The sequence below is a fragment of the Arthrobacter sp. NPDC056493 genome, assembly GCF_042795115.1.
Lineage (GTDB): Bacteria > Actinomycetota > Actinomycetes > Actinomycetales > Micrococcaceae > Arthrobacter.
This window is the reverse complement of record NZ_JBHTSL010000003.1, coordinates 5,559-61,533: the sequence shown is the minus strand read 5'-3', so window position 1 is coordinate 61,533 and position 55,975 is coordinate 5,559. Positions and strand designations below refer to the sequence as shown.

The window sequence follows — 55,975 nt, the reverse complement described above, 5'->3', positions numbered from 1 at the left end:
CCTCGGCCCGTTCGGTTACCTGCCAACCAACGTCCATGTTGGCGGCAACGGCCTCTACAAGTAAGCCGTCACTGAAGCAGTAAACAGAAGGCACCCGGACCAGGTCCGGGTGCCTTCTGCTGCCCACGCCTCTCCGTATATACGGGACTTCTTTCGGGCAGGACTGCAAAGTGCACCCGGCCTGTCAACTTGGAAAGAGGCGCACCGGCCGGGCTAGACTCGCACGCCGGGGGACGGGGCAGGCGTCTGCCGCTGCCCAGCCAGGCCGCCCCAGGCGGCAAAACCACTCCAGGAATGGAAACCGTGAAACATCTCGCCCGCCCGCTGTACGCCACCGCCCTTCTCGCCGTAGCGGCACTTACCGCCTGCTCCGCGCCCGCCTCCGGCAGCGCGCCATCGGCGTCTGAAACGCCCACGACGGCGGCCAGCAGTGCCGCTCCGACCGCATCGGCGGGTGCCGCTTCCGGTCCGTACGGCGGCTACGGCTCGGCGGCCGAGGCCTGCGCCGCCATCTCTACGCAGGCTACCGGAGCGTCCCTGCTGCCCCTCTCCGCTGCGCAGGGCAAGACGGCGGAACTGGAACAGAAGAAAGCCGAACTAGCCGAGACGGCCCAGCGGGTCCCGGAGGCGCTGAAGGCGGACTTCGCGCGGCTGAACGAGGTGGCACTGGCCGGTCTCTCCGACCAGAGCGTGTATTCCAACGGCAAGTTCGAAGCCGCGATGGCCCCCGTGACAAGCTGGCTGTCCTCGAACTGCCACTGACCCGGCGGGCGGGAAAGCGGGCGCCGGGCTCCGCGGGGAACGCGGTGCCCGGCCCCCTGACGTTGTCCCGGCCCCCGGCGTCGTCCTGGCCCCTGACGTTGTCGGGCCTAGGGGATAGGGTTGTGTTCAACAGAAGGGGAGTGCTGATGGAATACCAGAATCCACAAACCGCCGCCGTTCGCGCGGACCCTGCTCCAGTGCCGGCCGCTGCCGGCGGGCGGACCGTGATCTCCGAGACCGCCGTGGCCAAGGTCGCCGGTATTGCAGCCCGGGCCGTGCCCGGCGTGTACTCCCTGGGGACCGGCTCCTCCCGGGCGCTCGGAGCCATCAGGGACGCGGTGGGCAGCTCCGATCATGCCGCGGGCGTCCACGCCGAGGTGGGCGAAACCCAGGTGGCCGTAGACATCACCCTGGTGGCGGTCTACGGCGCTCCGCTGCATGCCCTGGCCAACCAGGTGCGGGCAAGCGTATATGCAGCCGTCGAGAAACTCGTGGGCCTGCAGGTCATTGAGGTCAATGTCGAGATTAACGACGTCTACATTGCACCGCCGGTGAAGCCTACGGGTGCGCCCGCCGTCGCTGAGAGGGAGGCGGTCCTGTGAACCCCACCGTGGTTGGAATCGCCGTCGGCGCCTTCGTGGCGTTCATGTCACTACAGTTTGGCCTCTGGGGCTTCCTGATCTCCCTGCTGTTCATGGGCATCGGTGCGCTCCTGGGCCGTGCCGCAGAAGGGAAACTGGACCTGCGCAGCGTCATCGATGCCATCAGCGGCCGGCGCTCATCCTCATGAACCGGGCGGCCGACATGAACCAGGCAGCCGAACCAGCGAGGCCCGGCCGGCAGTACAGCGGTCACAACAGGATCAGCACCCAGGCCCTCACCAGCCTGGCCAAGGCTGCCGCCGCCGAGGCCCTGGGCATTCATGCCCATGACGTGCGCGCTGACTGGTCGGACGACGACGGCCTGCTGGCTTTGTCCCTCGTGGCCCCCATCAGAATTCCCAGCCTTACCGCCGTACTCCGCGACCCGGGACGTGTCTCGGCTCTGGGCGGCTCCATTTGGGACAGGACAGTGCACGCCAAGACCGACATTCTGACCAAGGTCACCGAACTCAGCGGTGCGAGTCTGAGCAGGGTGGATATCCGCATCAGCGGTGCCCACGTCACGGAAGAGGGCAGGGTGCGGTGAGTTCCGTCGTCGAACAGCAGCATGAGGCCGGCGGGGACCCGGCGCAGGACGGCACCGGGGCAGCCCACGCCGCCACCATCGACATGCGGCACGTCCTGCACCGCGAGACCCACGCCTCCCGGGCTGTGGCATCGGTCATCGCAGGATCCCTGGTCATCGTTCTCTGTCTTTACGCGCTCCTTGAATCGGCGGTACGTGCCATCGGCCAGCCGCCCTGGCTCATCGATCCGCAGACGGCAGCCGAACGCATCGTGGCCCTCCCGTCGGGCGTACCGCCTCTGCTGCTGGGTGCCGCCGGAGCCGTGACCGCCGCAGTAGGTCTCTTCTTTTTCCTGAGCGCGGTCCTGCCCGGGCGCCGGGCCAGGCATCTGCTGGCCGACCGGCGGATTGCCGTTGTGGTTGATGATGAAGTCATCGCCGCGGCACTTGCCCGGAGCGCGCGCCTGGCGGCCAATGTCACGCAGGAACAAGTCATGGTGGTGGTTTCCCAGCGACAGGTGGTGGTCAACGTGCGCCCCACCTCCGGTGTGCCGGTCAGCGAAAACGACATCCTGCAGGCGGTCGAGGACGAACTGCAGGCGATGGGACCAGCTCCCATGCCACAGGTGACCGTCAATCTGTCGACTTCCGGGGTGGTGGGCGCATGAACGGCACGCCCAGGCTTCTCAACCGGGTCCTTCTCGGCATTCTTGGCTTCAAACTGCTGGTGATCGGCGTGCTGCTGGTACTCCTGGCGGCCGTCCCCGCCGTCGCGGCGTGGTGGCACTCCTGGTCCAAGAGCGTGTCGGACAATGCCACCGCGGTCTTCGAGGGGACCCAGTTCCCCGGCCGTCAGGGGAGTTGGCTGTGGATCGTCCTGGCCCTCGCTGTGGTGCTGCTGATCGGCCTCATGGTTGCGTGGATCGCCCAGCAGGGCAAGGGCCGCACCGACCTTCTGCTGGCGGCAGAGGACCCGGGCGGTGTTCCCGGAGATATCCGGATCGGCGGCGGAGTTGCCGAGCAGGCACTCAAGAACGCCCTGGCCGACCGTCCGGAGCTTGCCGGAGCCACGGTCTCGATCTACGGTGTAAAGGGCCAGCCCGCGCTGAAGCTCCGGCTGCACCCACGCCCGGGTGTCCCGCCGCAGGCCGTCGCGGCCGAGGCTGCGGACCTCATTGACGCTCTGAGCGCCGTGGTGGGCCAGCGGACACCGGTCGTTGTGCATATCGCGGCCGGCGCGCGGACCCGCTTCAGCCGCGCTGAGCGGGTCCGCTAGCTCTATTTTTCAGAACTCTGACAGCCAGAAACCGGTAGCCCGAAACGGCCGGGCAATTTATCCGGCCACCAGGTACGCGGCGCTGTTGGGCGCAACGACCGCGTCATCAGCGCCTGATTCTCCGGCGCTGGAGAGCGCCACCCGGTATCCGTCGGGGACGGGCGCAGGCTTCGCCCCCGTGTTTGCGATCACCAGGACGTCCCGGTTCAGGAATGCGAGAACGCCCAGTTGGGGATCGTGGTTGTCCGCCAAGCAGAATGTTCCGGATCCCAGCCTGTGGCTCCGGCGCGTGGCAAGCGCCGAGCGGTACAGCTCCAATGTCGAGCCTTTGACGCCGTCCTGCCGGTCGGCAGCCAAATCTTCGAAGGATTCAGGCTGCGGCAGCCAGGGCGCGGCCGGGTCCTGCGCGGTGGACGCCTCGGCGAAGCCGTACCCCGGCGCTTCGGATTTCCAAGGCAGCGGCACCCGGCAGCCGTCGCGCCCCCGTTCGATGCCGTTGGTCCGGAAGAACGTAGGGTCTTGCCGGGCTTCTGCGGGCAGGGTGGTGTGCTCAGGGAGGCCAAGCTCCTCGCCCTGGTAAATATAGGCGGAGCCGGGGAGGGCCAGGGACACCAGCGTGGCGGCCCGGGCGCGGGACAGGCCCAGGACGGCGTCGGGCTGTTCGTCCTCGGCGGCAATGCCTTTCGGGAAGGTCGTGGGGTCCTGAAGGCCGAAGCGGCTCGGGTGGCGCACCGTGTCATGGTTGCTCAGGACCCACGTGGACGGCGCCCCAACGGACGCGGCCGCCTCGAGGGAGTCCTCGATGGCCACGGCCATCCGCTGTGCGTTCCAGCCGGCCAGGAGGAAGTCGAAGTTGAAAGCCTGCTGCATCTCGTCCGGGCGGATGTAGCGCGCCAGGCGCTCCGCGGGTTCAACCCATGCCTCGGCCACCAGCATGTGGTCGCCATCGTACCCGGCCAGGACCCTGTTCCAGTCGCGGTAGATGTCATGGACGCCGTCCTGGTCAAAGAACGGCGACGGCGGATACAGCGGCGACACCGGCTCGTGTTCCGTGCTCACGGCGGCGTTCCCGGCGCTCGAATCGGTGCTCGCCCCCGTCCCGGCAGCGGCCCCGGTACCGGCCGGCGAAGCGTGCGCCGTATGCGGTTCAACTGCCTCGCCGTGGGCGCCCGGGGGATCCGTCACGTGGGCGGCTTCGGCGGATCCTTCCACCATGGCAGCCACGCCTTCCCAGTCCGGAAGGCCGGCCTCCTTCACCATCCCGTGGGCCACATCCACCCGGAAGCCGTCCACGCCACGGTCCAGCCAGAAGCGCAGCACGGAACGCATCTCCGCCCAGACCTCGGGGTTTTCCCAGTTGAGGTCCGGCTGCTTCGTGTCGAACAGGTGCAGGTACCAGTCGCCCGGGGAGCCGTCCGCATTCGTGGTGCGCGTCCAGGCCGGTCCGCCGAAGATGGATTTCCAGTTGTTGGGGGCGATGTTGCCGTCGCCGGAGCCGGGAACCTCGTCCTTCCCTGGCCGGAACATGTAACGCTCCCTGGCGGCCGAACCGGGTTCCGCGGCGAGGGCCTCCTGGAACCACACATGTTCATCGGACGTGTGGTTGGGCACCAGGTCGACGATCACTTTCAGCCCGCGGCCGTGGGCCCCGTCCAGCATGGCGTCGAAGTCGGCCAGCGTGCCGAAGGCCGGATCCACCTGCCGGTAATCGGCGACGTCGTAGCCGCCGTCGGCCTGCGGGGACCGGTAGAACGGCGAGAGCCAGACGGCGTCGACGCCGAGCTGCTGCAGGTAGGGCAGGCGCGCCGTGACGCCGGGGAGGTCACCCATGCCGTCACCGTTCCCATCAGAAAAAGAACGCGGATAAATCTGGTAAACAGCCGCGTGGGCCCACCAAGCTGCTGTCTCGGAAGCCGGCGTGCTGATCGGGCGGTGGGTCATGGTTGCCTCTCCGGTAACAATTAGGTGTAAACGCTTGCATATCTTCGGGCAACGTTACTAGTGTGACAGTCACCACATCAACCGCACGACTGATTTCCATGTCACTCAGCGAGGAGTCTCCAGCCAATGAAAACCCCTAAGTTCTTACTCCCGGTTGCCACTGCCGGCGTGCTCGCTCTGACCCTGTCTGCCTGTGGCGGCGGCGGCGGGGGCGGCACCACGGGCGGCGGCGGCGGGGGCGGCGACGCCGCCAACAACCTGGACGGCCGCGGTCCCATTACCTACGTTCAGGGCAAGGACAACAGCAACGTCGTCCGCCCGCTGATCGAGAAGTGGAACGCCGCCCACCCGAACGAGAAGGTGACCTTCAAGGAGCAGACGGACCAGGCGGACCAGCAGCACGACGACATCGTGCAGCACTTCCAGGCCAAGGACGCCAGCTACGACGTCGTGGACGTTGACGTCGTGTGGACCGCGGAGTTCGCGGCCAAGGGATGGCTCCAGCCGCTGAAGGACAAGATGGCCTTCGACACCAGCGCCATGCTGAAGCCGACCGTCGACAGCGCCACGTACAAGGGAACCCTGTACGCGGCCCCGCAGACCTCCGACGGCGCCCTGCTGTACTACCGCAAGGACCTGGTCCCCACAGCGCCGAAGACGTGGGACGAAATGATGGGCATGTGCTCCATCGCCAAGCAGAACAACATTGGCTGCTACGCCGGGCAGTTCAGCAAGTACGAGGGCCTGACCGTCAACGCGTCGGAGGCCATCAACTCCGCCGGCGGCTCCGTCCTGGATCCGGACGGCAAGCCCAGCCTGAACACCGATCAGGCCAAGGCAGGCCTGGAGAACCTGGCCAAGGCCTACGCCGACGGCAACATCCCGAAGGAAGGCATCACCTTCCAGGAGGAGCAGAGCCGCCAGGCGTTCCAGAGCGGAAAGCTCCTCTTCCTGCGCAACTGGCCCTACGTCTACAACCTGGCCACCACCGAGGGTTCCTCGGCAGTGAAGGACAAGCTGGGCATCGCCCCGATCCCCGGCAAGGACGGCCCCGGCGCCTCCTCGCTGGGCGGCCACAACCTCGCGGTCAGCGTTTACTCCAAGAACAAGGCCACTGCCCTGGACTTCCTGAAGTTCATGACGTCCGAGGAGACCGAGAAGTTCTACGCCACCCAGGGTTCACTGGCTCCGGTCCTGGGCAGCCTCTACACTGACGCTGCCTTGGTGAAGAAGCTCCCGTACCTGCCCGTGCTGAAGACCTCCATTGAGAACGCCAAGCCGCGCCCGGTCACGCCGTTCTACCCGGCGGTCACCAAGGCGATCCAGGAAAACGCGTATTCAGCCATCAAGGGCGAAAAGCCCGTGGACACTGCACTGTCTGACATGCAGAAGTCCATCGAATCCGCCGGTGCAGGATCGTAGTTCTGTCATGGCAACCGAAGTAGGCTCGACGCCGGTCAAGGCACCGGCGTCGGGCGGCACCCCGGTCCACCACGGCCCCAAGGGCGTGGGTGAGGACAACAAGATTCTCAGTCAGGGCAGGTGGGCCTCGTGGCTCCTGGCCCCGACCATCATCGCCCTTGCCGTGGTGATCGTGTACCCGATCGTCAGCGCAATCGTGATGTCCTTCCAGAAGGACGCAGGCCTTGATCCTGCCACCGGCCTGTTCACGGCAGGCGGCCCGGCAGGCGTCCAGAACTACGTCAACTGGATCGCCCAGCAGTGTTCTGCCCCCGCCGGCGGAACGGTGGCGTGCCCGCCCGGCACCCTGGGTTCCCAGTTCTGGTCGGCCACGGCAACCACGTTCTTCTTCACCGTGGTTACCGTCGCCTTCGAGACCGTCCTGGGTTTCTGGATGGCCATGATCATGGCCCGCACCTTCAAGGGACGGAGCATGGTCCGTGCCGCAGTGCTGGTGCCGTGGGCCATCCCCACCGCCGTCACCGCGAAGCTCTGGTTCTTCATCTTCGCCTTCGAAGGCATCGCCAACAAGCTGTTCAACACCTCAATCCTGTGGACCGGCAGCGAATGGCCGGCCAAGTGGGCAGTGGTCATCGCGGACGTCTGGAAGACCACACCGTTCATGGCCCTGCTGATCCTGGCCGGACTTCAGATGATCCCGGCCGAGGTCTACGAGGCAGCCAAGGTCGACGGCGCCAGCGCCTGGCAGCGCTTCCGGCTGATCACCTTGCCGCTGGTGAAGCCGGCCCTGATGGTGGCCATCCTGTTCCGAACCCTGGACGCGCTGCGCATGTTCGACCTCCCGTACATCCTGACGGGCGGCGCGAACAACACCACCACGCTGTCCATTTTGGTGATCAACCAAATCAGACAAGGGTTCAATGTCGCCGCGGCGTTGTCGACCATTACCTTCATCATCATCTTTCTTGTCGCGTTCATCTTTGTCCGGTTCCTCGGCGCAAATGTTGTTGAACAAAGCGGCGCCACCGGTAAGGGGAAGAAATGACCGCCGCGACATCCTCCGCCACAAGCCTGCGCGCGGAGCAGGACCGAGGCCGCCGCAAGGCCCAGAACAGGGAGAAGTGGGCGCAGGGCAGGACCTACATCAGCGCTGCCGTCATCCTGATCTGGTGCCTCGCACCGGCGTACTGGATGGTGGTGACGGCGTTCCGCGAGGTGGGCTTCACCTACGACACCTCGATCCTGCCCAGCCATGTCACGCTGGACAACTTCAACACCGCGTTCGACACCTCGTTCGGGAACAGGTTCGGCCAGGCGCTGCTCAACAGTGTCTTCATCGGCGGCGTCGTCACGCTCGTGTCGCTGATCATCGGTGTGTTCGCGGCCTACGCGCTCGCACGGCTGAACTTCCGGTTCAAGTACCTGGTGCTCGGCTTCATCCTGGGCGCATCCATGTTCCCGGGCGTTGCCCTGATCACGCCGCTGTTCCAGCTGTTCACCAACATCGGCTGGATGGGCACCTACCAGGCGCTGATCATCCCGAACATTTCGTTCGTCCTGCCACTGACGGTGTACACCATGACCTCCTTCTTCCGGGAGATGCCGTGGGAGCTGGAGGAGTCGGCCCGGGTGGACGGCTGCACGCAGGGACAGGCCTTCCGCAAGGTCATCATGCCCCTCGCCGCACCGGCCATCTTCACTACCGCGATCCTGGCGTTCATCTCTTCCTGGAATGAATTCCTGATCGCCAGCCAGCTGTCCAGCGATGCAACCCAGCCGGTAACGGTGGCCATCGCCAACTTCGCCGGGGCCCAGCCGAACCAGGTCCCGTACACGGCCATCATGGCTGCCGGCACCATTGTCACCATCCCGCTGGTCATCCTGGTGCTGGTGTTCCAGCGCAAGATTGTGGCAGGCCTGACGGCGGGTGCTGTCAAGTGACGGACGGAGCAGCACCACAGGGCAGGAAACCGGCTCCGATTGCGCCCAAGCGCGTCCGGTCCGGCGAGGATTTCGACATCATCATCGGATTCCTCGGTTTCTGGGCCGTGGTGCTGCTCATCGCCACAGTCTGGATGGAGCTGACGGCGCAGCCCGCCGTCGGCTGGGCGCTGGGGCTGCTGGCCACCCTGCTGGCACTGTATGGCATGGTCAGGCTGCGGAGGCGCCTTCCTTCGCGCACGGCCACGCGGCGGAAGTGAGGCCGGCCGGACTAAAATGGATTCTTGCCGCCGGGCAATCAGCATGGCGGAAATCTGAATGAGGGGTTGGAGGGGACATCGTGGCGCGCACTACTGAAAGGGCACAGCGCGGTGGCCACTCAGGAGTCAGCATCGAAGACGTGGCCGCTGCCGCGGGTGTGTCGACGGCAACCGTGTCCCGCGCCGTCCGCGGCCTGCCGCGCGTTTCGCCGGCCACCCGGGAAAAAATCCTTGAGGTGGCCACGGCACTGGGCTACGTCGCCTCGTCTTCGGCGTCCGGCCTGGCCACCGGCCGCACCAAGACCATCGGGGTGCTGGCTCCCTTTGTGAGCCGGTGGTTCTTCTCGAAGGCCATTGAGGGCGCGGACCGCGAGCTGCACGCCCGGCAGTACAACCTTTCCCTCTTCAACCTCGGCGGACACGGCAGCCACCGCGAGCGGCTCTTCAGCAAGACCATGGTCTACAAACAGATCGACGCCCTTCTGGTGCTGTGTATGGCGCTGACGCGGGATGAGCTGGACCACCTGCAGAAGATCGACATTCCGTTGGTAGTGGTGGGTGGCCACGTCGAGGAATGTGCCTACATTGGCATAGATGACTACGCGGCGGCGTCCACGGCCGTCAAGCACCTGATCGAACTCGGCCACCGGGACATTGCGCTGCTGCACGGCGACGACGAAACGGACCTCAACTTCGATGTTCCCCGGGTCCGCATCCTGGCCTTCCAGGACGTGATGTCAGCCGCGGGCCTGGAAGTCCGGCCCGAGTGGGACGAGTGGGGGGACTTCACCGTGCGTAGCGGGCAGGAGGCATTCCGGCGGCTGTGGGCCCAGCCAGGCGAGAAACCGACTGCCATCTTCTGCGCGTCCGATGAGATGGCCATGGGGGTCATTTTCGAAGCGAACCGGGTGGGCGTCCGGGTGCCCGACGACCTGTCCGTGATCGGCATCGACGACCACGATTTTTCCGACGCCATCGGCCTCACCACAGTGGGGCAGCGCCCGGACGAACAGGCCGAGCTTGGCACCAAGATGCTGCTCGACGAACTCCTGGGCATACCCGGGTCGGTGCGGTCCTCCGTCGCACCGCACCGCCTGATTGTCAGACGCACGACGGCGCCGCCCCGGTCCTCCTGACAGCCCGCCTGAGTCTTGGGAAGAGCCGGGTGCCGGGCCAGGAAGACTGCCGGTTTACGAGGCCCGGGCCAACTGGCGGATCGGGATCCAGCGCGAAGCGAGGCGGCGGTAGGCGGCTGCCGCGCCTGTCATGTCCCCCTCTGCGAGGCACTCGATGCCCAGGCGCACGTCCATGGGGGAGTCGTCAGGGTAGACCTTGTCCGCCACCGCGCCGTAGTCCAGCTCCACCATGGAGTCCGCGTGGAAGAGCTCCAGCCATTCGGTGAGCTGCGTGAGATCGTCCAGCATGTCCAGGTCAGGCGCGGCGAGGGCCAGGTTCGCCACGGCGTAGCGCACCCGGTCGAGGGCGTCCGAGATCGGCGTCCACACGCGGACGGTGAGGATCCTGCCGCCGGCCTCGACGACGTCCTGCGGATCGGACTCAAGGAACAGCGAGAACCAGCTGAAGGGAATGCCCCAGGTGGAGGCGCGGGTGTGCACCCGGGTGATGCCGTCGCGCGCGTTGACCAGGTCGATGCGTTCCTGGTGCCTGTCCCGCTGCTCCTCGGGGATGAGCAGCTCGGCCAGGGGCCCGTGGATGCCCTCGATCAGCGCGTTTGCCGCCAACCCGGCCCGAAGCACCAGCTGGCTGGGGCAGTAAAGCAGCGCGACGCCGTCGGCCGTTTCCTCCGCCGAGCCTTCCTTGCCGTCTTCCTCCACGGGGACGCCCGGGGCGCGGGTGACGCGCACCAGGTCCGTCCGTCCGGTGGGGAACGGATCGCCGCCGGGCCTGGTGATCCGGCCCAGGGAAGCCAGCAGCTCCGCGTTTTCGACGGCGGCGCGGGACACCGCCCGCTCGCCGGCTGACTTGATGGCGGCCCGCTGGTCCTCGGGAAACGCGTCCAGCGGCTCATAAACGCGCAGCGTGGAGGAGAACGGGAGCCCGGCCTGGCCCCGGTAGAGGTTGCCCGTCATGAATGCCTGCCTGTCATCAGCCGTCAGCCTCCATCAGTCGGTCAGTTCCACAATCACCGGTGCGTGGTCGGACGCGCCCTTGCCCTTGCGCTCCTCGCGGTCGATCGACGCGCCGGAAACCCGCGAGGCGAGGGCCGGCGAGGCGAGGATGAAGTCGATCCGCATGCCTTCCTTCTTGGGGAAGCGCAGCTGGGTGTAGTCCCAGTACGTGTAGACGCCCGGGCCCGGCGTGTGGGGGCGCACCACGTCGGAGTAGCCCACGGACTCGAAGGCGCGGAACGCGGCGCGTTCCGGTTCGCTGACATGGGTGTACCCCTGGGTGAGGAACAGGTCGATGTCCCAGACGTCGTCGTCCGTGGGGGCGATGTTCCAGTCGCCCATCAGCGCCACCTGCGCGGACGGGTCCCCGGAGATCCAGCCGGCGGCGTGGTTCTTCAGCGAATCAAGCCACTTGAGCTTGTAGGGCATGTGCTCGTCGTCGAGGGAGCGGCCGTTGGGGACGTAGAGGCTCCAGACGCGGACGCCGCCGCAGGTTGCAGCCATGGCGCGGGCTTCCTGGACGGGATCCTTGCCTTCCTTGCCGAAGTGGGGCTGGTCGGTGAACCCGCGTTCGACGTCGTCCAGGCCCACGCGCGAGGCGATGGCCACACCGTTCCACTGGTTGACGCCGAAATGCGCCACCTCGTAGCCCATGCGCTCGAAGAGCTCCCACGGAAAGTTGTCGTCCTTGCATTTGGTTTCCTGGATGGCCAGGACGTCACAATCGGAGCGCTGCAGCCACGCCTCAACACGGTCGGCACGGGCACGCAGCGAGTTCACATTCCAGGTAGCTATCTTCACAGTCCTAACTTACCGAACTTGGACGCGGTTGGGACTCCCGCCAGGTGGCGGCGCGGTGCCGTCCGGACCGCGTCCGGACCGCGTCCGAAACGGGGCACTTTGACGCGGGACACGCCGGGATTTGGCGTCCGGAAGCACGGTTTGCGCGTCAAAGCCCCCCACGACGGCGGCAGCTCACCCCGTGTGCCGGCCCCGCCTGGGGGCTCTGGAATTTAGTAGGAAGTCCGAGTAGATTCAGCACCAGAGATGACCGGGGTCATGCAAAGGAGCATCCATGGTTCGCGAACTTTCCCACTACATTGGCGGCCGGCGGGTCGACGGCACGTCCGGCCGGTACGGCGATGTTTTTGATCCCTGCACCGGAGAAGTCCAGGCCAAGGTGCCGCTGGCGTCCGCGGAAGAAGTCCGCAACGCCGTCGAAAACGCCGAAAAAGCCCAGCCGGAGTGGGGCGCCATGAACGCCCAGCGCCGCGGCCGAATCCTGCTGAGGTTCGTGGACCTCGTCAACGACAACATGGACGAGCTCGCCGCCCTCCTGTCCTCGGAACACGGGAAGACCCTCGCCGACGCCAGGGGCGACATCCAGCGCGGCATCGAGGTGGTGGAGTTCGCAGCCGGAGCGCCGCACCTGCTCAAGGGCGAGTTCTCCGACGACGCCGGCTCGGGCATCGACGTGCACTCCATGCGCCAGCCGCTGGGCGTTGTCGCAGGCATTACGCCGTTCAACTTCCCCGCCATGATCCCGCTGTGGAAGTCCGGCCCGGCGCTCGCGGCCGGCAACGCGTTCATCCTCAAGCCGTCCGAGCGCGATCCGTCCGTGCCGCTGCGGCTGGCCGAGCTCTACTCCGAAGCCGGGGTGCCGGACGGCGTGTTCAACGTGGTCAACGGCGACAAGGAAGCTGTGGACGCGCTGCTCGAGGACAGGCGCGTGCAGGCGATCGGCTTCGTTGGTTCCACCCCGATCGCCCAGTACATCTACGCCACGGCGGCGGCGCACGGAAAACGGGCCCAGTGCTTCGGGGGCGCCAAGAACCACATGGTCATCATGCCGGACGCGGACCTGGACATGGCCGCCGATGCCCTGATCGGGGCCGGCTACGGGTCGGCCGGCGAACGCTGCATGGCAGTTTCCGTGGCCGTCCCTGTGGGGGAGGAGACCGCGAACAACCTTGTGGCGAGGCTGCAGGAGCGGATCAAGTCCCTGAAAGTGGGGCACAGCACGGCCAAGGACTCCGACTTCGGGCCGGTGGTGACGCCCGCCGCCAAGGAGCGGATCGAGGGTTACATCAAATCCGGCGAGGAGGAGGGCGCCTCGCTCCTGGTTGATGGCCGCGGCCTGGCCGTGGACGGCTACGACGGCGGCTTCTGGATTGGCCCCACGCTGTTCGACAACGTCACCAAGGACATGAAGATCTACCGCGAGGAGATCTTCGGTCCCGTGCTCAGCGTCCTCCGCGCGGCCGACTACGACGAGGCCCTGCGGCTCTGCAGCGAGAACGAGTTCGGCAACGGGGTGGCCATCTTCACCCGCGACGGGGACGCGGCCCGGGACTTCGCCAGCCGGGTGCAGGTGGGGATGGTGGGCATTAATGTCCCCATTCCGGTGCCCATCGCCTACTACACCTTCGGCGGCTGGAAGGCGTCCGGCTTCGGCGACCTCAACCAGCACGGCGCCGATGCCTTCCGTTTCTACACCAAGACCAAGACCGTGACCTCACGCTGGCCCTCCGGCATCCGGCAGGGTGCCAGCTTCATCATGCCGGAAGGAAGCTGATGACTGAACCTGCCCCGAACGGGACGCCGGCAAACCCGGCGCTTACTGAAGAACTACCTGAACACGGGGTGCTGTTCGAACAGCGGGGCAAGCTGGGGGTGGTCACGCTCAACCGGCCCAAGGCAGTCAACGCGCTCACGGCCGGCATGGTCACCGCCGTTCTGGAACAGCTCACCGCCTGGGCGGACGATGACAGCGTGGCCACGGTGCTGGTCCAGGGCGCCGGCCACCGCGGCCTGTGCGCAGGCGGGGACATCGTGGCCATCTACCGCGACATCCTCGCCGGCGGGGACGAAACCGCCGGCTTCTGGGCGGACGAATACCGGCTGAATTCACTGATCGAGCGGTTCCCCAAGCCCTACGTGGCGTTCATGGACGGCCTGGTGCTGGGCGGCGGCGTGGGCATTTCCGCGCATGGCTCCCTGCGCATCGTCACCGAACGGACCCGGACCGGGATGCCGGAGACCACCATCGGGTTTGTGCCTGACGTCGGCGGCACCCTCCTGCTCTCACGCTCACCGGGGGAGACGGGCACCCATGCCGCCCTTACCGGCGCCCACCTGACCGGGGCCGATGCGCTGTTCCTGGGGCTCGCCGACCACTTTGTTCCGTCCGGCAGCCTCGCCGCCCTCGCGGCGGCACTGGAAAACGAAAGCGCGGAAGCCGCCGTCGTACGCTTTGCCGAAAAGCCGCCCGCCTCGGCGCTGGCGGCGCAGCGGGACTGGATCGACGCCTGCTACGCAACGGACGACGCCGAGGAAATCATCCGGCGGCTGCGCGCCGCGGGCGGGGAGGCTGCGGCGGCCGCCGACACCATCGAGACGAAGTCGCCCACCTCCGTCAAGGTGACTCTGGCGTCACTGCGAAGGTCGCGCGGGCTGACGCTGAACCAAGTGCTGGCCGAGGAATACCGGGTGGGGCTGCATTGCCTCGCCGGACCGGACTTCCGGGAGGGGATCCGGGCGCAGGTGGTGGACAAGGACCGCAACCCCCGGTGGCAGCCGGCCACGCTGCAGGAAGTGCACGCGGACGACGTCGGGCGGTACTTTGCGCCGCTGGGGGACCGGGAACTGGTTCTGTGGGAAAAGGAGTCGGACCATGCCTGAAGAAGCAACCCAACCTGAGGAAGCCAAACCGCGAATTGCCTTCCTCGGATTGGGCCACATGGGCGGTCCCATGGCGGTCAACCTGGTCAAGGCAGGCTACGGGGTCATCGGCTTCGACGTGGTGCCCGCGGCGCTGGACGCTGCGCGCGGGCACGGCATCCCCACGGCCGCGAGTGCCGCGGAAAGCATCCCCGGAGCGGACATCGTGCTCACGATGTTCCCGAGCGGGCAGCACGTGCTGGACGCATACAGGGGCGTGGACGGGGAGCCGGGACTGCTGGCCGCCGCGGCACCGAACACCATGTTCCTGGACTGCTCAACCATCAACGTGGACGAGGCGCGGGAGGCCGCCAGGCTGGCACTGGACGCCGGGCACCGCTCCGTGGACGCGCCGGTTTCCGGCGGCGTGGTCGGGGCGGAGGCCGGCACGCTGACGTTCATGGTGGGCGCACTGCCGGAGGACTTCGAGACCGTGCGGCCCCTGTTCGACGTCATGGGCAAACGCGCGGTGCTGTGCGGAGAGCATGGCGCCGGCCAGGCGGCAAAGGTCTGCAACAACCTCATCCTGGGCGTCTCAATGATCGCCGTCAGCGAGGCGTTCGTGCTCGGGGAGAAGCTGGGGCTGACGCACCAGGCCCTCTTCGACGTTGCGTCCGCGGCGTCCGGACAGTGCTGGGCCCTCACCACCAACTGCCCCGTCCCGGGCCCGGTGCCCACCAGCCCGGCCAACCGGGACTACCAGCCGGGGTTCGCCGGAGCCCTGATGGCCAAGGACCTTCGGCTGGCACTGAACGCCCTGCAGTCCACCGGCGTCGCCGCGCGGATGGGCCCGCTGGCCTCCGAAATCTACGACGCCTTTGCCGCGGAAGGCGGGGCCGGCCGGGATTTCTCCGGCATCATCACCGACATCCGGGACAAGTCAGGACAGTAGGCTTAGTTTCAGGACGCACCAACGTTTCAGGACGCACCAACGTTTCAGGACGCACCAACGTTTCAGGACGCACCAACCACGTGAGGGGCATGGATGACGCACGACTACGGGAACATTCTGGTGGAGCGCCGCGGGCGCGTCGGCCTGGTCACCCTGAACAGGCCCGAGGCACTTAACGCCCTGGACAGGACCACTTTGGAGGAACTCGTGGCCGCGGTTTCGGCCATGGACACGGACCCGGGCGTTGGCGCCGTGGTGATTACCGGCTCGGTAAAGGCCTTCGCCGCGGGCGCCGACATCAAGGAGATGGCGGACAAGGGATACCTGGAGATGTACGACGCCGACTGGTTCCGCGGGTGGGAGGACCTCACCCGGCTGCGCATCCCGCTGATCGCCGCGGTGTCCGGATTCGCGCTCGGCGGCGGCTGCGAGCTGGCCATGATGTGCGACTTCATCATCGCCGGCGACAACGCCAAATTCGGCCAGCCCGAGATCAACCTCGGAGTTGTGCCGGGCATGGGCGGATCCCAGCGGCTCACCCGCGCCGTGGGCAAGGCCAAGGCGATGGACATGATCCTCACCGGCCGGTTCATCGGCGCGGACGAGGCAGAGCGCTCCGGCCTGGTGGCACGCGTGGTGCCCGCCGCGGATACCGTGGAGGAGGCGCTGAAGGCCGCGGAGGTCATCGCGTCCAAGTCGAAGCCGGCCGCCATGCTGGCCAAGGAAGCGGTCAACGCTGCCTTCGAGACGGGACTGGCGCAGGGTGTGCTGTTCGAACGGCGTCTGTTCCATTCGCTCTTCGCCTCGGAGGACCAGAAGGAAGGCATGGCTGCTTTCGCTGAGAAGCGCCAGCCGGAGTTCAGGCACCGGTGAGCTCCGGGCTGACCGGGGAACGCACCGTGAAGGGGACTTCCCTGCGCGTTGTCCCGGCAGCCATGGTCTCAATGGCCGGCTTTGTCCTGTTCGCGCTGGACCAGAGCCTGCCAGGCTACGCGCTGCTCGCCGCGGCGCTCGTGGTCGCGTCACTGGTGGACCGCCTGCTGTTCCGCGATCTCGCCCTGATTGCCGCCGGGGTGGCCATCATCAGTGCCGTGCCCATCACCACCGACGTCAGCACGTCCCACATGCTCGTGATGGGGTCGGCCATGATCGCGGCCGTGGGGATCCCCTACGCCGTCTCACGGTTCGTCACCAAAGAGCACGCGGTGGTGTTTCCGGTCCGGACCGGGCAGATATGGACACGTGCGGAGAAGTGGTACCTGCCCGCCGTCGTGGTGATCGGCTATGCACTGCTGCCCGTTTACATGATCAGGACCGGGGTCTACATGAACTGGCCCGCCGTGCACGATCCAGAGGGCATCGCGCGGCTCTTTGTCGGCACCAACGCCCTGGGTATCTGGGATGAGCTCTTCTTCGTCTGCACCTGCTTCGCACTGCTGCGCCGCCATCTGCCTGACTGGCAGGCCAATCTGCTGCAGGCGGTCCTGTTCACGTCCTTCCTGTGGGAACTGGGATTCAAGGCCTGGGCGCCGTTCTTCATCTACCCCTTCGCCCTGCTGCAGGCCCGCATCTTCACCGCCACCAAGTCGCTGTCGTACATCGTGAGCGTGCACCTGCTCTTCGACTTCGTGCTGTTCCTGGTGCTGCTCCACGCGCACAACAGGGCGTGGATCGACATCTTCCTGTACTGAACCGCGGGTGCGTACGCTAATGGCCGCCGGAATTTCACCCGCAGTTAATGGCGGTGCCCTAGCCTTGCACTTCAGGCAAAAGTGTTTATTCAGGCAAGCGTCCGAAAAGGGGAACGATCGTGGCCGACATCGCTGCTGTACTGGGACGGCTCACCGCGGCCGAGCTTGAAGAAATCCACGCCACAGGGCCGCAGGGGCACTTGAGCCGCAGGATCGTGGAGGCGCTGGACCGGGCTGCCGGCGGTCCGGGCGGCGGCCGCGGCTATTATGTTCCCGCCGGAAGCGTCAGTGGAACAGGCAGCCCGCACGTGGTGCTGAGGAGCGATGTTGCAGCCTGGCTTTTCGGGCACGCCGCGCCGGCCGCCGTCACCGATCCCGCCTGAAAGCCGGGGATCCCGCCTGAAAGCCGAGCCCGGACTAGCCTGCGGCCTGTGCCGCGGGCGTAAGGGCGGTAGCTGGCGCTGAGCCTGGGGCGTCGTCAGGTACGCCGTTCTGCTGCCTCAGGCCGCCGTCGAGGATGGTGCCCAGCAGGCCGCGGGCCGCTTCGAGGACTTCACGTACTTCGGGGGACGTTAGTTCGTAGAACAGGCGGCCATCCTTTCGGGATGGAACGATCAGCCGCTGGCGCCGCAGGATGCCGAGGTGCTGGGAGAGGTTCGAGGCTTCAAGGCCGGTGCAGTCCCGCAGGTTGCTCACCGCCACCGGACCGCTGACCAGCATCTCCAGGACCATGATGCGCGCAGGGTGGCCCATGGACTTGAACAGGTCCGCCTTGACCTCGGTGTGGATCACGCCGTCGGGCATATCACCCATTATGGATCCCTTCACTGTTCCTAGACAGGTCTTGCTTGTCACGTATTGCCCGGCCTGCCAAATTGGTTCCCCAAGGCGTACAGACCTAAGTATAGAGACAGAACGGTCTGTCTCCGAGAAACGCGGTGAACTTTTGCCTGCGAGCCCGTTCAGCGGGGCCGCGAAGGCAGGGCAGTCGCCGCGGACAGGCCTTGCCAAGAGCCCGCAACTGGTTCACAATTTCATAAATTCCTCAATTGCTGCCCCTGCTCACCCGCGGGAGCGGTAAGGAGAGAAACCTCAGCTGCTTCCGGCGACGACGGTGTCCCGGACGCCTCGTGTTCCCGTATCCAGGAGGGCTAAATGGCTGGCATGTTCGAACTCTTCATCGACGCAGAGGCTTCATTCAGGTTCCAGCTCACCGCCCCGGACGGCACCGTGATGGCCGTGTCCCGCCCTTTCCCCAGCAAGGCCGCTGCTGTTGAGGGCATTGCCGCCGTACGTGAATATGCGGGAATGGGGCACGTGAAGGAGTTGCCCGCGGCACCGGCGGAGCGACCCTTCGGTGCCCGCTCCCACACTGCCGTCCGTCCCCTGTCCAGGCGCATGCCCCTCCAGTGCCAGGGGATGGCCGGGTAGGGCGGCAGGGGAGCCGCGATGAGCCTTCCGAAAACCGTGCGGGCGTACTCGAGCGTCCTTGGGCCGGCAGATTGTGTTGCCGGCACGTTCCACTATGACGCCATTTCCGGGCGGCTCGAGTGGTCCGATGAGCTGTACACGCTCCACGGGTACCGACGCGGCGAGATTGTGCCCACCATGGAGCTTCTCTACGCCCACAAGCACCCGGACGACAGGGACCGCTGCCACGACATCTTCATGGCGGCCTGCGGGGCGGGCGGGTTCTTCTGCAGCTACCACCGCATCATTGACGCGCGCGTGCGGGAACACCGTGTCCTCACCGCCGGCGAGGCGCTCTTTGGGGACGGCAGGCTCGTTGCTGTTGAAGGATTCATTGTTGACCTGACCAGCACGCTGCACTGGGAGACGGAGCGGGCGGCGCGTGAGGCCGTTGAAGGTGCCCTTGGCACGCGGAGCACCATAGAACAGGCCAAGGGCATCCTCATGGGGATCCTGCGGATTGGTTCGGAGGCCGCTTTCGACCTGCTGGCCAAGTACAGCCAGGACACCAACATCAAGGTGGCCAGCACTGCTGCCGACCTCGTGCAGCTCGCCAACAGCCCCCAGCAGGCGGCTTTGCTGGACACGTTCGTCCAGGAGCTCCGGCGGCCGTCGGCAGGCACTGCGGACATCCCTGCGGACATCCCTGCGGACAAGGACGGCGTACCCAGCGGATAGCTGCAGCGCCGCCGGTCACGCAGCGCCGCACGTCAGTCCGTGGAGCGGGTCAGTCCGTGAAGTCACCGGCGCCGCGGCGGAAGTCGCCCAGGATCCGGATGAGCTGGCTGAGGTCCTCCTGGCCGAAGCCGGACCGGGCGAAAACCTCGGCGTTGAGCACCGCCGTCGCCCGTTTTGCCAGCGTGCGGCCCTCGGCCGTGAGCTCGATCAGGGTGGTGCGCCCGTCGGTGGGATGCGGTGAGCGCACCACCAGCCCCGCGGTCTGGAGGCGGTCGACGGCGTTGGTCACCGAGGTGGGATGGACCTGGAGCAGGGCGCTCGCCTTGTTCATGGGCAGGGCGCCGCTCCTGGCGAAGCTGAGCAGGGCCAGCAACTCGTAGCGGGCGAAGGTCAGTCCGAACGGCTTCAGCGCCCCCTCGATGCGGGCCAGCAGGATCTGCTGGGTGCGCATGATGGCAGTGATGGCGGCCATCGGGGCGGCGACGTCACCCCAGCCATGGCTCTCCCAGTTGCGCTGTGCATCGGCAATAGGGTCGCGGGGCAGCGGAGGGCACACGGCTCAGCCCTGGCTTTTCAGGCCCGGGAAATCCGTTTCCGAGTATTCCGTGCCCAGGCCGAGGGGACTGCTGGCCGCGCCGTGCTGGGTGCCGTCCGCGTGGCGGAGCTCCTCGCTGTGCCGCATTTCCTCGCTGTGCCGCAGCTCGACCCGGCGGATCTTGCCCGAGATGGTCTTTGGCAGCTCGCCGAACTCCAGCCGGCGGATGCGCTTGAACGGCGCCAGGTGGTCCCGGCAGTAGCGCAGTATCTCCTCGGCGAGCTCGGGGCCCGGTTCGTGGCCGGCCGCCAGCACCACAAATGCCTTGGGCACGGACAGCTTCAGCGGATCCGGGGAAGGGACGACGGCGGCCTCCGCTACCGCCGGGTGTTCGATGAGCACGCTCTCCAGCTCGAACGGGGACAGCCGGTAGTCGGAGGACTTGAAGACGTCGTCGTCGCGGCCCACGTAGGTGATGACGCCGTGCTTGTCCCTGCTGGCCATGTCGCCCGTGTGATAGTAGCCGCCGCGGAAGGCTTCAGCCGTCTTTTCCGGGTCGCCGTAGTACGACTTCATGAGCCCGGCGGGACGGGGGTCCAGGCGCAGGCACAGCTCGCCGTCGTCCGCTTCTTCTCCCGTCGCCGGATCGACGAGGACCACGTCGTACCCCGGCAGGGGCTGGCCCATGGCGCCGATCTTGACCGGCTGGCCAGGGGTGTTGGCGACCTGCACGGTGGTCTCGGTCTGGCCGAAGCCGTCGCGGATGGTCTGGCCCCAGGCCCGCTGGACCTGGCCGATGACCTCCGCGTTGAGCGGCTCGCCGGCGGACACAACCTTGGTGGGCGGATTCTGGAGGAGGCTGAGGTCGGCCTGGATGAGCATCCGCCAGACGGTGGGCGGGGCGCAGAAGCTGGTGACCTTCTCCCGGTCCATCTGCTCCATGAGGGCCTTGGCGTCGAAGCGCTCGTAGTTGTAGACGAACACGCAGGCCTCGGCAATCCACGGGGTGAACAGGTTGGACCAGGCGTGTTTCGCCCAGCCGGGGGAAGCCACGTTCAGGTGCACGTCGCCCGGCTCCAGTCCGATCCAGTACATCGTGGACAGATGGCCCACCGGATAGGAGGTGTGGGTGTGTTCCACGAGCTTGGCCTTGGACGTGGTGCCCGAGGTGAAGTAGAGGAGCAGGGTTTCGTCCGCCAAGGTGGGGGCATCCGGCGTGAAGTCGCTGGGGGCGGCGGTGGAGTCTGCATAGTGCAGGGCCTCCGCAGTATTGGTGGCGCCGGTGGCACCTGCAGTCCGGCCGGCGTCGGGGATTTCGATGAGCCGGTAGCTGCCGGGCACCTCGGCAAATTTGCCGAGGTTGGCACTGCCGACGGCGGCCCAGCCCGCTTCGCCGCGCTCCACCCGGTCCTTCAGGTCCGCGGGTCCCATGAGGGTGGTGGTGGGAATCAGCACGATGCCCAGTTTGATGCCTGCCAGCACGAGTTCCCACAGTTCCACCTGGTTGCCCAGCATGATGATCATGCGGTCGCCGCGCTTGAGGCCCTGGCTGCGGAGCCAGTTGGCCACCTGGCCGGACCGCGCCGACAGTTCGGCGAAGCTGCGGCGGGTGGCCGAACCGTCCTGTTCCACGATCACCAGCGCGGGGTTCTGGCCGGTGGCAGGACCGGCCGCGATGGCGTCGAACCAGTCGAGAGCGAAGTTAAACTCTGCTGGCCGCGGCCATTCGAAGCTGGTTCTCGCCTGCGGGTAGTCCTGGCGCAGGGCGAGCAGCTGGTCGCGTGCGGCACGGAAGTCGTCGGTGACTGTCATTGGGCACCTTTCGCCTGGGGATTCACGTCCTAGTGATCCACATCACTGTGCAATATACTAGGACATCCAAGGGTTTGGAAGAGCGAAGGGATCTATGCCCGTGCAGCCACAACGACGTGACAACGGACAGCCCACAGAGGTTACAGCGGGGGAACCGGGGAACGCTGCGCCACCGTTTGCCGATGCGGATCTTATGTATGTTGCGGACCTGCTTCCGCCGGCCGAGCGTTCCCGCTATCTCGAGATCCGGGACTTCCTGCAGTCAAGGGTCCGGGCCCAGTCCATCGAATACTGGAACCGGGAGGAGTTCCCGTTCGGGCTGCTCGCGGAGCTGGGAAAGTACGGGCTTGGGGGGCTGCAGACGGACGGGACATCCACGCTCTTCAAGGGCCTCATGTACGTTGAGGTCGCCCGGGCCGACGTGTCCCTGTCCGCGCTGGTGGGCATTCACAACGAACTGATCGTCGGCATGATTGACGCCCTGGGGTCGGAGGAACAGAAGCAGCGGTGGCTGCCTGGCCTGACCGCCTTCACGCAGCTGGGGGCCTTCGCGCTGACCGAGCCGGAGCACGGCTCGGACATTGCAGGCGGGCTGGCCACCACGGCCCGGCTCGAGGGCGGCGAATGGGTCATCGACGGTGCCAAGCGGTGGATCGGTGCCGGCACGATCGCCGACTTCGCACTCGTGTGGGCACGGGACACGGCCGATCAGCAGATCAAGGGCTTCATCGTCGAAACGGACCGGCCCGGCTACACGGCGACCAAGATCAGCAACAAGATCGGGCTGCGGATCATGCAGAACGCAGACATCGCGCTGGACGGCGTCCGCATCCCGGAAACCAACATGCTGCCCGGCGCCACGGATTTCACCAAGGCCAACGAGCTGCTGCGGGATTCCCGGGCCTGGGTGGGCTGGCAGGCTGCGGGGATTCAGCTGGCGGCCTTTGACGTTGCCCGTTCCTATTCGCTGCAGCGCCGCCAGTTCGGCAAGGAGCTGGCACGTTTCCAGCTCATCCAGCAGCAGCTCGCCGAAATCCTCGGCAATGCGTCTGCCTCGCTGGCCCTGATGTCGCAGCTGGCCCGGATCCAGGAGGAGGGCAGGCTGGAAATGGCCCAGGCGGCGATGGCCAAGGCCACCACCACCCGGCTGGCCCGCGCGTCCGTGGCCATGGGCCGGTCCCTGCTGGGCGGCAACGGCATCAGCAGCGACTTCGAGATGGGAAAACTCTTCGGCGACGCCGAGATCCTCTACACCTACGAAGGCAGCTACGAGATCAACTCACTGATCGTGGCCCGCGCAGTCACGGGGAAATCGGCCTTCGTCTAGCGCGGCCTGGCGCATCAGGGCCTCACCCGGCCAGTGCGGATGCTTTCCGCGCCGCGGCCTCCAGCTGCCCCACATAGGCGGCCTGCTCCGCGGAGCCCCGCTGTGGAAGGTTGGGGTCGTTGGGCCCCTGCCCGGCCGAGCCGTCAATAAGCTCGCGGATGATGTCTGCGTGGCCCAGGTGCTGGGCCGTCTCGGCGCACATGTGTACCAGCATCTGGTGCAGCGTCACATGCCTGCGTTCCTCACGCCACCAGGGCACAACTCCGGGAGCGTCCAGGGACAGCTCTTCGATGGTGGCATCGGTGTGCGCCGCTGAGAAGTGGTGCAGCTCCACGATTTCGGCCCGGGTCTGCTCCGGGGTGGCCCACATGTCCGCGTCCGGCTCGGCCCCGTCGGCGAACCAGGGCAGCTCCCGGTCACTGGGCCGTCCGAACACGTCGCCGAAATAGCCCAATTCCACGCTGGCCACATGCTTGACCAGGCCCAGGAGGTTGGTGCCGGTGGGCGTCATCGGCCGGCGGACGTCATATTCACCCAGGCCGTCGAGCTTGGCGAGCAGCTGCGCGCGCCGTGTCCGCAGGTAATGGTGCAGGGTCGCTTTTTCATCCATGGCGGCACTCTACCGGGCAGGCGGGGACCAAATCCTGAAATCGCGGCAATTCTGCACCACTTTGCCGGGCCGGGCCTGTTTCCGGGCGCGAAACGGCGTGGCGCAGCGCGTGGAACGGTCCCCGCAGCCGGTGAAAGTGGTGCAGAAATGTCCTGCCAGGAAACCAAAAAACTCCCCTGTGCGTGCAGGGGCACGGACAGGGGAGTCTTTGGAAAGCCGTTACAGCGGGCGAATGTTCTCTGCCTGCGGACCCTTGGGGCCCTGGGTCACTTCGAATTCGACCTTCTGGTTTTCATCCAGGGAGCGGTAGCCGCTGGAGGCAATTGCCGAGTAGTGGGCGAATACATCTGCCGATCCGTCATCCGGAGCGATGAAGCCGAAGCCCTTTTCGGCGTTGAACCATTTAACTGTGCCTGTTGCCATTGCTACTTCCTTTGTAACCCTTTTCTGGACCTGCTCCGACAGCAGGCAGAGACGGAAACTGTTGTCCGCTGTCTCCAACCTATGGGCCATCCGCCGGGCGTGCAATACCTGCCGTCATCAGGAGTCCCACCTGTAACGGGAGATTTTGTCCCCAAACGTCACTTGGAGGCGCCGTTTCCTGCCCTAGGGTGTGGTCTCGGGCTCCTGTCCGGTGTCCTCCCACATCACGTCGAGATTGCGGAAAACCGGCGGACCGTCACACAGCGCCGCCATCTTCGCGGCGAAGTCGGACGTTTCAGGCCGGTTGGAATTCTCCATCGCGGACTCGTAGGAGTCGAACTCCACGATGGTGAAGTACGTGCCGGGCCGGTCCCGGTCAGCGGTGGCGCTGATGCGGCGGAACGTCGGCGCGCTGGTTCCCTCGGTTCTCGACGGGCGGCCGAGGGCTTCGACCTCTTCGATGCGTGAGGTCTGGAATTCGATGATCTGCACAAACCCGGCCATGACGGCTCCTCAACGGCGGTGGTGTCTGATGCGGATCACGGTAGCCCCCGTGCCGGGCCTGCGCAACCGTTCTACGGCGTCAGGAGCACCTTGATGGCCCGGCGCTCGTCCATCGCGCGATAGGCTTCCGGTGCCTCCTCGAGCGGCATCTCGACGTCGAACACCCGCCCCGGATTGATGGCGCCGGAGAGCACGTCCTTGAGCAGCTCGGGAATGTACGTGCGGGCAGGAGCCATTCCGCCGGACACGGTGATGTTCTTGTCGAACAGGTAGCGCAGCGGGATCTCCGCTCCGCCTGTGGGGACCCCGACGAAGCCCAGGGCGCCGCCGGGACGGACGGAATGCAGTGCCTGCTCCATGGACTCCTTGGTTCCCACGCACTCAAGCACCGAGTCGGCCAGCACTCCGCCGAGCAATTCGCGGACCTTGGCGACGCCGTCGTCCCCGCGCTCCTCCACAATGTCCGTTGCACCGAACTCTCGCGCGATGGCCTGCCGGTCGGCGTGGCGGGACATCGCGATGATGCGCTCGGCGCCGAGCCGCTTGGCCGCCAGGACGCCGCAGAGCCCCACCGCGCCGTCGCCCACCACCACAACGGTCCGGCCGGGGCCCACCTGGGCGCTGACGGCGGCGTGGTGCCCGGTGGCCATGACGTCCGAGAGGGTCAGCAGGCTGTTGCGCAGCTTTGCGTCCGGCTCGCCGACATCCGGCACCTTGACGAGCGTCGATTCAGCGAGCGGGACGCGCACAGCCTGGCCCTGGCCGCCGTCGACGGCGAATCCCGCGTCGTCCTTTCCGCCCCAGCCGGCGAGGTGGTCGCAGGCGACGGTGACGCCGTTGAGGCACTGCGGGCACTGTCCGCAGCTGACCACGAAGGGGGCGATGACAAAGTCGCCCGCCTGAAGCGAAGAAACGGAAGAGCCTGTGCTTTCCACGACGCCAACGAATTCGTGGCCGATGGCGGAGGCATGGCGGACCGGCTTCACGCCACGGTACGGCCACAGGTCCGAGCCGCAGACGCAGGCGGCCGTCACGCGGACCACGGCGTCCGTGGGGAGCTGGACGGCCGGGTAGTCGCGGTCCTCCACCCTGATGTCTCCGGGTCCGTGGATGATGGTGGCGCGCATGGCTGCTCCTCTCGAAAGGGCGGGGCTGGACGGGATCGAGTCTAGTCCCGGGGACGGCCGCCGCAGTCCTGACCCTGTTTCGCTCCGGAAGCGCCCCGGCTGCTGTTAGCGCATCCCCTCGCGGCGGATGGCGGTGGCAATGGCCGCGGCCCGGGTCTCCACGCCCAGCTTGGCGTAGATGTGCGCCAGGTGGGTCTTGACGGTGGCCTCGGAGATGAACAGCCGCTGCCCCAGCTCCCTGTTGCTGAGCCCCTCGGTGAGGAGACTCAGCAGCTCGGCCTCCCGCGGGGTCAGGACCTCGTCAGGATTGCGCAGCTGCTGGAACAGCCGGGAGGCCACCGGCGGGCTCATGACGCTTTTGCCCTGGACGGCGCCGCGGACGGCAGCGAAGATCTCCTCCGGTGCGGCGTCCTTCAGGAGGTAGCCCATCGCCCCGGCATCCACGGCACGGACAATGTCGGCGTCGGAATCGTAGGTGGTGAACACCAGCACGGCCTGCCTGCGGTTGCGCTCGCGGAGCTTCCTGATGGCCTCGATCCCGTCCATGCCCGGGCCCATGGCCAGGTCCATCACCACGACGTCGGGGGAGTGCCCCTCCACGGCGGCCAGGGCTTCCTCGCCGGAGGTCGCCTCGGCAACCACCTCGATGTCCGGCTGCGTACCCAGCAGGGCCTTCAGCCCGCTGCGGACCACGAGGTGGTCATCCACGAGGAGCACGGTGATGGCGCTCATCCTTCCCCCTTCACTGGCAGATGCTTTGCTGGCAGCTGCGCCGCCACAACGGTTCCCTCGCCCGGGGCGCTTTCCACCGAGAAGGCGCCGCCCAGCTGCTCCACCCGCTGCCGCATCGCCCGCAGGCCGTATCCTCCGGCGTCCGACGGCGGTGCTACCGCCGCCGGATCAAAGCCCGTGCCGTCGTCGTAAATGTCCAGCGTGACCGCCTCCGGCAGGAAGCCCAGGGTGATGGTGGTGGTGCTGGCAGAGGCGTGAAGTTTGACGTTCGCGGCGGCGCTTTGCACCACCCTGAGGAGTGCATGGCGGACCTCGGCGGCAACTGCCCGCGGTTCGCCGGTGACCAGCAGCCTGGCGTCCGGCACGTACTGCGAGGCGGCCTGCAGCAGGGCGTCCGGCAGCGGCGAGGCGTCGAGGCCGGGCGAGGCCAGCTCGTGAACCAGGCTGCGCGTGTCGGAGAGGTTCCGGCGCAGTAGTTCGCTGGCGTGCCGAAGATCCTGCCGGGACGCCGGCTCCGGCCAGGCACGGTTTGCGGCCTCGAGCAGGAGCAGGCTGCTGGCGAGGCCCTGGGTCACGGTGTCGTGGATCTCCCGGGAGACACGCTCGCGCTCCGCGATGGTGCCGGCGCGGCGCTCGCTGGCGGCCAGCTGACCCTGGGCGAGCGACACTTCGTGGTGCAGGCGCCGCTGCTCGGCGGCGTCGTGCTCAATGCGGTCGTAGATCAGGGTCAGCAGGACACCCACGGCCAGCGGTCCCAGAAGCATGGCCAGATCGCTGCCGTCGCTGAGCCGGAACAGTCCGGCGGCGGTGGCTGCCGCCGTCGCCCCCGCCGCCGCGTAGGCGACCGCCCCGGTGAAGGAGATACGGCACAGGAAGAACAGGGCAAACGAGCACCAGGCGAAACTGGGCGCGGAAACCACCAGCACGGCCCAGACGGCCACGAGGATGAACATCCACAAGGCCCAGGGACGCCCTCGCTGGGCGAGGACGGCGATGACCGTGTAGAGGGCGCAGGCGGCAGCCGCCAGCGCAAGCACCAGCAGGTTGTCCTGGGCGCTGTGCCGCATCACATAGCGCACCACCGAGGCGACCATGAGCACGGCGAAGCCCAGGTGGACCGCGGCGTCGATCCGTCCCAGCCGGCTGGCGGGAACCGGGCCGGTGCGTGCGGGAGGAAGTTCCGGTGCGGCGGTGGGGGCTGAAGACATGGCGGGTCCGGTTCCGGTGGATGGCGTGCTACGAACCATGCTATTGCCCGTGCCCTTGCTGGTCTCTCAGCCTTTTGGCTGATACCGCCAGCCAGAAGGACCAGCCAGCCCCAACTGATGGCCTGATGCGCCCCCGCCGGCGCAGGTCCACCATGGAAAGGTAGCCGTTTGGCTGCGCCCGCAGTCACCGCATCACGGACCCGACAACAACACCGGCCGCTCGCCGCCCACCGAAGGAGAACCACCGTGAAGAAGTCCCAGAAGATTTTTGCCGCCGCGGCAGCCGGAGCGCTCGTCATCACCGCCGGTGCCACCGCCGTCGCCAATGCCGGGTCAGGGTCTTCCCCCGCGGCGGCTTCCGTGCAGCCCGCGTCAGCCGCCGTGCAGCCGGCGGCAGCCCAGGCAGCCGTGCCCGCCGCTGATGTCCAGCCGGGTACGGACAACGTCGTCGCCCAGAACCGGATCACCGTGGGCGCCTCGGCGAAGGCGGTGGGCGCCGCGCTCGCCAAGTGCCAGGCCGACAAGCTGCCGTTCGTCACGGTTGCCCTGGTGGACCGGTTCGGCACCGTGCAGGCGCTCCTTCGCGGCGACAACGCCGCTGAGCACACCATCGAATCCGCCAAGCAGAAGGCGTACACCGCCGCGGCGTTCGGAAGCCCCACCAGCGAACTTGCCAAGCGCATTACCGGCAACGGCCCGAGCATCGCTGACCTTCCCGGCACCCTCTTCCTCCCGGGCGGCGTCCCGCTGAAAGTGAACGGCGTTTCCGTGGCGGGCATCGGCGTGGGCGGTGCCCCCGACGGCAAGCTGGATGAAGCCTGCGCCGAGGCCGGCGCCGCCGTGATCGCCGCCAAGTAGGGTGTCGGCTGTGGTCGGGGGCGGTTCCGACGGCGTGCACAGGGAACAGCGCAAGTACGACGGCGGCCGGCAGGCTGCCGCTCTTCCGCTCGCGGGGCTGATGGTGCTGGTGGCGTCCCTGCTGGCGGGGTGCACTTCCGGCACGCCGTCGGCCGGCGGCCCGGCCCCGGCCAGTTCTGCCCCGGCCAGTTCTGCCCCGGCCAGTTCTGGCCCGGGCGCCTCGGCGACGGAAAGCCCGACGGCGGGGGACGGCTTCGGAGCTAGCGGCACCACGCGGCCGCCGTCGTCCGCTCCCGCCGCAACGCGTCCCTCCCTGTCCCCGGCTGAGCAGCGGAAGCTGGACCAGCGGCTGGTCCTGGCCGCGAAGGCCAACGACTCGGCACTCGTGGCGCAGCTGATCCGCGGCGGCGGCGACGTGAACGCCAAGGACGCCATCCAGGATTCGGCCTTCCTGTACGCCGGTGCCGAGGGCTTCAACGAGATTCTGCGGCTGACTCTGGCCAACGGTGCGGACGTCAGGAGCACCAACCGTTTCGGCGGCACTGCCCTGATCCCGGCCAGCGAGCACGGGCATGTGGAGACCGTGCGCATCCTCATTGCTGCCGGAGTCCCCGTCAACCATGTGAACAAGCTCGGCTGGACCGCGATGCAGGAAGCCATTCTTCTGAACAACGGAGGGCCGAGGCAGCAGGACGTGGTCCGGCAGCTGCTCGATGCCGGCGCCGACCCCGACATCCGCGACCCGCAGGGCAGGACGGCCTTGCAGAACGCCGAGCGCCTGGGCTTTGCCGAGATCGCCCGGCTGATCCGCGGACGGGGCTGACCCGTACTGGCCCGGGTTTGGGCCGCAGGCAGCCGCTGGTCACGTCTCCGTGGCGGCGCAGTCTGTCAAAGCTGGGCCGGTTCGGCGAGCAGCCCCGCGGCCACGGAGAAGTCAGCCTCCGTCTTCTCCCGGATCTCGTCTACCGTGATGCCGGGGGCGAGGCGGGTGAGCATGAGCTGCCGACCGCCGTCGTTCTTCCTGTGGAGATCGAAGACGGCGAGGTCGCTGATGATCCGGTCCACGACGCTCACGCCGGTCAGGGGCAGGGTGCAGTGGGGAACGATCTTCGCTGAGCCGTCCTTGGCGTTGTGTTCGGTGAGGACAACGACGCGCGGTGTGCCGGCGACGAGGTCCATTGCGCCGCCCATGCCCTTGACCATCTTGCCGGGGATGGTCCAGTTGGCGAGGTCGCCGGTGCCGGAGACCTGCATGGCGCCGAGGATCGCGACTTTCACGTGCCCGCCGCGGATCATGCCGAAGGACGTGGCGGAGTCGAAGATGCTGCCGCCGGGCAGGATGGTGACGGTCTGCTTGCCGGCGTTGATGAGGTCGGCGTCTTCCTCGCCCTCGTAGGGAAAGGGACCCATGCCGAGCAGCCCGTTCTCGCTCTGCAGCACGACGCGGACGCCGTCGGGCAGGTTGTTGGCCACCAGCGTCGGGATGCCGATGCCAAGGTTGACGTAGTCGCCGTCGTTCAGTTCTTCGGCCGCGATGGCAGCCATTTCGTTCCGGGTCCAGGCCACGGGGTCTCCTTGGGTCAAAAAGGTCAGGTCAAAAACGGGGCTTAAGTGTTCGTTCGCGCCGGGGGGCGCTGGGGAGGGGGCTGCAGGTGCTTGCTCAGGCTGCAGGTGCGGGCTCAGGCAGGCACTGCAGCTTCAGTGCGGGGGCGGACAGTGCGCTGTTCGATGTCCTTGACCCTGTTGCTTGCCCGGACCAGGTGCTGCACGTAGACGCCCGGCGTGACGATGTGGTTCGGGTCCAGCGCACCCGGTTCGACGATGAGCTCCGCTTCTGCAACGGTGACGGTGCCTGCGGTGGCCACCACCGGGTTGAAATTCCGGGCGGTATGGCGGTAGAGCAGGTTGCCGTCCGTGTCGGCGGTGTGGGCGTGCACCAGTGCGACGTCGGCCCGGATGGCGCGTTCCCGGACGTACGTTTCGCCGTCGAACACCTCATGCGGCTTGCCTTCGGCCACCAGGGTGCCCACCCCGGTTTTGGTGTAAAAGGCCGGGATGCCGGCGCCGCCGGCGCGCAGCCGCTCAGCCAGGGTGCCCTGCGGGGTGAACTCCACCTCGAGGACGCCGGCGAGGTACTGCTCGGCGAACAGCTTGTTTTCGCCGACGTACGACGCGATCACCTTGCGGACCTGGCCGGCCTCGATCAGGATGCCCAGGCCCTTGCCGTCCACTCCCATGTTGTTCGACACCACGGTCAAATCCCGGACGCCGGAATCGCGGACGGCCTCGATGAGGTCGGCCGGAATCCCGCTCAGGCCGAACCCGCCTACAGCCAGGGTGATTCCGTCCCGGAGGACATCGTGCAGGGCCTCGGCGGCACTGGATTTCAGTTTGGACATCGTATCTCCTCGTTGAGCGGTGCCGCAGTCCACTTTATGGACGCTGGTTCTGGCTGTGGAGCGTAAGCGGGCTCTTGTGGCAGTGTCAAGGACTGTTCGTCGGGTACTGACCGGGCTTTTATACTGTGGACGATAGGCTGATAAGTGTCCACAATATGGATAAATGAGGAGTAATTGTGAATCAGTCACCGGTCCAGGGCGCACAGGTCGTGAGCCGTATCGCGGGCCTCCTGCGCATCGTCGGACGCAAGCCGGAGGGGAGCCCGCTCGTGGAGCTGGTGCGGGACTCGGGGCTGACCCGTCCTACTGTGCACCGCCTCCTGACATCGCTCGCGGCCGAGGGGCTCCTGGACCACGACCCCCTGAGCGGGAACTGGGTGCTCGGCCCAGAGGCCCTGCTGATGGGCTCGGTGGCCGCGGCGCGTTTTCCGCTGGAGGACCTGGCGAGGCCGAGTCTTCGCCGGCTCGCCGAGGAAACGGGCGAGAGTGCCTTCTTCTCGATCCGGCGGGGCGGCGAGACCGTGTGCCTGCTGCGCGAAGAGGGCAGCTTTCCCGTCCGCTCCTTCGTGCTTCACGAGGGTGTCCGGTTTCCGCTGGGCGTGGCATCGGCCGGAACGGCGATCATGGCGTTCCTGCCTGAGGAAGAGCAGGAGCAGATCCTGGGGGACTGGGTTGCCCACGCCGGCAAGTACGCCAACGGGCACCCGGAAGACGTGGTCCGGAACAACCTGCACCAGAGCCGCCGGCTGGGCTACTCGGTGAACCCGGGCCTGGTGCTGGAAGGCAGCTGGGGGATGGGCGCGGCGGTCTTCGACCAGGCCGGCCGGCCGTCGTGGGCTCTGTCCCTGACCGGAATCGAACCACGTTTCCGGGAGGACCGGCGCGAACTGCTGGGGCGGCTCCTGCTGGAGGAGGCCCATCGGCTCACTGTACGGCTCGGTGCCGGCGGCCAGCGCAGGCGGCAGAACTAAAACTGTTGTGATGCCTGCCGGGCGTGCCTACCCTTGCAGAAGAGTCCTTCCCCTTGGAGAAGCCTGGACAGCATCGAAGGAGCCAGAGCCATGAGCACGCGGGTCTACTTTGAGGAATACGGCGATCCGCAGGTCCTGAAGGTGGGTCCGGAGAATCTGGCCGAGCCGGGTGACGGCCTGGTGCGGGTGGAGTTCCGGGCGGTCAGCGTCAACCCCGTGGACTGGAAGCTCGTGGCCGGGTACCTGAAAAAGTGGGTTCCCCTGGACTTTCCGGCCGTGCCCGGCAGCGAGGCGGCCGGCGTCGTCACCGCCGTCGGGCCCGCCTTTGAGGGCTTTGTGGTGGGTGACGAGGTCATCTGGAACGGACGTCTGGGCGGCTACCGGACGGAAGCCGTGGTGCCGGCCGACCAGCTGACCCCGTTGCCGGCAGGCGTGGACTTCGAGCAGGCGGCATGCATCCCGGTGGCGGGGGGCACTGCGTACTCGGCCCTGAAGCAGCTCACGGTGGGCGCCGGGGACACGGTACTGATCCACGGCGCCGCCGGCGGGGTTGGCTCGGCGGCGGTCCAGATCGCGCAGGCCTTCGGCGCACGGGTGATCGGCACGGCGTCGGAGGCCAACCAGGAGTACCTCAGCGAGCTGGGCGCAGAACCCGTGACGTACGGCCCCGGGCTTGCGGACAGGGTGCGCTCCCTGGCCGATGCAGCAGGCACGGTCACCGCCGTCCTGGACACTGTGGGGAGCGAGGATTCCTTGGCGGCAACAGCCGAACTGCTCCAAGGGGCCGGCCGGGCGGTGACCACCGTTCCGGGCGAGCGGTCATCCGCGGCCGGGCTGGCGGCCGTCCACCAGCTCGAGGGCCGAGTAGCGGAAGTGGGGACGCTCGCCGCCGAGGGGCAGATCACCTTCACTATCGCGCACCGGATGCCGCTGATCGAGGCCGCCGACGCGCTGGCAATCAGCCGCGTCGGCCACGGCCGGGGGAAGATCCTGCTGCTGCCCTAGCCCCGGCGGCCCGCGAAACCCGCGTCAGAGTCCTGCCCTGGCCTCTTCCGGACCCTCGTGCTTCCACCAGGTGTCGAAGATGCTGACCGGAACGGTGCGCTTGTGCCGGGTCCGCAGGTATTTCTGCTCGATCAGCTCTGCTGCGCTGTCGCCGACGTCGCGGCCCTCGAGGTAATCGTCGATCTGGTCGTAGCTCAGGCCCAGTTCGTCCTCGTCGGTGCGGCCGGGCCGGTCGTCCAGGAGGTCGGCGGTGGGGACCTTCTTCCACACCCGCTCGGGGGCACCGAGGTGCTCCAGCAGGGCCCGGTTCTGCCGCTTGTTGAGGCCGAACAGCGGCAGGATGTCGGCCCCGCCGTCGCCGAACTTGGTGAAGAACCCGGTGACGGATTCAGCGCCGTGGTCGGTGCCGATCACCAGGTAGTTGTGCTCACCGGCCAGGGCGTACTGGGCGATCATGCGCGTGCGGGCCTTGGTGTTGCCCTTGTGGAAGTCGGAGATCCCGTTGCCGACAGTCTTTTCGAACTCGTCCTCGAAGCCGTCCACGGCCGCGGAAATGTTGAAGGTCCATTCCTTGGAGGCCTTGATGAAGTCCAGGGCAGCCTGGGCGTCCTCCTCGTCGTGCTGGACGCCGTAGGGGAGGCGGACCGCCACGAACTGCGCGTCCGTGCCCTCGGCCCGCAGTTCCTCGACCGCCAGCTGCGCGAGTCGCCCGGCGAGCGACGAATCGAGGCCGCCGGAGATGCCCAGGACAAAGCCGCTGGTGCCGGTGGCCTTGAGGTATTCCTTCAGGAAAGTGACGCGTTTGCGCACCTCCTCTGCGGGATCGATCTGGGGCTGGACGCCCATTTCTTCGATGATCTTGGCTTGGAGTGTGCGCATGAGACTCAGCCTAGTCAGCGCGATCCGCGAGGCTCAACTGTTTCCGCCGGAGCGCCGCGGCGCCTGAGCGCCTGAGCGCCGGGGCGGCGGAGCCACGGGGCGGCGGAGCCACGGCCGGCTGCCCGGCCGGCGGCTATGCCGGTGCCGGGCCGGTGGAGCCACGGACCGTCAGATGCGTTGGCATGACGGAGCGGCTGCGCGTGCCGCCGCCGGCGAGCGGGTTCAGCTGGGCGAGCAGCATGGATACCGCGACGCGGCCGGCCTGCTCGATAGGGGAGGCCATGGTGGACAGCGGCGGGTTGCAGAAGTCGGCGCCGAAGATGTCGTCGCAGCCCACAATGCTCATATCCTGCGGCACGCTGAGGCCGCGTTCGCGCAGGCGCTGAAGCATGCCGATGGCGATGAGGTCGTTGAAGACGATGCACGCAGTCACGCCGCTGTGCACAGCGGCATCTGCGGCTGCGGCGCCGGACTGCGTCTTGGGTGCGAAAGGCCCGAGCCTGCGCACCTCCACGCCGCGCTCCTCAGCAGCTTCGGACAGCGTGGCCCACCGCCGGGTGCTGGACTGGGAGGTTTTAGGTCCGGCGATGTAGGCGACCCTATGGTGGCCCAGCGAGATGAGGTGGTCCAAAGCCTGCAGGGTGGCGGCAGGCGTGTCGATGATGACGGCGGGAACCCCCGGAACGTCGCGGTTGATGGTGACCAGGGGAATCTTCGCGGCTGCGGCAAGGAGTGCGTCGTCGCTGAGACGGGAAGCCGTCACCACCACGCCGTCGGCGCTTTTGCGCAACTGCTCCAAGGTGCTGGCCTCGACCTCGTCCGACTCCTCGGTGTCCACCAGCAGCTGTGTGTAGCCGGCCGCCTTCAGCTGCAGCTGGGTGCCGCGGATGAGGTCGAAGTAGAAGGGATTGGTGATGTCCGGGACCATGACGCCCACGGCACCGGTGCGGCCGGAGCTGAGTGCCTTGGCCTGCGAGTTCGGCGTGTAGTTGAGTTCGACGGCGGCGGCCTGGATCCGCTGCCGGGTGCGGACGTTGACGCGGTCCGGATTGGTCAGGGCCCGTGACACTGTTGACGCGGCGACGCCGCACAAAGCGGCGATGTCGTGGATGGTGGCAGGCCGGTCTGCTGCCACTGGTTGCGTCGCCATGGGCGTTCCTCTCTGAACGTCGGATCTCCGACTGTGACCGCTGCCACAGCTTGAAACAAGAATGGCATATTTGCCATCCTATGGCAATCGGTTGTCAAAAGACGCCATGCTCGCTAGACTCGTGGGCAAGACACTTCTGTGAACTGCATCACCGCGCCCTGCCGGCAGGAAATGCGCCGGGACTACCAAGGAGATTTCGTGACTCAACCCAATGCCGTGTGGAGCCTGTCCGGTTTCGGCGACGAAGTAGACCCCGATCCCGCCATTCAGGCCGCGGTGCTGCTGGCCCTCGGCGCCAGCCACATCGAAGTCCGCAGTGCGTGGGGTACCAACGTGTCAGAGCTGGACCAGGGCGCCGTGGAGCGGCTCAAGGCCATTTTGGATGAGAAGGGCCTCAAGGTATCCGCCGTCGCCAGCCCCATCGGCAAGGTGGACGCCAGCCTGCCCGTGGAGCATGAGGTCGCCCGGCTCCGCCAGATCATTTCGGTAGCCAAGGGCCTGGACGCCAGGTATGTGCGCATCTTCTCCTTCTACCGTGCGGAGGGGCAGAGCCAGGAAGATATCCGCGCTGCCGTGATGGAACGCATGGCGGCCCTGGCGGAGGAGGCCGCGGCCGCGGGCATCGTCCTGCTCCACGAAAATGAAAAGGGCATTTACGGCGATACCCCGGAGCGGGTCCTGGACATCATGGAGACCGTCGGCTCGCCGGCCCTGCGCATTGCGTGGGACAACGCCAACTTCGTCCAGGTGGGCGTCAAGCCCTACACCGAGGGCTACGCCATGCTGCGTCCCTACCTCGAGTACTTCCAGGTCAAGGACGCCATGGCCGCCACCGGTGAAGTGGTCCCCGCCGGCGAAGGCGACGGGGAACTGGACGCCACCATCGCCGCACTCAAAGCCGACGGCTTTGCCGGCTTTGCCTCGCTGGAGCCGCACCTGGCCAGCGCCCACGAGCTGGGCGGATTCTCCGGGCCGGTGGCCTTCGGCATCGCGGCCCGCGCCTTTGCCGGGCTCGCCGCAAAGAACGGAATAGAACTCTCTTGAGCACCACGGCAGCAGTCATCGGCTGCGGTGACGTATCGAGCGTCCATTTCGGCGCGATCGCAACCGTGGACGACGCCCGGCTGGTGGCCGTCTGCGACGCCGACCCCGGCCGGTTGGAGGCGGCGGTAGCCGCCCATGGCGTACCGGGGTACGCGAACCACCTGGACCTGCTCGAGAAAGTGAGGCCCGACGTCGTACATGTCTGTACACCGCACCACCTCCACGCGTCGATAGCGGCAGACTGCCTTGAGCGCGGTATCAACGTGATCGTCGAGAAGCCGCTTGCGCATACGCAGGAGGCGGGCCGGCGGCTGATCGAGGCGGCCGAACGCAGCCCGGCGAAGATCGCGGTCTGCTTCCAGAACCGCTACAACGCGACGTCGCAAGCCATGCGAAGGATGCTCGACGACGGCCGGCTGGGCCAGGTGCTCGGCGCCTCGGCCACCGTGATGTGGCACCGCTCCGGCGACTACTACCGCGACCGCCCGTGGCGCGGCACCTGGGCTGAAGGCGGCGGCGGCCTGATGATGAACCAGGCCATCCACACTGTTGACCTGCTGCAGTGGCTGGTGGGCGATGTGGCCAAGGTGGAAGGACGGGCAGCAACGCGCTCGCTGGGCGGCGTGATCGAGGTGGAGGACACGGCCGAATTCGCCGCAGAGCATGAGAGCGGTGCCCGAAGCGTCTTCTACGCAACGCTGGCCAACGCCGTCAACGCCCCGGTCACGCTGGACATCATCACGGAGGCAGCCACGCTCAGCCTGCGCGGCGACCTCACGGTCAGCTACGCCGACGGCTCGGTGGAGGTCATCCCTGAGCGGGTGCTCGAAACCGGGGGGCGCTCGTATTGGGGTGTCTCCCATGAGCTGCTTATCAAGGACTTCTACGCCACGCTGGATGACCCGGCGCCGTTCTGGATCAGTCCGGCGGAAGCAGCGAAGTCGCTCCGGATCGTCAAGGAGATCTACGCCCAGAGCTACCCGGAGCTGTCTGAGCGCGTCGGCTGAGCCTTGCCCCGGCGTCGTCGCGAAAGTGGCCGGAAACCGTTGCCGGTTTCCGGCCGTTTTCGTGCCCGACGCAACGGCCGCCGATGCCCTGGCGGCCGGCTTGGCAACAATTCTCGAAACTTTTGACAATCGGTTGCCAAGATCGAATAAAGTCCGTACTGTAAATCCCACACCCCAGATATGTGGTGCACACCACACCTCTTCGCTCTGACTCACCTCAGACCAAAGACTCAGTAGGAGCCGACAATGAAGTTAGGTCCCAAGGCGGCAGCAGCCGCCCTCGTACTCAGTGCCTCGCTGGCACTCACCGCATGTGGCGGAGGTGCCGGTGCGGGCTCAAGCGCCGGCACCGCGACGGCGCTGACCATCGGCACCATCCAGGACGTGCGCTCCTGGGACCCGGCGCAGGCCCACGTGGGACACGTCCTCCAGCCCTATCAGGCCGTTTACGACACACTGATCCTGCGCCAGCCGGACGGCAAGCTCAGCCCGATGCTGGCCACAGAGTGGAAGTACAACAACACCAACACCAAGCTCACCGTGGACCTGCGGACGGACGTCACGTTCAGTGACGGCGCAAAGTTCGACGCCGAGGCTGCCAAAGCCAACATGGACCACTTCAAGACGGCCAACGGCCCTCAGATGGCCCAGCTTGCCTCCGTCAAGGACGTGAGCGTGGTGGACGCCGACACCATCGACATCAACCTCAGCACCCCGGACCCGGCGTTGGAGTACTTCCTGAGCCAGGCCGCCGGACTGATGGGCAGCCCCAAGGCGCTCGGCACCGAGGGCATCAAGACCGAACCGGTCGGCTCCGGCCCCTATGTCATGGACAAGGCGGCGTCGGTCAAGGATTCCCAGACGGTATTCACTGCCCGCAAGGACTACTGGAACAAGGATCTGCAGAAGTACCAGAAGCTGACGTTCAAGATCCTCACCGACCTGACCGCCCGCACCAACGCACTTGTCTCGGGCCAGGTGGACGCAACCATCCTGGACCCCAAGAACGGCAAGCAGGCCGAAGGCGCCAAAATGAAACTTGCTGCCAACGAGGTTGACTGGCAGGGACTGCTCCTCCTGGACCGCGACGGCGCCAAGAACCCGGCACTGGCCAACGTAAAGGTCCGCCAGGCCATCAACTACGCCTTCGACCGCAAGACCATCCTCGACCAGGTGATGCTCGGCCAGGGCACCCCGACATCCCAGCCGTTCGGCAAGGCCAGCGGAGCCTGGACCGAAGAGCTGGAGAACTACTACAGCTACGATCCGGCCAAGGCCAAGCAGCTCCTCAAAGAAGCTGGCTACGAAAACGGCGTCACCCTGGAAATCCCCGGCGTCCCCGGCTTTGAAACCCAGATTTCCGTGATCCAGCAGCAGCTGGCGGACGTGGGCATCACCCTCAAAGTGGGCGCCGCGCTGACCAACACGTTCACGTCCGACGTCGCCGCGCAGAAGTTCACCACCATGTACTTCTCCCTCTTCCAGGGCGAGCCGACGGTCGCCGTCAACCAGATTGTTTCCACCAAGGCGCTGTACAACCCGTTCAAGAACACCACGCCCGAGCTGCAGGCCAAGATCGACGCTGTCCAGAAGGGCGGCGCAGAGGCAGGCAAACTGGCCCAGGAAGTGAACAAGTATGTGGTGGAGCAGGCATGGTTCGCACCGCTGTTCCGCGTCAACCAGATGTACTACCACAACTCCAAGGTGAACGTCACACCGCAGATCCAGCAGGCCGTTCCGTCCATCTATAACTACTCACCCGCCAAGTAGGACGCCATGATCAGGTTCATTGCGAAACGGCTGGGCAGCGGGCTGGTGGTGCTGTTTGTTGTCTCGGCGCTCACCTTCTTCCTGCTGTACATGTCCAGCGGAAGCATCGCCCGGAACATCCTGGGCGACCAGGCCACCGCTGAACAGGTGGCGCTGAAGGAACACGAGCTGGGGCTGGACCAGCCCCTCGTGGCCCGGTACTTCGCCTGGGTGGCCGATGCCCTGGGCGGGAACCTCGGGGCTTCGTGGTTCACCTCCGAACCCGTGGCCAACTCCCTGGCCACCCGGATTCCGGTGACCATGACCATGGTTTTCGCCGCAATGATCCTGATCGCCATCTGCGCAGCGCTGATCGGCGTTGCTGCAGCCGTCAAGCGCGGCTGGGTGGACAGGACCGTCCAGGTCGGCGCCATCATTGGCGACTCCGTACCGGGGTTCGTGATTGGCGTCGTCCTGGTCACCCTCCTGGCCATCCAGCTGGGCCTCTTCCCGGCCACCAGCACCATTTCACCCGAATCCGGACCGGACGCGTGGGTCTACTCCATGGCCCTTCCGGTGATTGCCCTGCTGGTCAATGGAGTCACCGGCGGCGCGCAGCAGATCCGCAGCGCCGTCATCAAGCAGCTCGAGCGGGACTACGTCCGGACACTGCGCAGCCGCGGCATCGGTGAGCGCGAGATCCTGTTCAAGCACGTGCTGCGCAGCGCCGCACCGGCCGGCCTGACCGTGCTGAGCCTGCAGCTGATCGGCATGCTGGGAGGGGTGGTGATCATCGAGCAGATCTTTGCCCTGCCCGGCATGGGACCGCTCGCGGTCGCTGCCACGGGCCAGTCGGACCTTCCTGTGGTGATGGGCGTGGTGATGTACACGGTGGTCGTGGTCATTGTGGTGAACCTGCTGGTGGACATTCTTAATGGCTGGCTCAACCCGAAAGTGCGTGTGTCATGAGCGATTCCGTAGAAACCGCGGCAGTGGCCGCTCCCGTGCCTTCCACGCACACCGGGCAGAGCGGTACAGTGGTCCGTTCCACCGTCATCCGCCGCCTTCTCAGGAACCCCCTCGGCATCGCAGCCCTGGTGATCCTGGTGACCATTGCGCTGCTGGCCCTTCTCGCTCCGGTCCTGGCGCCCTTTGACCAGAACCACGCAAACATCGCCAAGACGCTCGCGTCACCTGACTCCGTAAACATCCTGGGAACCGACAGCGCCGGGCGCGACGTCTGGAGCCGGCTGCTGTTCGGCGCACAGCTGACGCTGCTTTCCGCATTGCTCTGTGCCGGTGTTGCCATCGCCATCGGGCTGCCCGCCGGCCTGATCGCCGGCTACTACGCCGGCAGGTTTGAGGCTGTGTCCAACTGGATGGTCAGCATCCTCATGAGCCTGCCCGGCCTGATCGTGCTGCTCACCATCCGCGCGGCGTTCGGACCTTCGGTGTGGATCTCCATGATCGCGTTCGGCGTCCTCATCAGCCCGTCCTACTTCCGGCTGACCCGCACAGCGGTCCAGTCGGTGCGCAACGAGCTCTACGTTGATGCCGCCCGCGTTTCGGGACTCTCGGACCTCAGCATCATTGCCCGCCACATCTTCTCCGTGGTCCGGGCGCCCATCATCATCCAGACCGCGGCGATTGCCGGCGTGGCCATCGCCATCCAGTCCGGACTTGAGTTCCTGGGCCTGGGCGATCCCACCAAGGCAACCTGGGGCGTCATGCTTTCCGAAGGGTTCAAGAACGTCTACCTGAACCCGACGCTGCTCTTCTGGCCCGCGCTTGCCATGGCACTGACCATCGGCGGGCTGGTCCTCCTCGGCAACGCCATCCGAGACGCCCTGGAAGACGGCGAAAAGATTAAGCACCGCAAGAAGCGGTCCCCGGTCGCGAATGCTTCTGCTGAACGCCCGACGGCGGAAGCCGCCAAGGCGCGTACGGTACGTGCCGCCGGCGGAAAGTCAATGGCCGCCGTCGACGCCGGAACCGAGCACCACCTCGTGAAGGTGACCAATCTCGGCGTCGGATATCCCCAGGCGGACGGGTCCACGAAAAAGGTGGTGGACGACGTTTCGTTCCACGTTGACCGGGGCGAGATCCTGGGCATCGTGGGTGAATCGGGCTCGGGCAAGTCCCAGACCGCCTTCTCGATCCTGGGCCTGCTGCCGGACAACGCCCGCATCGTGGCCGGCTCCATCCAGTTCGACGGCAGCTACACCGTGGCGCCGGGCGAGGACCGGGTCAGCCAGGAACGCCTGTCCAGGCTGCGGGGCAAACGGATCTCCTACATTCCGCAGGAGCCAATGAGCAACCTGGACCCGGCCTTCACCATCGGCTACCAGCTGGTTACTCCCATGGTGCGGGTCCTGGGGATCTCCAAGGAGGAGGCGACCGCCCGCGCGCTGAAGCTGCTCACCGACGTCGGGATCGTGAACCCGAAACGGACCTTTGACGCTTACCCGCACGAGGTCTCCGGCGGCATGGCCCAGCGCGTACTGATTGCCGGCGCCATCAGCTGCGAACCCGACCTGGTGATCGCCGACGAGCCCACCACGGCCCTGGACGTGACAGTGCAGGCCGACGTGCTGGACCTCCTGCGCGAGCTGCAGCAGCGGCTGAACATCGGCGTCATCCTGGTGACCCACAACTTCGGCGTGGTGGCGGACCTCTGCGACCGGGTGGCCGTCATGCAGAACGGCCGGCTGGTGGAGGAAGGATCCGTCCGCGACATCCTCCGCAACCCGAAGGAGCAGTACACCCGGACGCTGCTGGCGTCCATGCTGGAAGGCAAGACCCCAATGTCCATGCTTGTATCCAGCCAGAAGGAGCCGGTCGCATGAGCACCGTGGAAATTAGGGAAACTGAGCCACTCCTTGAGGTGGACAACCTGGTGGTCGAGTACCCCAGCAAGAAGTTCCGGGCCAGGCCGTTCCGGGCGCTGACGGACATCAACATCCGCATCGGCCAGGGCGAGACCCTGGGCCTGGTGGGCGAGTCAGGTTCCGGCAAGACCACCCTGGGCCGGGCGGTCCTCGGCCTCGCCCCGGTGACCGGGGGCAGGATCATCTTCGAAGGCCAGGACATCGGCCACGCCACCCGCAAGCAGCGGCGGACCCTGAGCCGCGACCTGCAGGTGGTCTTCCAGGATCCGTACACCTCGCTGAACCCGGCCCTGGAAATCGGCGACATCCTGGCTGAGCCCCTCGGCGTGCAGGGCATGGAGCAGGCGGCAGCCCGGAAGCGGGTCAAGGAACTGCTGGACCAGGTGGGCCTGCCATCGGACGCCATCCACCGCCTGCCGCGGGAATTCAGCGGCGGCCAGCGCCAGCGCGTTGCCATTGCCCGGGCCCTGGCGTTGTCTCCGAAGCTGATCGTCTGCGATGAACCCGTCAGCGCCCTGGACCTGTCCACGCAGGCAAAGGTTCTGGACCTGTTCCTGCAGATCCAGAAGGACACCGGGGTTTCCTACCTGTTCATCTCCCACGACCTGGACGTCGTCCGGCACATCAGCCACCGGGTGGCAGTGATGTACCACGGCGAAATCGTCGAACAGGGCCCGGCAGGCATTGTCACCACGGATCCCGACCACCCCTACACCCAGCGGCTGCTGCTCGCATCCCCGGTCCCTGACCCGGACCGCCAGGAACAGCGCCGCGCAGACCGGCACCGGCTGCTGGAGATCCAGCGGCAGCAGAACGAACAGGCCGGCGTCCCCGCCTGAGGACACCGGCACCAACGAAAGGACCACCATGGCAAACACAGCCACCATCGGCGTGCAAGCGATGATGCTGAAGGACAGCTTCACCGAACTCGGGGCGTTCGAAACGCTCCGCAAGGTCAGCGCGATCGGCTACAACGCCGTCGAAATTTCCCAGATTCCCATGACCGCGGAGAACGTGGCGGAACTTGACCGCGCCCGGAGTGAACTCGGCATGGACATCGCAGCGCTGTCTGTTGCCATGGAAACCCCCAAAGGCATGCCCGGTGACTCCCTCAAAGACCACTTCGACAAAGTCGTGGACGACGCCAGGACTCTGGGCTCAAAGCTGCTTCGGATCGGCATGCTGCCCTTCCCCGCAATGAAGTCCATCGACGCGGTGGTGGACTTTGCAAAGCTGGCCAACGAGTACGCCGAACGCCTGCAGGAGCACGGCATCGGCCTGTACTACCACAACCACCACATCGAGTTCGCGAAGTTCGGCGGCAACTACATGCTGGACATTATCGCGGAGAACTCGCCGGCCATCGGCATGGAAATCGATGTCCACTGGGTGCAGCGCGGGGGTCTTGACCCGGTCCGGACCCTGGAAAAGTATGCCGGACGCACCGCCATGGTGCACCTCAAGGACTACCGGATCGGGCAGCTGCCGGAATCGGCCTTCGGGCTGCTGGAATCCGGGGACGTGGCAGGATTCATGGCCGAGTTCAAGGATGTGGTCCAGTTCGCCGAAGTGGGTGAGGGCAACCTCGACTTCCCGTCCATCATCCCGGCCGCCCAGGAAGCCGGAGCGCGGTACCTGCTGGTGGAGCAGGACCAGCTGTACGGCCGCACTGTCTGGGATGCACTGCAGACCTCCTACGACAACCTGGTGGCCATGGGCCACGCCGACCTTTTCTAGATAGGGAGATCCATAAATGAGCACGAAAGTACGCCTCGGCATCATTGGCCTGGGCCAGCAGGGCGGCATGTACGCGAAGTTCATCGCTGACGGCGCAGTCCCGAACATGGTGATCGGCGCCATCTGCGACACCGACCCCGCCAAAAAGGAACTGGCCGCTTCCCAGTACCCGCACGCGCCCTTCTACGACGATTACATCGCCATGCTGGAAAGCGGCGACGTGGACGCCGTCGTCACCTGCGTCCCGCACTTCCTGCACCCGGAAATGGGCATCGAGACGCTCAAACGCAACATCCACGCCCTCGTGGAGAAGCCGGCCGGCGTGTACACCAAGCAGGTCAAGGAGCTCAACGAGTTTGCCGCCGGCAAGCCCGAGCTCTCCTTTGCGATCATGTTCAACCAGCGCAACAACCCGCTGTACCAAAAGCTGAAGGAGATCGTCAGCAACGGCGAGATCGGCGCCATCCGCCGCACCAACTGGATCATCACCAACTGGTGGCGGCCGCAGGGCTACTACAACTCCAGCGAGTGGCGGGCCACCTGGGGCGGCGAAGGCGGCGGCGTCCTGGTGAACCAGGCCCCGCACCAGCTCGACCTGTGGCAGTGGATCTGCGGCGTGCCCAAATCCGTTTATGCAAAGGTGGCCTACGGCTTCCGCCGCGACATCGCCGTCGAGGACGAGGTCACCGCGGTGGTGGACTACGGCAACGGCGCCACCGGCGTTTTCGTCACCGCCACCCATGACCTCACCGGCACCGACCGCTTCGAGATTCTGGGCGACCAAGGCAAGATCGTCGTCGAAAATTCCAAGACCGCTACCGTGACCCGCCTGAAGCAGCCCGAGCGCGAGCTCAGCGACAGCATGGGCATGGACGATGTCCGCAAGCTCTTCATGGGCGAGCTGAATCCCGAGGAGTACTACACCACCGAGGTGATCGAGTTCGAGTCCGCCTGGGGTGCGCAGCACTCCGGCGTGCTGGAGAACTTCGCCGCCAACATCCTGGACGGCACCCCGCTGCTGGCTCCGGGCTCTGACGGCATCAGCGGTGTCCGGCTCGCCAACGCCATCCACCTCTCCAGCTGGACCGGCACCGAAGTGGGCCTGGACTTTGACGAGGACGAGTTCCTGGCGGAGCTGAACAAGCGCATCGCGGCCGAGGGCAAGTTCCCCGAGCGCTCGTAAACCATTGCCCAACTGACTCGCAGTTAATGTCGTTTTGAGGGCTCAAAACGACATTAACTGCGAGTCAGTTGGGCGGGTTCCTCGTTAGGATGGGGCGGTGACTGAACCCAAGACGCCGGAAGCTGCCGCACCCACAGGCCCGGCCAGGAAGCACGCCCGGAACGGCAAGTCCAACGCCACCATCTACGACATCGCCAAGCTTGCGGGTGTCAACCCGTCCACGGTCTCGCGGGCGCTCAGCAAGCCGGGCCGGGTCAGCGCCAAGACCCAGAAGCTCATCGAGGACGCCGCGGCGGAACTGAACTACCAGGTGAATCCCTTCGCCCGTGCCCTGCCCACGGGCCGCACCAACACGTTCGGGCTCATCGTCGCGGACATCACCAACCCGACGTTCTTCGACATCATCCGTGGGGCGGAAACCACTGCCACGCTCCGCGATTACACCCTGGTGCTGGCAGAGTCGGCCGAATCCGCCGTCACCGAGCTCACGGCCGCCCGGCGGATGATGACGACGGCGGACGGACTCATCCTTGCCAGCCCCCGCATGGACGACGACGACATCCGCGCGCTGGCCGGCGACAAGCCCGTGGTGGTCATCAACCGCGAGGTCGACGGCGTGCCCTGCGTGGTTCCCGATGTCAACAAAGGCATCAGCGAGGCGGTGCGCAGCCTGGCCGCCAACGGACACAGGAAGGTCGCATTCGTCGCCGGACCGCCGCAGTCCTGGATGTCCGCCCGCCGCTGGGAAGGCGTCCAGGCCGCCTGCGAATGGTCCCGGCTCGAGGCCGTCCGGCTGGAATCCGGCAAGCCAACGGTCGACGGCGGCAGGCAGGTGGCGCGCGACGTGCGCGACAGCGGCGCCACGGCCGTGCTGACGTACAACGACCTGCTGGCCATCGGCCTCATGCAGGAACTCCAGGCCGCCGGGGTGGTGGTGCCGGATCAGATCAGCATCGTGGGCTTCGACGACATCTTCGGCGCCGACTTCACCACGCCGCCGCTCACCACCGTGCGTTCACCGCTGGGGGAGTGCGGCTCGGGCGCCACCACGCTCCTCCTCGACCTGCTGCACGGCAGCGCCGAACCGGCGGGCATCCTGCGCGTCGAGACCGAGCTGGTGCTGCGCGGCTCGAGCGGAAGGCTCCTTCCCGCGCAGTAACAGAAACCCGATGGCAATTTTTGGCAACCGGTTGACAAAACACTGGTGCACGCCGGACCATTGACGTATGTCACAGTCGATTGCCGCCAACCCAGACCGGCTCCTGCCCGCGGACCCGGGAACGCGCAGCATTGCGCGCGACCTCCTGCAGCGCGTCCAGGACCTCCCCATCATTTCCCCGCACGGGCACGTTGACGCCGCAGTCATCGAGCACAACACGCCCTTCCCGGACCCGGCAGCGCTGCTGGTCAGCCCGGACCACTACGTCACCCGCCTGGTCCACGCCAGCGGAGTCCCGCTGGACCGGCTGCGCGATTCCGAGGCGTCCCAGCCGGACTCCCGCACCGTCTGGCGCGAGTTCTGCCAGGCCTGGCCATTGTTCGAGGGCACCGCCTCCGGCTACTGGCTCCGCACCCAGTTCAGCAGCGTCTTCGGCCTCCAGCAGGAGATCAGCGCCGAGACTGCGGATGCCAGCTACGACGCCATTTCCGCCAGGCTCGTGGAGCCGGGCTTCCGGCCCCGCCAGCTCTTCAAGGACTTCAACATCGAGGTGCTGGCCACCACGGACGATCCCCTGGACAGCCTCGCCAGTCACAAGGCCATCGCGGCAGACCCCACGTTCCACGGCCGTGTCCTGCCCACCTTCCGCCCGGATGCCTACCTGAACATCGCGCACCCCACCTGGTCCGCGAACGTTGACCGGCTGATCGCGGCAGCGGGCGACGGCGCCACCGGCTATGCCGGTTACCTCACCGCCCTGGAGAACCGGCGTCGTTATTTCGTGGACCACGGCGCAGTCTCGGCCGACCACGGTGTCCGGACCCCGGCCACGCTGAAGCTCGACGACGCCGACGCCGCACGGCTGTTTGACCGCGCCCGTTCCGGCGAGGCGACCGCGCAGGACCGCGACGCGTTCGAAGCCCACATGATGTACCAGATGGCGCGGATGTCCGTGGCGGACGGGCTGGTCATGACCATCCACCCGGGCTCGTACCGCAACCACCACGAGCCCACCTTCAACACGTACGGCGCCGACACAGGCCACGACATCCCGTTCGCCGTCAACTACACCGAGGCGATCCGCCCGCTGCTGCAGGACTTCGGCACCGCCAAGGACTTCCACCTGGTGCTCTTCACCCTGGACGAGACTGTGTTCTCGCGCGAACTCGCGCCGCTGGCCGGCTTCTATCCGTCCGTCTACCTCGGCGCCCCGTGGTGGTTCCTGGACGCCCCGGACGCCATGCTGCGCTTCCGTTCCGCCGTCACCGAGACCGCCGGGTTCTCCCGCTCCTCGGGCTTTATCGACGACACCCGCGCCTTCTGCTCCATCCCCGCCCGCCACGACGCCTCCCGCCGCATCGAGGCCTCTTTCCTGGCCCGGCTCGTTGCCGAGCACCGCGTCAGCGAGGAACGCGCCCACGAACTGATCGTCGACCTCGTGGACGGATCGCCGCGAAGGGTCTTCAAGCTGTGACCGCAGGACTGCAGGCCGAACAGGAAGCCGCCGTGGACCTCCCCAGGCTCAACCGCACCCTCCGGCCGTCAGCCAAGCCCCCCACCCGCATCGTGCACCTGGGGCTGGGCGCCTTCCACCGCTCGCACCAGGCCTGGTACACGCACCGGGCCGGCGACGCCGCGGACTGGGGCATCGCCGCCTTCACGGGCCGCCGCCCCGACGCGGCCCTGGCCCTCGCGGAACAGGACGGGCTCTTCACGCTGGTGGAACGGGCGGGCGCCGGTGACTCCTTCGAAGTGGTCGGCAGCATCGTCGAGGCCGTGGACGGCGCCAACGTGCAGCGGCTGGCGGAGCTGGTCTCCGCCCCGGAGACCGCCGTCGTCACGCTGACCGTCACCGAGGCCGCCTACCGGCTTGGCACCGACGGGCAGCTGGACCGCAGCGCTCCCGACGTCGTGGCCGACCTGGCGCTGCTGGCTTCCGGCAGCGGCAACCCGACGACGCCGCTGGGCCGCCTGGTCTTTGCCCTCGCCGCCCGCCGGTCCGCCGGCGCCGGTCCGCTCGCCGTCGTCTGCTGCGACAACCTCTCCAACAACGGCACCGTGGCGCACAACGCCGTGGCGGGCATCGCCGGGGCATGGGACCCTTCGCTCGCAGCGTGGATTGACGCCAACATCAGCTTTGTCAGCACCTCGGTGGACCGCATCACGCCCCGCACCACCGACGCCGACGTGGCGGCCGTCGCAGACTCCTTCGGCTACCACGACACCTCGCCGGTAGTAGCCGAGCCCTTCGCCAACTGGGTGCTGAGCGGGGACTTCCCCGCAGGCCGGCCGCGCTGGGAGGACGCCGGTGCCGTCTTCGTGGCGGACATCGAACCCTATGAAAACCGCAAGTTGTGGCTCCTGAACGGTGCGCATTCACTTTTGGCCTATGCGGGGCAACTACGGGGACACACCACCGTGGCAGAAGCTCTCCGGGACAATTCCTGCCTGCACGCCGTGGAACAGTTCTGGGATGAGGCCGAAAGCAACCTGCACGGAGCCGACCTGCAGATCCCCGCCTACCGGGACGCCCTCCTGGCCCGCTTCGGCAACACCCGCATCGCCCACCACCTGGCCCAGATCGCCATGGACGGCAGCACCAAGCTGCGGATGCGGGCTGTGCCGGTGCTGCAGGCCGAGCGGGCCGCGGGCAGGTCCGGGGCGGCCGCAGCCCTCATGATCGCTGCCTGGATGGACTTCACCGCCGCGGCGGCAACGGTTCAGGATCCGCTGGCCGATGAGATTGACGCCGCCAACCGGCTTAGCGGCACCGGGCGGATCCGGGCCCTGCTGGGCCTGGTGAATCCGGCGCTGGCCGGGGACGCCGCCGTCGTCGGCATGATTGACGACCTGTGCGGAACGTTCGGGGAGCCGGCTGTCTCCCCTTAGCCCCCTGCGCACATGCGGCTCTGCCCGGCTCCCGGACCATAGGGACCGGGCAGTGCTGTTTCGGGACGAGTGCTGTTTGATGGAACTTTCAACAAATATTTGGCAACCGCTTGCCATTTGATTGCCAAGTGATTAGGATTACAACAACAGCAAAAGCTGGCATCCCGGGAATCAGACCCACCGGACACCCAGGCTTTCCATAGCACCAAAGCATTTTTCACATTTTTCGCCGACTCCACAGGGGCGGCACCGGGTAAAGGAGCCCAATCATGAAAAAGCTGAACAAGCTCAGCATCGTCGGCTACGGCGCCGGTGATGCAGCCAACAATCTCGCCTTCACCACTGCCACCATGTTCCTGCTGGTGTACTACACCGACGTGGCGGGAATCTCGGCTGCTGCGGCAGGTACGCTGCTGCTGGTCGTCAGGATCTTTGACGCGTTCGCCGATGTCTTTGCCGGCCGCATGGTGGACCGCACCTTCAGCAGGCGTTTCGGTAAGTTCCGTCCGTTCATCATGTTCGGCTCCATCCCGCTGCTGCTCCTGAGCGTCGCGACGTTCTCCATCCCGCAGCTGGGCGAGTCGGGAACCCTGCTCTACGCCTACGTGACGTACGCGGCCCTCGGCCTGGCCTACAGCCTGGTCAACATTCCCTACGGCTCCCTCGCCGGCGCCATGACCCAGGATCCGGGGGAGCGCGCCAAGCTGGGATCGGCCCGCATGGTGGGCGGCCTCCTCGTGGGTTCGGCCCTCGGCATCTTTGTGGCACCGCTAATCAAGCCCGGCGCCGACCTGCAGGCAACCTTCACCACCATCACGCTGGTGTTCGTGGCGATCGGCGCCGCCCTCTACTTCTTCACCGTCCTGACCGCCAAGGAACGGGTCCACCGCGCCGTCCCCAACGTCTCGGTCAAGCAAAGCCTGGAAACCCTGAAGGGCAACAAGCCCCTCCTGATGCTGTGCGTCAGCTCCTTCTTCTTCCTCTCCGGCTACCTGGCACTGACATCAGTGCAGCTGTACTACCTGCGCGATGTCCTGGGCCGCCTTGATCTGTATCCGGTGCTGTCCATCATCCAGCTGGTGTGCACCTTTGTGCTGGCCGCGGTTATGCCCAAGCTGGTCCGGTCCATCGGCAAGAAGGGTGTCTACATCTACTCGTCGATGCTGACCGTCGTCGGCGGCGCCATCATCTTCTTCACCCCGGCCAGCCAGGTCTGGATCGGTTTCGGCGGCCTCGTGATCAGCCTCGTGGGCGTCCTCGCCGTCAACATCGTGGTGTGGGCGCTGGAAGCCGACACCGTGGAATACGGCGAATGGCGTACCGGAGTCCGGACCGAGGGCATCACCTACGCGCTGTTCTCGTTCACCCGCAAGACCGGCCAGGCCGTGGGCGGAGCGCTCGCCGCGTACGCCCTGGCCCTGGGCGGCTACAAGTCCGGCGCCGTGCAGACCGCGGACGCGGTGTTCGGCATCCAGCTCGCCGCCGGCGCCATCCCGGCCGTGCTGACCATCCTGGCCGTCCTGGTCATGTCCAAGTACAAGCTGACGGACGCCATGCACGCCGAGATCCTCGCCGAAATCCGCGCCCGCCGCGAAAGCGGCGATGCCACCAAAACGGCCGGCGACCCCAAAACCGTCAATACCGCCGTCGAGCGCTCCAGCGCCGCATCCACCAACTGACCGCCCGCCAGCTGAAACCCTGAACCTGTTCCCTCCGAAAGGACCTGCTGTGAAAATCATTGCCGCGGAAGTCTTCGTGACAAGCCCGTCCCGCAACTTCGTGACCCTGCGGATCACCACGGAGGACGGCGTCACCGGCATCGGCGACGCGACCCTGAACGGCCGCGAACTCGCCGTGGCCGCCTACCTGAAAGAGCACGTCGCGCAGCTGCTGATCGGGAAGGACCCGCACCGGATCGAGGACACCTGGCAGTTCCTGTACCGGTCCTCGTACTGGCGCCGCGGCCCGGTCACGATGGCCGCGATTGCCGCCGTCGACATGGCGCTGTGGGACATCAAGGGCAAGCTGGCCGGCATGCCGGTCTACCAGCTCCTGGGCGGGGCGTCCCGCAACGGGCTGCGTGCCTACGGCCACGCCTCCGGCTCGGACATCCCCTCGCTGTTTGATTCGGTCCGCGAGCACCTGGAACTCGGTTACAAGTCGGTCCGGATCCAGACCGCCGTCCCCGGCATCAAGGCTGTCTACGGCGTCGCCGCCCAGGCCCAGGCCTCGGGGGAGCGCTACGACTACGAACCCGCCGGCCGCGGCGCATTCCCGGTGGAGGAGGACTGGGACACCCGGGCCTACCTGCGCCACCTGCCCACCGTTTTCGAGGCCGTCCGCAACGAGTTCGGCCCCGAGCTGCCGCTGCTGCACGACGGCCACCACCGGATGACTCCGATCCAGGCCGCCAAGCTGGGCAAGGCGCTGGAACCCTATGACCTGTTCTGGCTGGAGGACTGCACCCCGGCCGAAAACCAGGAAGCCCTCCGCCTGGTCCGCCAGCACACCACCACCCCGCTGGCCATCGGCGAGATCTTCAACACCGTGTATGACTACCAGACCATCATCAAGGAACAACTGATCGACTACGTCCGGGCCGCCTCCACCCACTTCGGCGGGATCTCGCCGCTGAAGAAGGTCATGGACTTCGCCGCCCAGTACCAGATCAAGTCCGGCTTCCACGGCCCCACCGACATCTCCCCGGTCGGGTTTGCGGCGCAGCTGCACGTGGGCCTGGCCATCCACAACTACGGCATCCAGGAATACATGCAGCACTCGGACAAGACCAACGAGGTCTTCGAACAGTCCATGACGTTCAAGGACGGCTACCTGCACCCGGGCGACAAGCCCGGCATCGGCGTCGAATTCAACGCCGAAGCCGCCGCGGCCTTCCCCTACCAGCAGGCCTACTTGCCCTACAACCGCCTCGTCGACGGCACCGTCCATGACTGGTGAACACGCCATGACTGGTAAGGAACCGCTGATGAGCACCAGGCACCGCATCATCGTGATGGGCGTCTCCGGCTGCGGCAAGACCACCATCGGTGATCTCGTGGCCCGCAAACTGGGCGTCCCGTTCCTCGACGGCGATTCCCTCCACCCGGTGGAGAACGTCGCCAAGATGGCGGCCGGTACGCCCCTGGCGGACGAGGACCGCTGGCCCTGGCTCGCCACCGTGGGCAGCGAACTCGCCAACGCCGGAAACGGCGGGCTTGTTCTTGCCTGCTCGGCCCTGCGCCGCAGCTACCGCGACGCCATCCGCGAGCAGGCGCCGGACACGGTTTTCCTGCACCTGCACGGCAGCAACGAGGTACTGAGGTCACGCACTGAAGGCCGTTCCGGCCACTTCATGCCGCCTGCACTGCTCGATTCGCAGCTGGCAACGCTGGAACCGCTCGACGACGACGAAGCCGGCTTCGTCGTCGACATCGCCGCTCCGGTGACCCAGGTGGTGGCCGAAGCGCTGGCGGGCATTGCCGCCGTCGCCGGTGCCGCCGTTTCCACGTGTGCCGCCGTCGGTGCCCCGGGCACCCAACCGCGCCAGTTCGACGTCGACCTCCAGGCAGCGCCGTTCAACCTCGACGACGCGGCCGTTGCGTGGGTGGAATCCACCCTCGCCGGCATGTCCCTCGAGGAAAAGATCGGCCAGCTGTTCATCAACCACAACAACGACTACTCCCCGGAGTACCTTGACGGCGTGCTGGACACGTACCACGTGGGCGGCATGCGCTACCGGCCGGGCCCCTCCGCCGCGGTGCAGGAACACATCCGGTATGCACAGTCCAAAACCCGCATCCCGCTGCTGGTGGCCTCCAACCCGGAAATGGGGGGAGCCGGGAGCTGTGACGACGGAACGTTCGTGTCGACGCACCTGCAGGCCGGCTCGCACCCGGACAAGGCCATCGCCCGGCAGATGGGGCAGGTGGCCGGGGTGGAAACCGCGGCCCTGGGCTGCAACTGGGCCTTCGCGCCGATCGTGGACATCCACTACAACTGGCGGAACACGGTCATTTCCACCCGGGCCTTCGGCAACACGCCGGAGATCGTGGTGGAGCGGGCCAAGGAGTACTTCGACGGCATCAGCGAGTCACCCACCGTCTGCGCCATGAAGCACTTCCCCGGCGACGGCATGGACGAACGCGACCAGCACGTGGTCACGTCCTACAACACCCTCGGCTACGAGGACTGGAACCGCAGCTACGGGCACGTGTACCGCGAGATGATCGGGCACGGCGTGCAGTCCATCATGATCGGGCACATCGGGGCGCCCGAGCTGACACGGCATTTCCGCCCGGGCACGGCGGACAAGGACATCCTGCCCGCCACGCTGTCCCCGGAACTGCTGCAGGACCTGCTCCGCGGCGAACTGGGCTTCAACGGGCTGATCCTTACCGACGCCTCGCAGATGATTGGCCTCACCCAGGCCATGAAGCGCAAGGACCTGGTGCCGGCCACCATCGCGGCCGGCTGCGACATGTTCCTGTTCTTCCGCAACCCGGCCGAGGACTTCGGATACATGCTGGACGGCTACAAGTCCGGCGTCATCACCGAGCAGCGCCTGCACGACGCACTGCGACGGATCCTGGCCCTCAAGGCCTCGCTGGGCCTGCATCTCAAGCCGGCCGCGGAGCTGGTCCCGCCGGCGGAGGCACTCGCGGTGATCGGCAGCGAGGCGCACCGTGCCATCGCCGCCGAAATCGCGGACAAAACCGTCACCCTCATCAAGGACACGGCCAACAACCTGCCCATCACGCCGGAGACGCACAAACGGATCCGGCTGTACGGCATCTCCGGCGGATCGGACTTCACCCGGGGTGACCCCCTGGCCTACCTGGACACCGTCAAGGCCGAGCTGGAAAGCGCCGGCTTTGAAGTGCACCTGTTCAGGACGGCGGACCAGCGCGAGGCGGCGGGGGAGACCGGTGTGAACTTCATGTCGGTCATCTCCGAGGAGGCCACAGGCGACTACGCGGACAAGTACGATGCCGCCTTTGTGTTCGCCAACGTGAAGGGCTTCGCCCAAGAGGCGGCCATCCGGATTAAGTGGTCCACCCCGATGGCCGCGGAGATCCCGTGGTACGCCACCGAGGTCCCCACTGTGTTCGTCTCGCTCAACCAGCCCAACCACCTGATTGACGTGCCGATGGTCAAGACCGCCATCAATGCCCACGCCGGGTCGCCCGAGGCCATTCGGGCGACCATCGAAAAGATCATGGGCAAGTCGGAATTCCAGGGAACGTTCAACGACAACGTTTTCTGCGACTCCTTCGACACCCGGCTTTAGGTAGTTCCCGGACTGACGACACGCAAATGGGCTGGCGCGACGGGAATTCCCGTAGCGCCGGTCCGTTTCTGCGTCGCAGGGATTTTTGCGCGTCGCGGGGACATTCCCGTAGCGAGCGTATCCACCGCGATTTCCCAGGCGTACCGTATGGCTCATGGAGACTACCGGATGTGTGGTGGTGGGCGGCGGGCCCGCCGGCATGATGCTGGGCCTTTTGCTCGCGCGGGCCGGCGTCGAGGTCACCGTCCTCGAAAAACACGGCGACTTCCTCAGGGACTTCCGGGGCGACACCGTCCACGCCTCCACCATCCGCGTCATTGACGAACTCGGGCTCGGCGCCGAGTTCCGTGATCTGCCGCAAAGCCGGCTCCGCAACGTCGCCTTCCCGACGCCCGGCGGCGGCCTGATCACGCTCGGCGATTTCTCCGGCCTGAAGCCGCCGTACAACTACATCGCCATAATGCCGCAGTGGGACTTCCTGAACTTCCTGGCCCGCAGCGCCGCCGAAGAGCCCTCGTTCACACTCCTGATGGAGCACACCGCGACGGAGTTGATGTACGACGGCGGCCGGGTCACCGGCGTGCGGTACCGCACCAAGGACGGCACCGGGGGTGCCCTCCGAGCGGACCTTGTGGTGGCCACAGATGGCCGGCACTCGGTGCTGCGCCAGGCCGCAGGGCTCAAGTCCAGGGAGTACCCGGTGCCCTTCGATACCTGGTGGTTCAAGCTGCCGCGCTTCGCGTCCGAGCAGGGCGAGGTGGCCGGCATCGTTCCCGCCTTCGGGGAGCGCGCCGGCTTGATTGCCCTGTTCCGGGACACCTATTACCAGATGGGCTACTTCGCCCAGAAAGGCTCCGGCGACGGCATCAGGAGCGAGGGAGTGGAGCGGTTCCGGGAGCGGGTCGCCGCGCTGCGGCCGGACCTCGCCGACCGAGTCGATGCCATCCGTTCCCTGGACGACCTCCACTGGCTGGATGTCCGGCTGGACCGCCTCCATCGCTGGTACGTCGACGGGTTGCTGTGCATCGGGGACGCCGCGCATGCGATGTCCCCGGCCGGCGGGGTAGGCATCAACCTGGCCATCCAGGACGCCGTGGCTGCCGCAGCCCGGCTCGCCCCTGCCCTGCTGCGCCGCAAAGTCACGGTGAAGGACCTTGCGGCGGTGCAGCGGCGCCGGATGCCGCCCACTGTCATCATCCAGACCGTCCAGCGGGGCATGCACCGGGCGGTGTTCATTCCCCTATTCAGTGGGAAACGGTCCGGCGCGCCTCCCTTCATGCAGTTCGTCGGCCGGCGCTTCCCGGTCATGCGGCGCATCCTGCCGCGGCTCATCGCCATCGGCCCGAGGCCTGAGCACGCCCCGGCATTCGCCCGCCGGGAGGCACCGCGGCCCACTGCCTAGGCGGTCCGTCACAAACCGGTCAGCCACTAAACTGGACCCCATGACTCCCACGCTTGACGCCGCTGCTGCCCGTGCCCGACTTCTGGAACTGATCAAGGAGCTCGCGGTTGTCCGCGGCAAGGTCATTCTCTCCAGCGGGGCCGAGGCCGACTACTACATCGACCTGCGCCGCATCACACTGCACCACGAGGCGTCGAAGCTCGTGGGCCAGGTCATGCTGTCCCTGATCGACGACGCCGGCATCGACTTCGAGTGCGCTGGCGGCCTCACGATGGGGGCCGACCCGGTAGGCACCGCCGTCATGCACGCCGCCACAGACGCGGACCGGGCCATCGACGCGTTCGTGGTCCGTAAGGCGCAGAAGTCCTACGGCATGGGCCGGCAGGTGGAGGGCCCCTCGGTCGAGGGCCGCAAGGTCCTGGTGCTCGAGGACACCTCCACCACGGGCGGCTCGGCCCTGACCGCCGTCGAGGGCGTCCGCAACGCCGGCGGCAACGTCGTGGCTGTTGCCGTGATCGTCGACCGCGACACGGGCGCCAAGGAAAAGATCGAAGCCGAAGCCGGCGTGCCGTACCTGTTCGCCTTCAGCAAGGACGAGCTCGGCCTGGGCTGATACTGCGGCGAAACTAACGCCTGGGGCGGACGACGGCGGGACCACCCCCCCTCGTCCCCTCCGCGTTTTTCCCCCCGGGCTCGGGTCCCCGCCACCGCCCCCGTGTGTTGGTGGGGCGTATAAACAAA

At 66.8% G+C, this 55,975-nt stretch carries 57 protein-coding genes (1 of these 57 running past the window's edge); 41 read left to right on the top strand and 16 right to left on the bottom strand.

Features of this window, described 5'->3' with window-relative positions; all coding sequences use genetic code 11:
- The 7 genes from ACFQ50_RS01995 to ACFQ50_RS01965 form a co-directional block, all read left to right on the top strand.
- Positions 1-64: the 3' end of a glycoside hydrolase family 68 protein gene (locus tag ACFQ50_RS01995; protein WP_377993854.1), read on the top strand. It extends 1,532 nt beyond the left edge of the window; 64 of the gene's 1,596 nt are visible here — the last part of the coding sequence; its start codon lies beyond the left edge, outside the window; it ends in the stop codon at positions 62-64.
- A 230-nt stretch (positions 65-294) separates the two neighbouring features.
- Positions 295-762 carry a hypothetical protein gene (locus ACFQ50_RS01990; RefSeq protein WP_377993853.1) on the top strand — a complete coding sequence of 156 codons (468 nt, stop codon included), beginning with the start codon at positions 295-297 and terminating at the stop codon, positions 760-762.
- 146 nt (positions 763-908) lie between these two features.
- A complete protein-coding gene (locus ACFQ50_RS01985; protein ID WP_377993852.1) occupies positions 909-1,364 on the top strand; it encodes an Asp23/Gls24 family envelope stress response protein in 456 nt (151 codons plus the stop codon).
- Positions 1,361-1,552, top strand: coding sequence for a DUF2273 domain-containing protein (locus tag ACFQ50_RS01980; protein ID WP_377993851.1), 192 nt, complete (start codon positions 1,361-1,363; stop codon positions 1,550-1,552). Before ACFQ50_RS01985 ends, ACFQ50_RS01980 begins: the two co-directional genes overlap by 4 nt.
- Before the next feature lie 14 nt (positions 1,553-1,566).
- Positions 1,567-1,950 carry a hypothetical protein gene (locus tag ACFQ50_RS01975; RefSeq protein ID WP_377993850.1) on the top strand — a complete coding sequence of 128 codons (384 nt, stop codon included), beginning with the start codon at positions 1,567-1,569 and terminating at the stop codon, positions 1,948-1,950.
- Positions 1,947-2,597: a DUF6286 domain-containing protein gene (locus ACFQ50_RS01970; protein ID WP_377993849.1), complete on the top strand. Its 651-nt coding sequence runs from the start codon at positions 1,947-1,949 to the stop codon at positions 2,595-2,597. Before ACFQ50_RS01975 ends, ACFQ50_RS01970 begins: the two co-directional genes overlap by 4 nt.
- Positions 2,594-3,205: a hypothetical protein gene (locus tag ACFQ50_RS01965; protein WP_377993848.1), complete on the top strand. Its 612-nt coding sequence runs from the start codon at positions 2,594-2,596 to the stop codon at positions 3,203-3,205. Before ACFQ50_RS01970 ends, ACFQ50_RS01965 begins: the two co-directional genes overlap by 4 nt.
- Before the next feature lie 57 nt (positions 3,206-3,262).
- Here ACFQ50_RS01965 and ACFQ50_RS01960 read toward each other — a convergent pair whose 3' ends face one another.
- Positions 3,263-5,146, bottom strand: coding sequence for a glycoside hydrolase family 13 protein (locus tag ACFQ50_RS01960; RefSeq protein ID WP_377993847.1), 1,884 nt, complete (start codon positions 5,144-5,146; stop codon positions 3,263-3,265).
- A 126-nt stretch (positions 5,147-5,272) separates the two neighbouring features.
- Here ACFQ50_RS01960 and ACFQ50_RS01955 point away from each other — a divergent pair, with 126 nt between their 5' ends.
- The 5 genes from ACFQ50_RS01955 (at position 5,273) to ACFQ50_RS01935 (ending at position 9,905) form a co-directional block, all read left to right on the top strand.
- Positions 5,273-6,568, top strand: coding sequence for an ABC transporter substrate-binding protein (locus ACFQ50_RS01955; RefSeq protein ID WP_377993846.1), 1,296 nt, complete (start codon positions 5,273-5,275; stop codon positions 6,566-6,568).
- Positions 6,569-6,575: 7 nt separating this feature from the next.
- Positions 6,576-7,613, top strand: a complete 1,038-nt coding sequence (locus ACFQ50_RS01950; RefSeq protein WP_377993845.1) for a carbohydrate ABC transporter permease — start codon at positions 6,576-6,578, stop codon at positions 7,611-7,613.
- Positions 7,610-8,509, top strand: a complete 900-nt coding sequence (locus tag ACFQ50_RS01945) for a carbohydrate ABC transporter permease (protein ID WP_377993844.1) — start codon at positions 7,610-7,612, stop codon at positions 8,507-8,509. Before ACFQ50_RS01950 ends, ACFQ50_RS01945 begins: the two co-directional genes overlap by 4 nt.
- Positions 8,506-8,769 (top strand): hypothetical protein, encoded by a 264-nt coding sequence (locus ACFQ50_RS01940; RefSeq protein ID WP_377993843.1) that lies wholly within the window; start codon positions 8,506-8,508, stop codon positions 8,767-8,769. The genes ACFQ50_RS01945 and ACFQ50_RS01940 overlap by 4 nt, the downstream gene beginning before the upstream one ends.
- Before the next feature lie 80 nt (positions 8,770-8,849).
- Positions 8,850-9,905: a LacI family DNA-binding transcriptional regulator gene (locus ACFQ50_RS01935; protein WP_377993842.1), complete on the top strand. Its 1,056-nt coding sequence runs from the start codon at positions 8,850-8,852 to the stop codon at positions 9,903-9,905.
- A gap of 54 nt (positions 9,906-9,959) precedes the next feature.
- Here ACFQ50_RS01935 and ACFQ50_RS01930 read toward each other — a convergent pair whose 3' ends face one another.
- Both ACFQ50_RS01930 and ACFQ50_RS01925 read right to left on the bottom strand, forming a co-directional pair.
- On the bottom strand, positions 9,960-10,859 hold the full coding sequence (locus tag ACFQ50_RS01930) for a hypothetical protein (protein ID WP_377993841.1): 900 nt from the start codon (positions 10,857-10,859) through the stop codon (positions 9,960-9,962).
- A 33-nt stretch (positions 10,860-10,892) separates the two neighbouring features.
- On the bottom strand, positions 10,893-11,699 hold the full coding sequence (locus ACFQ50_RS01925; protein WP_377993840.1) for an exodeoxyribonuclease III: 807 nt from the start codon (positions 11,697-11,699) through the stop codon (positions 10,893-10,895).
- Between the two features lie 274 nt (positions 11,700-11,973).
- Here ACFQ50_RS01925 and ACFQ50_RS01920 point away from each other — a divergent pair, with 274 nt between their 5' ends.
- From ACFQ50_RS01920 to ACFQ50_RS01895, 6 genes are all read left to right on the top strand, one after another.
- A complete protein-coding gene (locus tag ACFQ50_RS01920) occupies positions 11,974-13,473 on the top strand; it encodes a CoA-acylating methylmalonate-semialdehyde dehydrogenase (protein WP_377993839.1) in 1,500 nt (499 codons plus the stop codon).
- Positions 13,473-14,579: an enoyl-CoA hydratase/isomerase family protein gene (locus tag ACFQ50_RS01915; RefSeq protein WP_377993838.1), complete on the top strand. Its 1,107-nt coding sequence runs from the start codon at positions 13,473-13,475 to the stop codon at positions 14,577-14,579. Before ACFQ50_RS01920 ends, ACFQ50_RS01915 begins: the two co-directional genes overlap by 1 nt.
- Positions 14,572-15,510 carry a 3-hydroxyisobutyrate dehydrogenase gene (gene mmsB / locus ACFQ50_RS01910; RefSeq protein ID WP_377993837.1) on the top strand — a complete coding sequence of 313 codons (939 nt, stop codon included), beginning with the start codon at positions 14,572-14,574 and terminating at the stop codon, positions 15,508-15,510. Before ACFQ50_RS01915 ends, mmsB begins: the two co-directional genes overlap by 8 nt.
- 93 nt (positions 15,511-15,603) lie before the next feature.
- Entirely contained in the window at positions 15,604-16,383 is a 780-nt protein-coding gene (locus ACFQ50_RS01905; RefSeq protein ID WP_377993836.1) for an enoyl-CoA hydratase, read from the top strand.
- A gap of 71 nt (positions 16,384-16,454) precedes the next feature.
- A complete protein-coding gene (locus ACFQ50_RS01900) occupies positions 16,455-17,201 on the top strand; it encodes a type II CAAX prenyl endopeptidase Rce1 family protein (RefSeq protein WP_377993948.1) in 747 nt (248 codons plus the stop codon).
- Between the two features lie 119 nt (positions 17,202-17,320).
- Positions 17,321-17,584: a hypothetical protein gene (locus ACFQ50_RS01895; protein ID WP_377993835.1), complete on the top strand. Its 264-nt coding sequence runs from the start codon at positions 17,321-17,323 to the stop codon at positions 17,582-17,584.
- A gap of 34 nt (positions 17,585-17,618) precedes the next feature.
- Here the strand turns inward: ACFQ50_RS01895 and ACFQ50_RS01890 are convergent, their stop codons facing one another.
- Entirely contained in the window at positions 17,619-18,014 is a 396-nt protein-coding gene (locus ACFQ50_RS01890; protein ID WP_377993834.1) for an ArsR/SmtB family transcription factor, read from the bottom strand.
- Positions 18,015-18,356: 342 nt separating this feature from the next.
- On the opposite strand from ACFQ50_RS01890, the gene ACFQ50_RS01885 reads away from it, so the two are divergent.
- Positions 18,357-18,632, top strand: coding sequence for a YegP family protein (locus ACFQ50_RS01885; protein WP_377993833.1), 276 nt, complete (start codon positions 18,357-18,359; stop codon positions 18,630-18,632).
- A gap of 18 nt (positions 18,633-18,650) precedes the next feature.
- A complete protein-coding gene (locus ACFQ50_RS01880; protein WP_377993832.1) occupies positions 18,651-19,349 on the top strand; it encodes a PAS and ANTAR domain-containing protein in 699 nt (232 codons plus the stop codon).
- Positions 19,350-19,398: 49 nt separating this feature from the next.
- Here ACFQ50_RS01880 and ACFQ50_RS01875 read toward each other — a convergent pair whose 3' ends face one another.
- Entirely contained in the window at positions 19,399-19,905 is a 507-nt protein-coding gene (locus ACFQ50_RS01875) for a MarR family winged helix-turn-helix transcriptional regulator (protein WP_377993831.1), read from the bottom strand.
- A gap of 3 nt (positions 19,906-19,908) precedes the next feature.
- On the bottom strand, positions 19,909-21,696 hold the full coding sequence (locus ACFQ50_RS01870; RefSeq protein WP_377993830.1) for an AMP-binding protein: 1,788 nt from the start codon (positions 21,694-21,696) through the stop codon (positions 19,909-19,911).
- A gap of 193 nt (positions 21,697-21,889) precedes the next feature.
- Between ACFQ50_RS01870 and ACFQ50_RS01865 the strand changes: the two genes are divergently transcribed.
- Positions 21,890-23,023: an acyl-CoA dehydrogenase family protein gene (locus ACFQ50_RS01865; protein WP_377993829.1), complete on the top strand. Its 1,134-nt coding sequence runs from the start codon at positions 21,890-21,892 to the stop codon at positions 23,021-23,023.
- 22 nt (positions 23,024-23,045) lie between these two features.
- Here ACFQ50_RS01865 and ACFQ50_RS01860 read toward each other — a convergent pair whose 3' ends face one another.
- The 6 genes from ACFQ50_RS01860 to ACFQ50_RS01835 form a co-directional block, all read right to left on the bottom strand.
- On the bottom strand, positions 23,046-23,633 hold the full coding sequence (locus tag ACFQ50_RS01860) for a DinB family protein (RefSeq protein WP_377993828.1): 588 nt from the start codon (positions 23,631-23,633) through the stop codon (positions 23,046-23,048).
- A 219-nt stretch (positions 23,634-23,852) separates the two neighbouring features.
- Complete coding sequence (locus tag ACFQ50_RS01855; RefSeq protein WP_003799085.1) at positions 23,853-24,056, bottom strand: cold-shock protein; 204 nt, start codon at positions 24,054-24,056, stop codon at positions 23,853-23,855.
- 183 nt (positions 24,057-24,239) lie between these two features.
- Positions 24,240-24,560, bottom strand: a complete 321-nt coding sequence (locus ACFQ50_RS01850; protein ID WP_377993827.1) for a putative quinol monooxygenase — start codon at positions 24,558-24,560, stop codon at positions 24,240-24,242.
- 71 nt (positions 24,561-24,631) lie between these two features.
- Complete coding sequence (locus tag ACFQ50_RS01845; protein ID WP_377993826.1) at positions 24,632-25,687, bottom strand: zinc-dependent alcohol dehydrogenase family protein; 1,056 nt, start codon at positions 25,685-25,687, stop codon at positions 24,632-24,634.
- A 105-nt stretch (positions 25,688-25,792) separates the two neighbouring features.
- The gene (locus ACFQ50_RS01840; protein WP_377993825.1) at positions 25,793-26,419 is read right to left on the bottom strand and encodes a response regulator; all 627 of its coding nucleotides are present in this window, start codon (positions 26,417-26,419) and stop codon (positions 25,793-25,795) included.
- The gene (locus ACFQ50_RS01835; RefSeq protein WP_377993824.1) at positions 26,416-27,627 is read right to left on the bottom strand and encodes a sensor histidine kinase; all 1,212 of its coding nucleotides are present in this window, start codon (positions 27,625-27,627) and stop codon (positions 26,416-26,418) included. Before ACFQ50_RS01835 ends, ACFQ50_RS01840 begins: the two co-directional genes overlap by 4 nt.
- 246 nt (positions 27,628-27,873) lie before the next feature.
- Here ACFQ50_RS01835 and ACFQ50_RS01830 point away from each other — a divergent pair, with 246 nt between their 5' ends.
- On the top strand, positions 27,874-28,485 hold the full coding sequence (locus tag ACFQ50_RS01830; RefSeq protein ID WP_377993823.1) for a heme-binding protein: 612 nt from the start codon (positions 27,874-27,876) through the stop codon (positions 28,483-28,485).
- Positions 28,486-28,495: 10 nt separating this feature from the next.
- Complete coding sequence (locus ACFQ50_RS01825) at positions 28,496-29,308, top strand: ankyrin repeat domain-containing protein (protein ID WP_377993822.1); 813 nt, start codon at positions 28,496-28,498, stop codon at positions 29,306-29,308.
- A gap of 65 nt (positions 29,309-29,373) precedes the next feature.
- On the opposite strand, the gene ACFQ50_RS01820 is transcribed toward ACFQ50_RS01825, so the two are convergent.
- The gene (locus tag ACFQ50_RS01820) at positions 29,374-30,051 is read right to left on the bottom strand and encodes a CoA transferase subunit B (RefSeq protein WP_377993821.1); all 678 of its coding nucleotides are present in this window, start codon (positions 30,049-30,051) and stop codon (positions 29,374-29,376) included.
- A 113-nt stretch (positions 30,052-30,164) separates the two neighbouring features.
- Positions 30,165-30,884, bottom strand: a complete 720-nt coding sequence (locus tag ACFQ50_RS01815; RefSeq protein WP_377993820.1) for a CoA transferase subunit A — start codon at positions 30,882-30,884, stop codon at positions 30,165-30,167.
- Positions 30,885-31,060: 176 nt separating this feature from the next.
- Between ACFQ50_RS01815 and ACFQ50_RS01810 the strand changes: the two genes are divergently transcribed.
- Both ACFQ50_RS01810 and ACFQ50_RS01805 read left to right on the top strand, forming a co-directional pair.
- Entirely contained in the window at positions 31,061-31,855 is a 795-nt protein-coding gene (locus tag ACFQ50_RS01810) for an IclR family transcriptional regulator (protein ID WP_377993819.1), read from the top strand.
- Positions 31,856-31,945: 90 nt separating this feature from the next.
- On the top strand, positions 31,946-32,860 hold the full coding sequence (locus ACFQ50_RS01805) for an NADP-dependent oxidoreductase (protein ID WP_377993818.1): 915 nt from the start codon (positions 31,946-31,948) through the stop codon (positions 32,858-32,860).
- Positions 32,861-32,884: 24 nt separating this feature from the next.
- Here the strand turns inward: ACFQ50_RS01805 and nadE are convergent, their stop codons facing one another.
- Both nadE and ACFQ50_RS01795 read right to left on the bottom strand, forming a co-directional pair.
- Entirely contained in the window at positions 32,885-33,739 is an 855-nt protein-coding gene (nadE, locus tag ACFQ50_RS01800; RefSeq protein WP_377993817.1) for an ammonia-dependent NAD(+) synthetase, read from the bottom strand.
- Positions 33,740-33,872: 133 nt separating this feature from the next.
- Positions 33,873-34,889, bottom strand: coding sequence for a LacI family DNA-binding transcriptional regulator (locus ACFQ50_RS01795; protein WP_377993816.1), 1,017 nt, complete (start codon positions 34,887-34,889; stop codon positions 33,873-33,875).
- A gap of 171 nt (positions 34,890-35,060) precedes the next feature.
- Here ACFQ50_RS01795 and ACFQ50_RS01790 point away from each other — a divergent pair, with 171 nt between their 5' ends.
- The 16 genes from ACFQ50_RS01790 (at position 35,061) to pyrE (ending at position 55,847) form a co-directional block, all read left to right on the top strand.
- A complete protein-coding gene (locus tag ACFQ50_RS01790) occupies positions 35,061-35,933 on the top strand; it encodes a sugar phosphate isomerase/epimerase family protein (protein ID WP_377993947.1) in 873 nt (290 codons plus the stop codon).
- The gene (locus ACFQ50_RS01785; RefSeq protein WP_377993815.1) at positions 35,930-36,940 is read left to right on the top strand and encodes a Gfo/Idh/MocA family protein; all 1,011 of its coding nucleotides are present in this window, start codon (positions 35,930-35,932) and stop codon (positions 36,938-36,940) included. Before ACFQ50_RS01790 ends, ACFQ50_RS01785 begins: the two co-directional genes overlap by 4 nt.
- Positions 36,941-37,186: 246 nt before the next feature.
- Positions 37,187-38,710, top strand: coding sequence for an ABC transporter substrate-binding protein (locus tag ACFQ50_RS01780; protein ID WP_377993814.1), 1,524 nt, complete (start codon positions 37,187-37,189; stop codon positions 38,708-38,710).
- 6 nt (positions 38,711-38,716) lie between these two features.
- Complete coding sequence (locus ACFQ50_RS01775; RefSeq protein WP_377993813.1) at positions 38,717-39,658, top strand: ABC transporter permease; 942 nt, start codon at positions 38,717-38,719, stop codon at positions 39,656-39,658.
- A complete protein-coding gene (locus ACFQ50_RS01770; RefSeq protein WP_377993812.1) occupies positions 39,655-41,535 on the top strand; it encodes a dipeptide/oligopeptide/nickel ABC transporter permease/ATP-binding protein in 1,881 nt (626 codons plus the stop codon). Before ACFQ50_RS01775 ends, ACFQ50_RS01770 begins: the two co-directional genes overlap by 4 nt.
- The gene (locus tag ACFQ50_RS01765; RefSeq protein ID WP_377993811.1) at positions 41,532-42,416 is read left to right on the top strand and encodes an ATP-binding cassette domain-containing protein; all 885 of its coding nucleotides are present in this window, start codon (positions 41,532-41,534) and stop codon (positions 42,414-42,416) included. The genes ACFQ50_RS01770 and ACFQ50_RS01765 overlap by 4 nt, the downstream gene beginning before the upstream one ends.
- 28 nt (positions 42,417-42,444) lie before the next feature.
- Entirely contained in the window at positions 42,445-43,314 is an 870-nt protein-coding gene (locus ACFQ50_RS01760; RefSeq protein ID WP_377993810.1) for a sugar phosphate isomerase/epimerase family protein, read from the top strand.
- Positions 43,315-43,330: 16 nt separating this feature from the next.
- The gene (locus ACFQ50_RS01755) at positions 43,331-44,497 is read left to right on the top strand and encodes a Gfo/Idh/MocA family protein (RefSeq protein ID WP_377993809.1); all 1,167 of its coding nucleotides are present in this window, start codon (positions 43,331-43,333) and stop codon (positions 44,495-44,497) included.
- Between the two features lie 97 nt (positions 44,498-44,594).
- Positions 44,595-45,656 carry a LacI family DNA-binding transcriptional regulator gene (locus tag ACFQ50_RS01750; protein WP_377993808.1) on the top strand — a complete coding sequence of 354 codons (1,062 nt, stop codon included), beginning with the start codon at positions 44,595-44,597 and terminating at the stop codon, positions 45,654-45,656.
- 67 nt (positions 45,657-45,723) lie between these two features.
- Positions 45,724-47,130: a glucuronate isomerase gene (gene uxaC, locus ACFQ50_RS01745; RefSeq protein WP_377993807.1), complete on the top strand. Its 1,407-nt coding sequence runs from the start codon at positions 45,724-45,726 to the stop codon at positions 47,128-47,130.
- Complete coding sequence (locus ACFQ50_RS01740) at positions 47,127-48,545, top strand: mannitol dehydrogenase family protein (protein WP_377993806.1); 1,419 nt, start codon at positions 47,127-47,129, stop codon at positions 48,543-48,545. The genes uxaC and ACFQ50_RS01740 overlap by 4 nt, the downstream gene beginning before the upstream one ends.
- Before the next feature lie 269 nt (positions 48,546-48,814).
- The gene (gene uidB / locus ACFQ50_RS01735) at positions 48,815-50,224 is read left to right on the top strand and encodes a glucuronide transporter (protein ID WP_377993805.1); all 1,410 of its coding nucleotides are present in this window, start codon (positions 48,815-48,817) and stop codon (positions 50,222-50,224) included.
- 49 nt (positions 50,225-50,273) lie between these two features.
- Complete coding sequence (gene manD, locus ACFQ50_RS01730; protein ID WP_377993804.1) at positions 50,274-51,503, top strand: D-mannonate dehydratase ManD; 1,230 nt, start codon at positions 50,274-50,276, stop codon at positions 51,501-51,503.
- 28 nt (positions 51,504-51,531) lie between these two features.
- Complete coding sequence (locus ACFQ50_RS01725) at positions 51,532-53,832, top strand: gluconokinase, GntK/IdnK-type (RefSeq protein WP_377993803.1); 2,301 nt, start codon at positions 51,532-51,534, stop codon at positions 53,830-53,832.
- 154 nt (positions 53,833-53,986) lie between these two features.
- A complete protein-coding gene (locus ACFQ50_RS01720; protein WP_377993802.1) occupies positions 53,987-55,234 on the top strand; it encodes an FAD-dependent oxidoreductase in 1,248 nt (415 codons plus the stop codon).
- A gap of 40 nt (positions 55,235-55,274) precedes the next feature.
- On the top strand, positions 55,275-55,847 hold the full coding sequence (pyrE, locus tag ACFQ50_RS01715; protein WP_377993801.1) for an orotate phosphoribosyltransferase: 573 nt from the start codon (positions 55,275-55,277) through the stop codon (positions 55,845-55,847).
- Positions 55,848-55,975 lie beyond the last annotated feature (128 nt).

Excerpts from the sequence above, each read along its gene's own strand:
- ACFQ50_RS01720 (WP_377993802.1), top strand. The coding sequence starts at position 53,987 with ATGGAGACTACCGGATGTGTGGTGGTGGGCGGCGGGCCCGCCGGCATG.
- ACFQ50_RS01770 (WP_377993812.1), top strand. The coding sequence starts at position 39,655 with ATGAGCGATTCCGTAGAAACCGCGGCAGTGGCCGCTCCCGTGCCTTCC.
- ACFQ50_RS01760 (WP_377993810.1), top strand. The coding sequence starts at position 42,445 with ATGGCAAACACAGCCACCATCGGCGTGCAAGCGATGATGCTGAAGGAC.
- ACFQ50_RS01775 (WP_377993813.1), top strand. The coding sequence starts at position 38,717 with ATGATCAGGTTCATTGCGAAACGGCTGGGCAGCGGGCTGGTGGTGCTG.
- ACFQ50_RS01780 (WP_377993814.1), top strand. The coding sequence starts at position 37,187 with ATGAAGTTAGGTCCCAAGGCGGCAGCAGCCGCCCTCGTACTCAGTGCC.
- ACFQ50_RS01990 (WP_377993853.1), top strand. The coding sequence starts at position 295 with ATGGAAACCGTGAAACATCTCGCCCGCCCGCTGTACGCCACCGCCCTT.
- ACFQ50_RS01870 (WP_377993830.1), bottom strand. The coding sequence starts at position 21,696 with ATGACAGTCACCGACGACTTCCGTGCCGCACGCGACCAGCTGCTCGCC.
- ACFQ50_RS01930 (WP_377993841.1), bottom strand. The coding sequence starts at position 10,859 with ATGACGGGCAACCTCTACCGGGGCCAGGCCGGGCTCCCGTTCTCCTCC.
- ACFQ50_RS01900 (WP_377993948.1), top strand. The coding sequence starts at position 16,455 with ATGGCCGGCTTTGTCCTGTTCGCGCTGGACCAGAGCCTGCCAGGCTAC.
- ACFQ50_RS01945 (WP_377993844.1), top strand. The coding sequence starts at position 7,610 with ATGACCGCCGCGACATCCTCCGCCACAAGCCTGCGCGCGGAGCAGGAC.
- ACFQ50_RS01755 (WP_377993809.1), top strand. The coding sequence starts at position 43,331 with ATGAGCACGAAAGTACGCCTCGGCATCATTGGCCTGGGCCAGCAGGGC.
- uidB (WP_377993805.1), top strand. The coding sequence starts at position 48,815 with ATGAAAAAGCTGAACAAGCTCAGCATCGTCGGCTACGGCGCCGGTGAT.
- ACFQ50_RS01920 (WP_377993839.1), top strand. The coding sequence starts at position 11,974 with ATGGTTCGCGAACTTTCCCACTACATTGGCGGCCGGCGGGTCGACGGC.
- ACFQ50_RS01850 (WP_377993827.1), bottom strand. The coding sequence starts at position 24,560 with ATGGCCGGGTTTGTGCAGATCATCGAATTCCAGACCTCACGCATCGAA.
- ACFQ50_RS01815 (WP_377993820.1), bottom strand. The coding sequence starts at position 30,884 with ATGTCCAAACTGAAATCCAGTGCCGCCGAGGCCCTGCACGATGTCCTC.
- ACFQ50_RS01865 (WP_377993829.1), top strand. The coding sequence starts at position 21,890 with ATGTATGTTGCGGACCTGCTTCCGCCGGCCGAGCGTTCCCGCTATCTC.
- ACFQ50_RS01765 (WP_377993811.1), top strand. The coding sequence starts at position 41,532 with ATGAGCACCGTGGAAATTAGGGAAACTGAGCCACTCCTTGAGGTGGAC.
- ACFQ50_RS01965 (WP_377993848.1), top strand. The coding sequence starts at position 2,594 with ATGAACGGCACGCCCAGGCTTCTCAACCGGGTCCTTCTCGGCATTCTT.
- ACFQ50_RS01950 (WP_377993845.1), top strand. The coding sequence starts at position 6,576 with ATGGCAACCGAAGTAGGCTCGACGCCGGTCAAGGCACCGGCGTCGGGC.
- nadE (WP_377993817.1), bottom strand. The coding sequence starts at position 33,739 with ATGCGCACACTCCAAGCCAAGATCATCGAAGAAATGGGCGTCCAGCCC.
- ACFQ50_RS01985 (WP_377993852.1), top strand. The coding sequence starts at position 909 with ATGGAATACCAGAATCCACAAACCGCCGCCGTTCGCGCGGACCCTGCT.
- ACFQ50_RS01855 (WP_003799085.1), bottom strand. The coding sequence starts at position 24,056 with ATGGCAACAGGCACAGTTAAATGGTTCAACGCCGAAAAGGGCTTCGGC.
- uxaC (WP_377993807.1), top strand. The coding sequence starts at position 45,724 with ATGTCACAGTCGATTGCCGCCAACCCAGACCGGCTCCTGCCCGCGGAC.
- ACFQ50_RS01885 (WP_377993833.1), top strand. The coding sequence starts at position 18,357 with ATGGCTGGCATGTTCGAACTCTTCATCGACGCAGAGGCTTCATTCAGG.
- ACFQ50_RS01795 (WP_377993816.1), bottom strand. The coding sequence starts at position 34,889 with ATGGCGACGCAACCAGTGGCAGCAGACCGGCCTGCCACCATCCACGAC.
- ACFQ50_RS01890 (WP_377993834.1), bottom strand. The coding sequence starts at position 18,014 with ATGGGTGATATGCCCGACGGCGTGATCCACACCGAGGTCAAGGCGGAC.
- mmsB (WP_377993837.1), top strand. The coding sequence starts at position 14,572 with ATGCCTGAAGAAGCAACCCAACCTGAGGAAGCCAAACCGCGAATTGCC.
- ACFQ50_RS01725 (WP_377993803.1), top strand. The coding sequence starts at position 51,532 with ATGAGCACCAGGCACCGCATCATCGTGATGGGCGTCTCCGGCTGCGGC.
- ACFQ50_RS01955 (WP_377993846.1), top strand. The coding sequence starts at position 5,273 with ATGAAAACCCCTAAGTTCTTACTCCCGGTTGCCACTGCCGGCGTGCTC.
- ACFQ50_RS01915 (WP_377993838.1), top strand. The coding sequence starts at position 13,473 with ATGACTGAACCTGCCCCGAACGGGACGCCGGCAAACCCGGCGCTTACT.
- ACFQ50_RS01840 (WP_377993825.1), bottom strand. The coding sequence starts at position 26,419 with ATGAGCGCCATCACCGTGCTCCTCGTGGATGACCACCTCGTGGTCCGC.
- ACFQ50_RS01835 (WP_377993824.1), bottom strand. The coding sequence starts at position 27,627 with ATGTCTTCAGCCCCCACCGCCGCACCGGAACTTCCTCCCGCACGCACC.
- ACFQ50_RS01805 (WP_377993818.1), top strand. The coding sequence starts at position 31,946 with ATGAGCACGCGGGTCTACTTTGAGGAATACGGCGATCCGCAGGTCCTG.
- ACFQ50_RS01880 (WP_377993832.1), top strand. The coding sequence starts at position 18,651 with ATGAGCCTTCCGAAAACCGTGCGGGCGTACTCGAGCGTCCTTGGGCCG.
- ACFQ50_RS01975 (WP_377993850.1), top strand. The coding sequence starts at position 1,567 with ATGAACCAGGCAGCCGAACCAGCGAGGCCCGGCCGGCAGTACAGCGGT.
- ACFQ50_RS01860 (WP_377993828.1), bottom strand. The coding sequence starts at position 23,633 with ATGGATGAAAAAGCGACCCTGCACCATTACCTGCGGACACGGCGCGCG.
- ACFQ50_RS01790 (WP_377993947.1), top strand. The coding sequence starts at position 35,061 with ATGCGCCGGGACTACCAAGGAGATTTCGTGACTCAACCCAATGCCGTG.
- ACFQ50_RS01905 (WP_377993836.1), top strand. The coding sequence starts at position 15,604 with ATGACGCACGACTACGGGAACATTCTGGTGGAGCGCCGCGGGCGCGTC.
- ACFQ50_RS01960 (WP_377993847.1), bottom strand. The coding sequence starts at position 5,146 with ATGACCCACCGCCCGATCAGCACGCCGGCTTCCGAGACAGCAGCTTGG.
- pyrE (WP_377993801.1), top strand. The coding sequence starts at position 55,275 with ATGACTCCCACGCTTGACGCCGCTGCTGCCCGTGCCCGACTTCTGGAA.
- ACFQ50_RS01845 (WP_377993826.1), bottom strand. The coding sequence starts at position 25,687 with ATGCGCGCCACCATCATCCACGGACCCGGAGACATCAGGGTGGAGGAC.